Annotated in this window: 50 protein-coding genes and 1 CRISPR repeat array (1 of these 51 running past the window's edge); of the genes, 13 read left to right on the forward strand and 37 right to left on the reverse strand. The window is 48.1% G+C overall.

The window, feature by feature from the left end; all coding sequences use genetic code 11:
- Positions 1–423 precede the first annotated feature (423 nt).
- Both BLP80_RS01735 and BLP80_RS01740 read left to right on the forward strand, forming a co-directional pair.
- A complete protein-coding gene (locus tag BLP80_RS01735) occupies positions 424–1,182 on the forward strand; it encodes a WecB/TagA/CpsF family glycosyltransferase (RefSeq protein WP_090539549.1) in 759 nt (252 codons plus the stop codon).
- 43 nt (positions 1,183–1,225) lie between these two features.
- On the forward strand, positions 1,226–2,185 hold the full coding sequence (locus BLP80_RS01740) for a hypothetical protein (RefSeq protein ID WP_090539551.1): 960 nt from the start codon (positions 1,226–1,228) through the stop codon (positions 2,183–2,185).
- Positions 2,186–2,784: 599 nt separating this feature from the next.
- Here BLP80_RS01740 and BLP80_RS01745 read toward each other — a convergent pair.
- On the reverse strand, positions 2,785–4,443 hold the full coding sequence (locus BLP80_RS01745) for a MutS-related protein (protein ID WP_090539553.1): 1,659 nt from the start codon (positions 4,441–4,443) through the stop codon (positions 2,785–2,787).
- A 214-nt stretch (positions 4,444–4,657) separates the two neighbouring features.
- Here BLP80_RS01745 and BLP80_RS01750 point away from each other — a divergent pair, with 214 nt between their 5' ends.
- The 5 genes from BLP80_RS01750 to BLP80_RS01770 all read left to right on the forward strand — a co-directional run bounded on the left by BLP80_RS01750 (position 4,658) and on the right by BLP80_RS01770 (position 10,959).
- A complete protein-coding gene (locus BLP80_RS01750; RefSeq protein WP_090539555.1) occupies positions 4,658–5,812 on the forward strand; it encodes an efflux RND transporter periplasmic adaptor subunit in 1,155 nt (384 codons plus the stop codon).
- Entirely contained in the window at positions 5,809–6,480 is a 672-nt protein-coding gene (locus BLP80_RS01755; RefSeq protein WP_090539557.1) for an ABC transporter ATP-binding protein, read from the forward strand. Before BLP80_RS01750 ends, BLP80_RS01755 begins: the two co-directional genes overlap by 4 nt.
- The gene (locus tag BLP80_RS01760; RefSeq protein ID WP_090539559.1) at positions 6,477–7,679 is read left to right on the forward strand and encodes an ABC transporter permease; all 1,203 of its coding nucleotides are present in this window, start codon (positions 6,477–6,479) and stop codon (positions 7,677–7,679) included. Before BLP80_RS01755 ends, BLP80_RS01760 begins: the two co-directional genes overlap by 4 nt.
- On the forward strand, positions 7,676–8,875 hold the full coding sequence (locus BLP80_RS01765; protein WP_090539560.1) for an ABC transporter permease: 1,200 nt from the start codon (positions 7,676–7,678) through the stop codon (positions 8,873–8,875). Before BLP80_RS01760 ends, BLP80_RS01765 begins: the two co-directional genes overlap by 4 nt.
- A gap of 107 nt (positions 8,876–8,982) precedes the next feature.
- Positions 8,983–10,959 (forward strand): aminotransferase class I/II-fold pyridoxal phosphate-dependent enzyme, encoded by a 1,977-nt coding sequence (locus BLP80_RS01770; protein WP_090539562.1) that lies wholly within the window; start codon positions 8,983–8,985, stop codon positions 10,957–10,959.
- Positions 10,960–10,969: 10 nt separating this feature from the next.
- Here BLP80_RS01770 and phoR read toward each other — a convergent pair whose 3' ends face one another.
- The gene (gene phoR / locus BLP80_RS01775; RefSeq protein ID WP_090539564.1) at positions 10,970–12,355 is read right to left on the reverse strand and encodes a phosphate regulon sensor histidine kinase PhoR; all 1,386 of its coding nucleotides are present in this window, start codon (positions 12,353–12,355) and stop codon (positions 10,970–10,972) included.
- A 262-nt stretch (positions 12,356–12,617) separates the two neighbouring features.
- Positions 12,618–13,346: a phosphate regulon transcriptional regulator PhoB gene (gene phoB / locus BLP80_RS01780; protein ID WP_090539566.1), complete on the reverse strand. Its 729-nt coding sequence runs from the start codon at positions 13,344–13,346 to the stop codon at positions 12,618–12,620.
- A 125-nt stretch (positions 13,347–13,471) separates the two neighbouring features.
- Between phoB and BLP80_RS01785 the strand changes: the two genes are divergently transcribed.
- Together BLP80_RS01785 and ubiE are read left to right on the forward strand one after the other, a co-directional pair.
- Positions 13,472–13,849: a gamma-butyrobetaine hydroxylase family protein gene (locus BLP80_RS01785; RefSeq protein WP_090539568.1), complete on the forward strand. Its 378-nt coding sequence runs from the start codon at positions 13,472–13,474 to the stop codon at positions 13,847–13,849.
- A 65-nt stretch (positions 13,850–13,914) separates the two neighbouring features.
- Positions 13,915–14,649, forward strand: a complete 735-nt coding sequence (ubiE, locus tag BLP80_RS01790; RefSeq protein ID WP_090539570.1) for a bifunctional demethylmenaquinone methyltransferase/2-methoxy-6-polyprenyl-1,4-benzoquinol methylase UbiE — start codon at positions 13,915–13,917, stop codon at positions 14,647–14,649.
- 20 nt (positions 14,650–14,669) lie between these two features.
- On the opposite strand, the gene BLP80_RS01795 is transcribed toward ubiE, so the two are convergent.
- The 8 genes from BLP80_RS01795 to BLP80_RS01830 form a co-directional block, all read right to left on the reverse strand.
- Positions 14,670–15,593, reverse strand: a complete 924-nt coding sequence (locus tag BLP80_RS01795) for an FAD:protein FMN transferase (protein WP_090539572.1) — start codon at positions 15,591–15,593, stop codon at positions 14,670–14,672.
- A gap of 160 nt (positions 15,594–15,753) precedes the next feature.
- Positions 15,754–18,498, reverse strand: coding sequence for a DUF3570 domain-containing protein (locus tag BLP80_RS01800; protein WP_090539574.1), 2,745 nt, complete (start codon positions 18,496–18,498; stop codon positions 15,754–15,756).
- A 20-nt stretch (positions 18,499–18,518) separates the two neighbouring features.
- Positions 18,519–18,746: a DUF4266 domain-containing protein gene (locus BLP80_RS01805; protein WP_090539576.1), complete on the reverse strand. Its 228-nt coding sequence runs from the start codon at positions 18,744–18,746 to the stop codon at positions 18,519–18,521.
- A 52-nt stretch (positions 18,747–18,798) separates the two neighbouring features.
- Complete coding sequence (locus tag BLP80_RS01810; protein WP_090539578.1) at positions 18,799–19,314, reverse strand: TlpA family protein disulfide reductase; 516 nt, start codon at positions 19,312–19,314, stop codon at positions 18,799–18,801.
- A 57-nt stretch (positions 19,315–19,371) separates the two neighbouring features.
- Complete coding sequence (locus BLP80_RS01815; protein WP_256324911.1) at positions 19,372–19,851, reverse strand: hypothetical protein; 480 nt, start codon at positions 19,849–19,851, stop codon at positions 19,372–19,374.
- A 204-nt stretch (positions 19,852–20,055) separates the two neighbouring features.
- Positions 20,056–20,817, reverse strand: a complete 762-nt coding sequence (locus BLP80_RS01820; protein ID WP_090539580.1) for a hypothetical protein — start codon at positions 20,815–20,817, stop codon at positions 20,056–20,058.
- A gap of 530 nt (positions 20,818–21,347) precedes the next feature.
- A complete protein-coding gene (gene recN, locus BLP80_RS01825; protein ID WP_090539582.1) occupies positions 21,348–23,018 on the reverse strand; it encodes a DNA repair protein RecN in 1,671 nt (556 codons plus the stop codon).
- A gap of 9 nt (positions 23,019–23,027) precedes the next feature.
- The gene (locus tag BLP80_RS01830) at positions 23,028–23,912 is read right to left on the reverse strand and encodes an NAD kinase (RefSeq protein ID WP_090539780.1); all 885 of its coding nucleotides are present in this window, start codon (positions 23,910–23,912) and stop codon (positions 23,028–23,030) included.
- A gap of 210 nt (positions 23,913–24,122) precedes the next feature.
- On the opposite strand from BLP80_RS01830, the gene hrcA reads away from it, so the two are divergent.
- Both hrcA and hemH read left to right on the forward strand, forming a co-directional pair.
- Positions 24,123–25,145: a heat-inducible transcriptional repressor HrcA gene (gene hrcA / locus BLP80_RS01835; RefSeq protein ID WP_090539584.1), complete on the forward strand. Its 1,023-nt coding sequence runs from the start codon at positions 24,123–24,125 to the stop codon at positions 25,143–25,145.
- 46 nt (positions 25,146–25,191) lie between these two features.
- A complete protein-coding gene (gene hemH, locus BLP80_RS01840) occupies positions 25,192–26,277 on the forward strand; it encodes a ferrochelatase (RefSeq protein ID WP_176754240.1) in 1,086 nt (361 codons plus the stop codon).
- A 149-nt stretch (positions 26,278–26,426) separates the two neighbouring features.
- On the opposite strand, the gene dapE is transcribed toward hemH, so the two are convergent.
- From dapE to tmk, 6 genes are all read right to left on the reverse strand, one after another.
- Positions 26,427–27,560: a succinyl-diaminopimelate desuccinylase gene (dapE, locus tag BLP80_RS01845; protein WP_090539587.1), complete on the reverse strand. Its 1,134-nt coding sequence runs from the start codon at positions 27,558–27,560 to the stop codon at positions 26,427–26,429.
- Positions 27,561–27,652: 92 nt separating this feature from the next.
- Positions 27,653–28,435 carry an ABC transporter ATP-binding protein gene (locus BLP80_RS01850; protein ID WP_090539589.1) on the reverse strand — a complete coding sequence of 261 codons (783 nt, stop codon included), beginning with the start codon at positions 28,433–28,435 and terminating at the stop codon, positions 27,653–27,655.
- Positions 28,435–29,580, reverse strand: coding sequence for an MlaE family ABC transporter permease (locus BLP80_RS01855; protein WP_090539591.1), 1,146 nt, complete (start codon positions 29,578–29,580; stop codon positions 28,435–28,437). Before BLP80_RS01855 ends, BLP80_RS01850 begins: the two co-directional genes overlap by 1 nt.
- A gap of 307 nt (positions 29,581–29,887) precedes the next feature.
- A complete protein-coding gene (locus tag BLP80_RS01860; protein ID WP_090539593.1) occupies positions 29,888–31,144 on the reverse strand; it encodes an MFS transporter in 1,257 nt (418 codons plus the stop codon).
- Between the two features lie 152 nt (positions 31,145–31,296).
- The gene (gene holB / locus BLP80_RS01865; RefSeq protein WP_256324912.1) at positions 31,297–32,379 is read right to left on the reverse strand and encodes a DNA polymerase III subunit delta'; all 1,083 of its coding nucleotides are present in this window, start codon (positions 32,377–32,379) and stop codon (positions 31,297–31,299) included.
- Positions 32,376–32,999 carry a dTMP kinase gene (gene tmk / locus BLP80_RS01870; protein WP_090539597.1) on the reverse strand — a complete coding sequence of 208 codons (624 nt, stop codon included), beginning with the start codon at positions 32,997–32,999 and terminating at the stop codon, positions 32,376–32,378. The genes holB and tmk overlap by 4 nt, the downstream gene beginning before the upstream one ends.
- A 108-nt stretch (positions 33,000–33,107) precedes the next feature.
- Here tmk and ampD point away from each other — a divergent pair, with 108 nt between their 5' ends.
- On the forward strand, positions 33,108–33,710 hold the full coding sequence (gene ampD, locus BLP80_RS01875; RefSeq protein ID WP_176754241.1) for a 1,6-anhydro-N-acetylmuramyl-L-alanine amidase AmpD: 603 nt from the start codon (positions 33,108–33,110) through the stop codon (positions 33,708–33,710).
- A gap of 136 nt (positions 33,711–33,846) precedes the next feature.
- Here the strand turns inward: ampD and rnk are convergent, their stop codons facing one another.
- Both rnk and BLP80_RS01885 read right to left on the reverse strand, forming a co-directional pair.
- On the reverse strand, positions 33,847–34,260 hold the full coding sequence (rnk, locus tag BLP80_RS01880) for a nucleoside diphosphate kinase regulator (RefSeq protein ID WP_090539601.1): 414 nt from the start codon (positions 34,258–34,260) through the stop codon (positions 33,847–33,849).
- Between the two features lie 169 nt (positions 34,261–34,429).
- On the reverse strand, positions 34,430–35,335 hold the full coding sequence (locus BLP80_RS01885; RefSeq protein ID WP_090539603.1) for a D-hexose-6-phosphate mutarotase: 906 nt from the start codon (positions 35,333–35,335) through the stop codon (positions 34,430–34,432).
- Between the two features lie 201 nt (positions 35,336–35,536).
- Between BLP80_RS01885 and BLP80_RS01890 the strand changes: the two genes are divergently transcribed.
- Positions 35,537–38,404, forward strand: a complete 2,868-nt coding sequence (locus tag BLP80_RS01890; RefSeq protein ID WP_090539604.1) for an aconitate hydratase — start codon at positions 35,537–35,539, stop codon at positions 38,402–38,404.
- A 59-nt stretch (positions 38,405–38,463) separates the two neighbouring features.
- Here BLP80_RS01890 and BLP80_RS01895 read toward each other — a convergent pair whose 3' ends face one another.
- The 18 genes from BLP80_RS01895 to BLP80_RS01970 form a co-directional block, all read right to left on the reverse strand.
- Entirely contained in the window at positions 38,464–38,859 is a 396-nt protein-coding gene (locus BLP80_RS01895) for a type II toxin-antitoxin system VapC family toxin (RefSeq protein ID WP_090539606.1), read from the reverse strand.
- Positions 38,856–39,131: an AbrB/MazE/SpoVT family DNA-binding domain-containing protein gene (locus BLP80_RS01900; protein WP_090539607.1), complete on the reverse strand. Its 276-nt coding sequence runs from the start codon at positions 39,129–39,131 to the stop codon at positions 38,856–38,858. The genes BLP80_RS01895 and BLP80_RS01900 overlap by 4 nt, the downstream gene beginning before the upstream one ends.
- 425 nt (positions 39,132–39,556) lie before the next feature.
- On the reverse strand, positions 39,557–39,988 hold the full coding sequence (locus BLP80_RS01905) for a hypothetical protein (protein WP_090539609.1): 432 nt from the start codon (positions 39,986–39,988) through the stop codon (positions 39,557–39,559).
- A 233-nt stretch (positions 39,989–40,221) separates the two neighbouring features.
- Positions 40,222–40,371, reverse strand: coding sequence for a hypothetical protein (locus BLP80_RS15525; RefSeq protein WP_176754232.1), 150 nt, complete (start codon positions 40,369–40,371; stop codon positions 40,222–40,224).
- Between the two features lie 172 nt (positions 40,372–40,543).
- Positions 40,544–40,771 (reverse strand): 2-oxoisovalerate dehydrogenase, encoded by a 228-nt coding sequence (locus BLP80_RS01910; protein WP_090539611.1) that lies wholly within the window; start codon positions 40,769–40,771, stop codon positions 40,544–40,546.
- A 176-nt stretch (positions 40,772–40,947) separates the two neighbouring features.
- Positions 40,948–43,736: direct repeats of the CRISPR family, unit length 28 nt; unit sequence TTTCTAAGCTGCCTGTGCGGCAGCGAAC.
- Between the two features lie 137 nt (positions 43,737–43,873).
- Complete coding sequence (locus BLP80_RS01915) at positions 43,874–44,458, reverse strand: ATPase (protein WP_090539612.1); 585 nt, start codon at positions 44,456–44,458, stop codon at positions 43,874–43,876.
- On the reverse strand, positions 44,455–44,871 hold the full coding sequence (locus BLP80_RS01920; protein WP_090539614.1) for a TA system antitoxin ParD family protein: 417 nt from the start codon (positions 44,869–44,871) through the stop codon (positions 44,455–44,457). Before BLP80_RS01920 ends, BLP80_RS01915 begins: the two co-directional genes overlap by 4 nt.
- 116 nt (positions 44,872–44,987) lie before the next feature.
- Positions 44,988–45,632 carry a type I-F CRISPR-associated endoribonuclease Cas6/Csy4 gene (cas6f, locus tag BLP80_RS01925; protein WP_090539616.1) on the reverse strand — a complete coding sequence of 215 codons (645 nt, stop codon included), beginning with the start codon at positions 45,630–45,632 and terminating at the stop codon, positions 44,988–44,990.
- A gap of 12 nt (positions 45,633–45,644) precedes the next feature.
- Complete coding sequence (gene cas5fv / locus BLP80_RS01930; RefSeq protein ID WP_090539618.1) at positions 45,645–46,673, reverse strand: type I-Fv CRISPR-associated protein Cas5fv; 1,029 nt, start codon at positions 46,671–46,673, stop codon at positions 45,645–45,647.
- Between the two features lie 9 nt (positions 46,674–46,682).
- The gene (gene cas7fv, locus BLP80_RS01935) at positions 46,683–47,657 is read right to left on the reverse strand and encodes a type I-Fv CRISPR-associated protein Cas7fv (protein WP_090539620.1); all 975 of its coding nucleotides are present in this window, start codon (positions 47,655–47,657) and stop codon (positions 46,683–46,685) included.
- A gap of 2 nt (positions 47,658–47,659) precedes the next feature.
- Positions 47,660–50,587, reverse strand: a complete 2,928-nt coding sequence (locus BLP80_RS01940; RefSeq protein WP_090539622.1) for a CRISPR-associated helicase/endonuclease Cas3 — start codon at positions 50,585–50,587, stop codon at positions 47,660–47,662.
- Positions 50,584–51,567: a type I-F CRISPR-associated endonuclease Cas1f gene (cas1f, locus tag BLP80_RS01945; protein WP_090539624.1), complete on the reverse strand. Its 984-nt coding sequence runs from the start codon at positions 51,565–51,567 to the stop codon at positions 50,584–50,586. The genes BLP80_RS01940 and cas1f overlap by 4 nt, the downstream gene beginning before the upstream one ends.
- Before the next feature lie 64 nt (positions 51,568–51,631).
- Positions 51,632–51,901 carry a DUF433 domain-containing protein gene (locus BLP80_RS16555; protein ID WP_090539626.1) on the reverse strand — a complete coding sequence of 90 codons (270 nt, stop codon included), beginning with the start codon at positions 51,899–51,901 and terminating at the stop codon, positions 51,632–51,634.
- A gap of 20 nt (positions 51,902–51,921) precedes the next feature.
- Positions 51,922–52,254 (reverse strand): HIRAN domain-containing protein, encoded by a 333-nt coding sequence (locus BLP80_RS01955; RefSeq protein ID WP_090539628.1) that lies wholly within the window; start codon positions 52,252–52,254, stop codon positions 51,922–51,924.
- Positions 52,255–52,391: 137 nt separating this feature from the next.
- The gene (locus BLP80_RS16070; RefSeq protein ID WP_371128799.1) at positions 52,392–52,556 is read right to left on the reverse strand and encodes a WCX domain-containing protein; all 165 of its coding nucleotides are present in this window, start codon (positions 52,554–52,556) and stop codon (positions 52,392–52,394) included.
- A complete protein-coding gene (locus BLP80_RS01960) occupies positions 52,496–53,359 on the reverse strand; it encodes a helix-turn-helix transcriptional regulator (protein ID WP_218120344.1) in 864 nt (287 codons plus the stop codon). Before BLP80_RS01960 ends, BLP80_RS16070 begins: the two co-directional genes overlap by 61 nt.
- Before the next feature lie 422 nt (positions 53,360–53,781).
- Complete coding sequence (locus BLP80_RS01965; protein WP_090539630.1) at positions 53,782–57,219, reverse strand: UvrD-helicase domain-containing protein; 3,438 nt, start codon at positions 57,217–57,219, stop codon at positions 53,782–53,784.
- Positions 57,216–57,671, reverse strand: the 3' end of a protein-coding gene (locus BLP80_RS01970) for a PD-(D/E)XK nuclease family protein (protein ID WP_090539632.1). It continues 2,274 nt past the right edge of the window; only the last 456 of its 2,730 coding nucleotides appear in the window; its start codon lies off the right edge, out of view — the gene reads right to left on this strand; its stop codon occupies positions 57,216–57,218. The genes BLP80_RS01965 and BLP80_RS01970 overlap by 4 nt, the downstream gene beginning before the upstream one ends.

Consider the following 57,671-nt stretch of genomic DNA (forward strand, 5'->3'; position numbering starts at 1 on the left):
ACAGCCATGACGCCTTGCTCATCCAAATATCCCAAAATAATTCGTGCCCGAAACACCGCTTTGTAGGGCTCCGTTTGGCTATTCGCCCGCCGCTCCAATGTTTTCCGTGTCCGTTCATCGCAATTTAATAGGTGCATATGCTTCCTCCCTGGAAGATAGCATGCACCTTATCGCTAAATAATGCAATTAAGCACTAGCGTTTGTGGAGCATGATTTCTACAGTATTGGAGGCTTTATTCCGTTAGCACTTATGTTGGTATTGTTATCACGCAGCCATCGCATTATTGGAAAGATTACAGCATTGGAGGCTTTATTCCGTTAGTACTTATAAAGGAAATGGGTCGATAGTCAATGCCGGCTCCGTAATGATATTTCTTACTTTCATAGTTTCGAACTCAACTTCAACAATTAACCGGAATTACCATGATTACACCTAAACGAACTCAAGTACTTGACACACAGGTTGATTGCATCAATATGACTGGCGCACTTAAATATGTTGATCACCATATTCTAACCGGCAATAAGGCAGATACCATCCTGGCGGTCAATCCTGAAAAGATTTATGCCTTGAGGCAGAACAGATTCTTGAAGGATTTCTTTAGCAAAGCGGCGATTCTGATCCCGGATGGCATAGGAATTGTGTTTGCCATGCGCATGAATGGGCACAAAGCCGAGCGTGTAGCCGGTGCTGATCTGATGCAGCAAATCTGTGCACAAGCTGAGAAAAAGGGCTATAGGATTTTCATCTACGGCGCGAAGGAAGAAGTAAACCGAGGTGCAGTAGAGCGCCTGCGTGAACGTCATCCTGCTATCCAGATCGTTGGCCGCGCCAATGGCTACGTTAAAGAAGAAGGCATGGGAGCACTGGTAGCGCAAATCAATGAATCAAAAGCAGAGATACTCTTTGTCGCAATGGGTAGTCCACGACAGGAAGAGTGGATGGCAAAGTATCTCGACCAGCTAGAAACAGTCAGAATATGTCAAGGTATTGGAGGTACGCTCGATACAATAGTAGGCACCGTAAAGCGCGCACCACTACTCATGCAACGCCTCAATCTTGAGTGGTTTTACCGGTTGTTGCAGCAGCCAACGCGGGCCAGCAGACAAATCAAGCTTCTTCGATACGTTAGGGAAATAGGCATTGATCGTCTGAGATCATTAATGGCAGGCTCACACTAATTGATTTACTGCCCAGTCTCCCAGACTCACTATTAACCGGTATATGACAGGGTACATCGATGTATTCAACGGCGACGCTGACGGCATCTGTGCGCTGATTCAGCTTCGGCTGGCTGATCCGGTGGATGCTCAATTAATTACCGGCGTCAAACGTGAAATCGCCCTGCTACAGCAAGTTGATGCCACGCAGGGCGATCAAATCACGGTTCTGGATATCTCGCTTGATCGTAACCGCGCCGATCTTCAACGATTGCTTGCGACTGGTGCAAACATTCGTTATTTTGATCATCATTTTGCCGGCGAAATTCCTGTTCATCACAGATTGCAAACGATCATTGACGAGTCCCCAGAAGTTTGCACCAGCTTGCTGGTTGATCGCTATCTGAAGGAACGTTACTCGCTATGGGCCATAGTCGCTGCTTTCGGTGATAACCTGGTGCAGGTCGCTGAAAAGCGCTGCGCTGAACTTAACCTGAATGCAGCCGATACCCGGCGCTTGCGTCAACTGGGTGAGTTGCTCAACTACAATGGTTATGGTACGCGTATCGAGGATCTGCATTTCCATCCTGCTTCACTTTTTCAGGCGATGCGGCATTTCGTTGATCCGCGTCAGGCCTATGAGCGCTCACCCGAGCTGGCTGTGCTGGCAGCAGGTTATGCAAATGATATGGAGCACGTCAAAACGCTGATGCCCGAACAGGTCTCGCCTGCCATTGCAGTTTATCGGCTGCCGGACACAGCCTGGGCGCGTCGCGTGATAGGCCTCTGGGCCAACGAGCTATCGCAAATGTACCCTGAACGCACTCATTTGATTCTTTGCCCGGATGGAGAAGGGATGTTTTCGGCCAGCGTGCGCGCTGCCAGAATACGCCCATATGGCGCTTCAGCCTTTTGTCGCCGTTATCCAGAGGGAGGCGGGCGCGAAGCGGCGGCTGGGATCAATCGATTTCCAGAAACAGCTATAATCGGTCTGATCGCTGATTTTGAGCAAACGTTTGGTTAACCCGAATATTTCATAAATTGGCACGTGCCCTCACTTGTCTTTTGATTAATAAGAAAGATTTTGCTCAGTCGGGTGTATGAATCACTACACCACTCTTTCTCAAAACTTCCCTATTAATCAAAATCCTGCGTGATCATCACGCGAATTTATGAAATATTCGGGCTAACCTGACTGAAGAGACTATCTTTTATGTCTGCGCAGCGCGCCATGCCTAAAAGACCCGGTTTTTTATAAAAAATCTTATAAAAACTCAACAATGTCACATGCATGGCAATTTCAGGTAGCTATATTGATCATACTTCAAAATTCGGTTCTCGTAATCTCTCACTCAGCCTTCTCCCAGCGGGAGAAGGTATTGATGCCGAATTTTGAAGTAATTCCAATTCCTAATAGAAAAGGCAATAATTTTTGACATATGGCGGATTGTCTAAACTTGAGAATACAGCTACAAAAGCGAGAACTCAAATGCCTGATTTCTCACTGATGGCAGATCGTTCCAGTAAATCCATTGCTGTTTCCGGCAAGCCCGCCGAACCACGAATCCGCATGAGCATGCCGGTGCTCCTGCCGGACGGCGTTTAACCAGAGAGAGATCTTTTCTAGGATTTTCCTGGCAATGTCGCCAGGTGCTTTTCTACATCCTCCTTGCTGAAACCGATGGCACTCGCCACGCGATCGGCATGGCTGACTCGGGATATTCCTGAGATCAACCGGTGAGTGGGGCCTTCTGGCAGAAACTCGGCTTGCAAATAGCTGCCGATGCCTTCGCTCTGTAAGCGCTCGCACAATTCGTGATTATGCGTAACCAAAATCGTTGTTGCGCCAAGCTTATGAAAACCTTTGAGCACATACTCGGAAAGTGTCATTTTTTCTTCAAAAGTCGTCCCTTCCGCAAGCTCGTCGAGTACGACCAGACTGAGTGCGGTCGAATTGAAAAAAATCTCGCGGGTTTGTTTCAGTTCGTGAGCAAAGCGCCCCATTCCTTCGTCCAGACGTCCTGGTTCCGGCACCTGATAAAAAATATGCTCGGCTGGCACCAGCCGCGCCGCTGAGGCTGGAATATAGCCTCCTGCCTGTCCTAGCAACTGAATCTGCGCGACCGTTTTGCAATACGCTGTTTTTCCACCACTATTTGGTCCGGTGATAATCAGTAACCGATTGGCTGCATCCAGTCTGATATCATTGGGCACATAGTCTGGTTGTGTTTTGGCAAGCAATGGATTTTTTGCATTCGTAACGGTGAGCGTGTGCTGCCCGGCTGTGATGATTTCAGGTAATGCCATTTCTTCGCGAACAGATTGAGCATAGCGACGCAAAGACAGTAATTCATCGATCATGCCAAGTGCTTCCAATGCCTTGGCCAGATCGGGGCTTTGACGGAAAAGCTTCTGCAGCGGATAAATCACCGAATCCCGGTCGGAAGAACTGACGGCTTGCATAATGATGGGAATAATCGGCACGGTCAGGATCAGGATACCGTAACCAATATAGCTGGCACCTAACTCAACCAGCATATTCTGAAAGAAAAAAAGCAGACCTGTTACGATGGACAGAAATATCAGTGATGGCAGCCATTTGAACATGGATGGGCGGAAGCGGGGAATAGGCAGGTAGCGCGGCTTCTCTTCGCTGGTTTTAAACTTGCCATCGATGACGTAAATTGGGCCCTGCATCAAAGCGTAGGTTCGTGACCCCCCAAAATCACGAATGGCCTGAATCAGTTCCTGCAAATAAGTGCTTTGGACAGGCGGCAGTGAATCCGCTTCTTCGACCAAATCGATTGCAAATTCAGTTCCATCAATGAACTGATGATAACCATATCCCCCAAACTCAAGCTTTCCCGTTTTATTTTTTGGATTATCCGTGGTGAGCCCACCCGCAAATTCTCCATAAAGAAGGTAGTAGAGTAATTCTTCCCCAGGCGCCATTTTCTTAACAAAGCCATCAAGCGCTGCGAACAGTTGGGGATTGGCTGCCAACTCACGTAAGGCTTCCTGTTTTTTTTGCAACAGCTGTGCGTCATGAGTAGGCCTGGCCAATGAACGATAAAGGACAGATTGCCCTATCTGGGTTTCTGCCTGATTGATTTCGTCAAATAAAGCATCCGCTTCAATCGCATGGAATGTCTTGGGATCCAGCACACCATAATCAGCGTCGGTTGGCCGCGTATCCCGTACACCCGCAGGCTGCTTACCACTCGATAAAATAAATGATCCACGCCAGATAGGAATGGAATTGGATTCTGTTGCATCACTCATGATTGTTTCCCCTGTTTTGACAAAATGATTCAAATAGCTCTTACGCTAATTAGTATGCACATAACTTTATCTGATTTTATTTCAATGCGTGGCATAATCGGGTAAACGATTCCCGCGTAATCGATCATTTCTTTCCCCAATAAAAATTGATAATCACATTCTGAGTACAGTTGCCTATTGAGCCAGCAGAAAAAATGGTTCAGGCATTTTTATCATGCAAAAAACAAAAATATTGTCCCGTTTGCTCCTTTTTCTATTCATCGTTGCGCTGCTGGGTTATGCCGGCTGGCAGCTAACACGCAAATCCCCTATGGAAGTGGAACTTGCCGCGATTACACGCGGCACAGTGGAAGCCACTGTCGTCAATACGCGTGCGGGTACGATCAAAGCCTGCCGGAGAGCCAAACTGGCTCCTGCTGTGGGAGGACAAATTATTAAACTGCCCGTAGATGATGGCGATCGCGTCGAGGAAGGGGCGATACTGCTGGAACTATGGAATGCCGATCTGGTGGCACAATATGAACTGGCCAAACAACAATTAGCTACCGCCAAAAGCCGCCAACGCGAAGCCTGCATCATGGCTCAAAATGCCCAACGCGAATCAATCCGTACCCAGCAGCTCGTTTCCCAAGGGTTTGTCAGCCCACAGCGGGCCGAAGATGCCGATGCCAATGCGCAAGCTCGCCAAGCAGGCTGTGCAGCTACAGCAGCCGATGTCAAGCGCGCGCAAGCACAAATCGAAGTCACTCAGGCCAATCTGGATCGCACCATACTGTATGCGCCCTTTGCTGGCATCATTGCCCAGGTTACGGGCGAGCTGGGTGAATACACCATGCCCTCCCCGCCAGGCATTCCTACACCTCCCGCGATCGACCTGATTGATGATTCTTGTTTGTATGTCAGTGCGCCGATGGATGAAGTGGATGCGCCTAAAATAAAAATCGGACAGGAAGCACGCATTACGTTGGACGCACTGCCTGGCCAATCCTTTGCTGGAACGGTGCGCCGTATTGCGCCATATGTCACAGAAATCGAAAAGCAGGCACGCACCGTGGATGTTGAAGTCAATTTTACCGAAGGCTCAAACTATGCTTTATTAGTAGGTTACAGCGCGGATGTCGAAGTGATCACTGATCGGCATGAACAGGTTCTGCGTATCCCAACCTCCGCTATCCGGCAACAGGGCAAAGTGCTGATATTGGGTCAGCATGATCGCCTGGAAGAACGTACGCTGAAAATAGGGCTGGCCAATTGGGCATTCACGGAAATTATCAGTGGCTTGGCGGAAGGCGATCAGGTAGTGACCTCCTTTGACGACGAAAGTACTGTGGCCGGCGTGATCGTCAAACCCAAAACAGCTCAGCCATGATCCAGCTTTCAGCCATTACCCGCGCCTTTCATATGGGAGATCAGGAGATTCGTGCGCTCGATCACATTGATCTGGAAATTGTCTCGGGTGAATATGTATCGATCATGGGACCTTCTGGTTCAGGGAAATCCACCCTGCTCAACGTCATCGGCCTGCTGGATAGGCCAGATAGCGGACGCTACCAGCTCGATGGCAAAGACGTCACTGATTTAACCGAAACCGAGCAGGCGCGTGTGCGCAGAGAAAAAATTGGTTTTGTTTTTCAATCGTTTCATCTTGTCCCTCGCCTCACCGCTGCAGAAAATATCGAGCTGCCGCTGATCCTAACCGGTATTCCACCGGCTGAGCGCAAAACGCGCGTAGAACAGGCATTAGCTGCCTTTAATCTGAGCGAACGCGCTCGACATCGCCCGGCTGAATTATCCGGTGGCCAGCGCCAGCGGGTCGCGATTGCACGCGCGACCATTCTGCGCCCAACCGCCTTGCTGGCGGATGAACCAACAGGCAATCTCGATCATCGAATTGGCTCGGAGGTAATGGCGCTACTGGAAGATCTGCATCATACCGGCACTACCCTCATTGTGGTGACACATGATCGCGAACTGGGATTACGGGCACACCGCCGCATTGCCATGCGCGATGGTCATATCGTGGCAGATGAACAATGAAGCTACGGGATACCCTGCAGTTTTCATTCAAGACGGTCACGAGCTACCCTATCCGCTCATTTCTCATCATTCTGGCGATGGCGCTGGGTGTGACTGCAGTCGTCGTCCTGACTGCGCTGGGTGATGGCGCGCGCCGTTATGTGATTCATCAATTCTCATCAATCGGTACCAATCTGATCATCGTTTTACCTGGTCGTGCTGAAACCGCTGGCAGCTTCCCCGGTGCAGCCATGGGGCAGACTCCACGTGATCTGACATTAGAAGATGCCCGCTGGATTGGCCAGCTTCCTCAGGTGCGGCGCTATGCTCCGCTCAATGTGGGATCTGCTGAACTCGCTGGCGCCAGCCGCTTGCGGGAAGTCACTGTACTGGGCGGCACCGCAAATATTTTGCCCATCCGGCACATGGAGCTTGCGCAAGGCAGCTTTCTGGCACATGGCTCGCAACACAGCGCACAAATCGTATTGGGAGCAAAACTGGCTGAGGAATTTTTTCCCGATGGCAACGCAGTAGGTCAGCGTATCAGGCTAGCCGACCGGCGATTCATCGTATCAGGCATCCTGGCCAGTCAGGGAGAAACGATGGGATACAATTCAGATGAGATCGTCATTATTCCGATTAATCATGCCCAAGCGCTCTTCGATACCACATCGCTTTTTCGCATCCTGATCGAAGTCAGGAATCGCAGTGATATTCTCTCTGTTAAAGAAGCCGTTCGTCAGGCACTGATTCAACGTCACGATGGCGAAGAGGATGTTACCATCATTACCCAGGATGCTGTACTCGCCACTTTCGACCGCATTCTGCGGGCGCTCACGCTCGGCGTGGCTGGCATTGCTGCGATCAGTCTGGCGGTAGCCGGTATTCTGGTCATGAATGTCATGCTGGTAGCAGTCAGTCAGCGCACAAGCGAAATCGGCTTACTCAAAGCACTCGGTGCACCTGCAAGCGATATTCGCCGTTTATTTCTCGCTGAAGCCGCCTGGTTATCTCTTACGGGCGCCATCTTCGGTCTTATTCTGGGATATCTGGGTAGCCTGCTGATTCGCCTTGCTTATCCGCAGCTACCTGCCTGGCCGCCTGTCTGGGCCAGTCTAGCCGGCATCATGGTTGCGCTGACAACCGGTATTATTGCCGGTCTGCTGCCTGCCGCCCGCGCTGCACGCTTGGATCCCGTCAAAGCATTGAGTGGCAAATGAAAATACTCGACACGTTTCAGTTTGCGCTCCATGCTCTGACAGCCCATCGGCTCCGCACACTATTGTCAGCATCGGGAATTGCTATTGGCATTGCGGCCGTCATCCTGCTGACTTCGATTGGCGAAGGGATTCAGCGTTTCGTGCTGGCTGAATTTACCCAGTTTGGCACCAATATCCTGAACGTTACCCCAGGGAAAACCAAAGCACATGGTAGATCGGTTGGCTCCATCAGCAGTGCGCGCATACTGACGATTGAAGATGCACTGGCCGTTAAGCACTCGCGCTATGCTCAATACGTCAACCCCAGTGTCATGGGTAATGCTGAAATCCGTGCGGAAGGCCGCAGTCGGCGTGTTACCGTTTACGGGCAAGGTCATGATTTTGACAAAGCCTTCAATATGAGCGTGGCGACTGGGCAATTCCTGCCTGCGGATGATCCACGCAATCCACGCGCATTTGCTGTACTCGGTGCAAAAGCGCATAGCGAGCTATTCGGCAATGCCAATCCGCTCGGCGCCATCTTGCAGGTCGGCGGCTCACGTTTCCGTATCATCGGAGTCATGGCGCCCAAGGGACAAATTCTCGGATTTGATCTGGATGATACCGTATTCATTCCCACTACGCGGGCGCTGGAAGTATTTAACCGCGAAGGCCTCATGGAAATCCAGATCGTCTATCCGCCGGAAACGTCCTTGAATGCCGTCGTGGAAGACGTGCGGCGCATTCTGATTGAACGGCATGGACGCGAGGATTTTACGCTTACCCCTCAGCAGCAGATGCTCAGTACCCTGTCTACCGTATTGAACATACTCACCTTTGCCGTCGCTGCTTTGGGCGGGATTTCGCTATTGGTCGGTGCTGTGGGTATGGTGACGCTCATGCATATCTCCGTCGCTGAGCGCGTGGCAGAGATTGGCTTGCTCAATGCACTAGGCGCTACCCGTGGCCGTATCCGCCTGCTGTTTTTGATGGAGTCTACCGTACTGTCAACACTCGGCGGATTAGCCGGGCTGGCGATTGGCACCGCGCTTGCTTCGCTGCTCAAAATCGTGGTGAGCGGTTTACCCGTCAGTATTCCGTGGAATTTTGTCACGGGCGCCTTGGCAGTATCCGTGTTGATCGGCCTGGCGGCAGGCGTTATCCCCGCCATGCACGCCGCACGGCTCAATCCGATCGATGCGTTGAGGGCAGAGTAACTCTCAATTCGAAAAACCCCCGCACCAATTTTCAATTGAATTCATAGGGGTGAGAGTTGTAAGCTGTCATTTCCCGTTCTTATACTTATTTTGATTGCTCACATTTCATGAAAAAACCCGTTAGCCGCATTCTCCTCATCAATGATGAGAAGCTGATTCTGAAGGCATTCGTCAAAGGATTAAACGTCGCGGCCAAGTCGATGGAAAATCCGCTGGGTATCAGCTTTACAGGCGTCACGACTGCACATGAAGCACTGAAGGCCATTGAGGAAGAGGGTGACATCCAGGCTTTGGTGGTCGACGATAAGTTGTATACCCTGCAAAGCGAACGGAAAGGTTCGCGCAATCTGCAAATGACCGCATTGGAGCTCGTACAGAAAGTTTCTCGCTTCCGCCCTGAGCTGAATATTTATGTATTGATCGCTCAAGAACAGGAGGATGAAGTCGTTGATGCGCTCTTTTCCGAAACGGTGGACGGCTATTTTTACCGTGAAGAGCGTGACTACCGCGGCATGTACCGCATCCTTAATGCACAGCTCCAGGATAAAGCGCGTACACCTTTCTATGACCAACTCAAGCATTATGTTTTGATGGCCAAAGATGCCTGGCATACACCGGGGCACTCTTCCGGTGATTCACTGCGCGACAGCCCCTGGGTAAGCGATTTCTACGAATTTATCGGTGAGCATATTTTTCGTGCCGATCTGTCCGTGTCTGTCCCCATGCTCGATTCGCTGATGGAACCTACCGGAGTGATCGCCGAAGCACAAAAAATTGCAGCCAAAGCGTTTGGCGCACGCCGCACCTTTTTTGCTACCAATGGCACTTCTACCGCCAATAAGGTAATTTTCCAGACTTTGCTCGCCCCAGGAGAAAAATTACTGTTGGATCGAAACTGCCACAAGTCGGTGCATCACGGCGTAGTCCTTTCGGGCGCCCACCCGGTTTATCTCGATTCCTCCGTCAACAAAAAGTTCAGTATCTATGGGCCTGTTCCCAAACAAACCTTATTCAGCGCAATCGAGCAGCATGCCGATGCAGAAGCCTTGATATTGACCAGTTGCACTTACGATGGCCTACGCTACGATCTTCCTCCGATCATCGAAGCTGCGCATGCGAGAGGAATCAAGGTCATTATCGATGAAGCCTGGTATGGCTTTGCCCGCTTCCACCCGGCTTTCCGTCCCACTGCCTTGGAAGCAGGTGCGGACTATGCGACGCAAAGTACTCACAAAGTGCTGTCTGCTTTCTCCCAATCCAGCATGATTCATGTCAATGATCCTGATTTCAACGAGCACCTGTTTCGTGAGAATTTCAACATGCATACTTCCACCAGTCCGCAATACAGCATGATTGCGAGCCTGGATGTCGCGCGCAAGCAGGTCACGCTGGAAGGATATAAATTGCTCTCGCGCACATTGGAGCTCGCAAGAGAACTCCGTTCGCATATCAATTCCACGGGGGTATTTCAGGTGCTGGAGTTGCCCGAACTGCTACCCGATGAAGTCAAGCATGACGGTATCCAACTCGATCCCACTAAGGTGACGGTGGATATTTCACGCTGCGGTTTTACGGTAGAAGAACTGATTCGCGAATTGTTCGAGCACTACAATATTCAAGTGGAGAAATCTACTTTCAACACGCTTACCCTCCTGCTGACCATCGGCACGACCCGCAGTAAGGTATCGCGTCTTTATGATGCGCTGATGCGCATTGCGCGTGAAGGCCGCGCGCCACGACGGCTTTACCAGACACCGGAGATTCCTCATTTCACTGAGTTAAGATACTTGCCACGCGATGCATTCTACTGCGGTGGTGAATTAGCACCATTACTGGATGAAGAAGACAAGGTCAATAAAAATCTCGAGGGAAGAGTATGCACCGATCAGATCACGCCCTACCCGCCTGGTATACCGGTGCTGGTACCAGGGCAAACCATTACCAATAGCGTCATACACTATCTGGTCAGCATGCTGCGCTCGCAAAAACGCGTGGAAGTTCATGGCATCGTCTATGATGGTTATCTGCCCTGCCTGAGGCTACTGACTGCTGCTGAGGAAAGAAATCTGAGAAAACTGCCTTAAGGCAGGCTGGTTACGGTATGGGTGGAATGGTTTTATTGGAGGGTATGGAGCTTATATCATGAGCAGTGCTGCCTGCCTTATTTCTTACCAAGCGTTTTGCCGGGAACCAGATTTTGAAAATACTTCCTTTTTCTATTTCACTGACAATTTCCATGCGCGCCTGATGACGACCTGAAACATGCTTGACGATCGCCAGCCCTAAACCGGTTCCACCGGTTTCACGGGAGCGACTACGATCAACTCGGTAAAACCGCTCCGTCAGACGCAAGATATGCTCTGGTCCAATGCCGATGCCACTATCCTGGACATAAAACAAGCCTTGATCCTGTTCTTCTATCCAGTTCAATGAGATCTCCCCGCCTTCGGGCGTATAACGCACGGCATTACTGACAAGATTACCCAAAGCACTGCGTAATTCATCTACACTGCCTAGCAAATGAGCATCACTTAAAATATTCAAAGTAATATGATGGCGCCCTGCACTGAGCGATTGCGCTTCTTGAAACAAGCTATGCAGCAATTCGGCAATATCGATGTCTTCCTCATGCAAGATATTCTGGGCGTTCTCAAGCCGCGACAGTGTCAGTAAATCCTCAACCAGCCGTTGCATCCGTTTTGCCTGATCAGCCATTAAAGTTAATGCACGCTTTTCCATCTCGCTGTCTTTAATTTCTTCATCTAACAGTGTTTCCAGAAAGCCGCCTATGATGGTCAAAGGTGTGCGCAACTCATGTGAAACATTGGCGATGAAATCCCGGCGCATGATTTCCATTTTTTCAAAGCGGGTAATGTCCCGGCTGATTAGCAGCTTCTCCTTGTCTCCATAAGGTACCAACTGGAGTGAGAGTATCATTTCTTCATATCGGGATTGTTTGATCACCAGGGGTTTACTGTAATCTCCAGCAGCCAAATACGTTACAAACTGCACCTGCCGGACCAAATGGGTAACATGCTGGCCAATATCGAGCTTCAAATCCAAGCCCAAGTGTTGTTCAGCAGAGGGGTTACACCATTCAATGCGATCCGCTTCATCCAAAATAATAATCCCTTCCGGCATTGCTGACGTTGCGCGCTGCAAACGTCCCAGCGCCTTGCTCAGGGTCTGCCGGCTTCGATAATAGCGCCGGATAAAACGTGTGAGCCGAATGAATACGTCTCCCCATGGACCAAAACTGCTGGGTATAGTGGATATCGTGGATGAGTCAATAGAAGTATGATCAAAGCGCTGAAACCATCGATCAAGAGAAGCCAGGCAATAGATATGGTGTATCGTTATTCCCAGCAGGATAAAGCTGAATAAAAGCAGTGCCGTTACAGCACCTACCGCAACCCATAGCACGGCTGTAACCACGATCAGCAAGAAAATACCAGTCAAACGTTGCCAGAGATCAAACACGTCAATATCTCGGTCTCGGGAAGGGATAAAAAATTATTCTGGTTGCTTTAGAAATTCACATCTTTCCAGGCAGCAAGCTTGGGAAAGACTCACTTGTCGGGTATTATGCTTGAAAAACCGGGCAGGTACAGAAAAAATATTCCAGTATTAGGCGCATCCCTGGATAAAAATTACAATCAATCCATTAAAAACAGCGAATCGACTGGAGGCACATATGAGTTCACTTTCCAGCCGGTCCTAGAAATGATTCAGCTGTACTCTTTTATTCAACGCCTACTTCGCACCGTGTTGAAAAACGATAACCTGTCCCCCTCACTGTTTGAACCAGTTCATCCTTCCCGACATCTTCAAGCGCTCTGCGCAGTCTTCGTATATGAACATCCACTGTTCGATCTTCAACAAAGACATGATCTCCCCACACGCGATCAAGCAACTGTCCTCGCGTATGCACACGCTCGGTATGCGTCATCAAAAAGTGCAGCAGACGAAATTCGGTCGGTCCCAGTACAATTTCTGATGATTTTGATTGATTCTCTCCATCGTCGTTAACGGTTACTCGATGCGTTGCCGGATCTAATTTTAGTCCGCCCACCTCAACCACTTCATCTGATACTTCTGGTAAGCGCCGGCGTAGCACTGCCTTAATGCGCGCAATGAGTTCGCGGGGTGAGAAAGGCTTAGTGATATAATCATCTGCACCAATTTCCAATCCGGTTACTTTGTCACTCTCCTCCACGCGCGCCGTTAACATGATAATGGGAATCGCCCTCGTTCTCGCTCCCTGCCGTAGCATCCGGGCAAACTCGATGCCGCTCACATTTGGCAGCATCCAGTCCAGTAGCACCAGATCTGGCAACACGTCATTAACCATATCCTTCGCTTGTTCTGCGCTGCCTGCGCATAAAACAACGTATCCTGCATTGCGTAAATTGTATGAAACCAGTTCCTGGATTGCGGGTTCATCTTCCACGATCAGTATTGTTGCAGCCATTAGCGACTCCACTCAAAAAATATTTTCTAAAAATTTCTGAGATAATATAAAGATATCATTACATTTTTATGACAAACATCATAGATGTCATATATCGACAATCTCAATTTTCTAAATAGACACCCATGGCAGGACTTAATAAATACACTCCCATTCCAACTGAAATAACCCTCCACAAAAAATCGAGGGTACTGGAAATCTCCTTCAATGACGGTAAGACTTTTCAACTACCCTGCGAGTTTCTTCGAGTCTACTCTCCCTCAGCAGAAGTAAGGGGGCATGGCCCGGGGGATGAAATCCTGCAAACAGGCAAGCAGGAGGTATCGATTACGCATATTGAACCTATAGGTCATTACGCTATCCAGTTGAATTTTTCTGATGGTCACAATACTGGGCTTTACTCGTGGGATTTACTTTATAATTATGGATTGAACCAAGATGCAATGTGGCAACGTTATTTGCAACGGCTAAAAGAAGCTGGCATTAACCATGAAACGACCTGACTCACCCAGTACATTTGCTTTCATGAGCCTCCATCATTTTTTCAATTCTCGCCCAATTATTTGACATGACAAAAACTACCCATTTTGGCTTCAAAACTGTTTCAGAAACAGAGAAAGCACATAAAGTCGCAGATGTTTTTGATTCGGTGGCCGCACGCTACAATCTGATGAATGATCTGATGTCGCTCGGCTTGCATCGGCTCTGGAAGCGATTTGCTATCGACGCAAGTGGCGCGAAAGCGGGAGATCGGGTCCTCGATATTGCGGGTGGAACAGCCGATTTGACAGCATTGTTCGTCAAACAAGTGGGTGAAACAGGCCAAGTGTGGCTAACCGATATCAATAATTCCATGCTGACAATCGGCCGGGATCGCATGTTGAATGAAGGCGTAACTATCCCAGTAGCTCAGTGTGATGCAGAAAAATTACCATTCCCTGACAATTATTTTGAGCATGTCAGCGTAGCATTTGGTCTCAGAAACATGACCCACAAAGATATTGCGCTCAAAGAAATGCTGCGTGTACTCTGCCCGGGTGGATCGCTTATCGTGCTGGAATTTTCCAAAGTATGGAAACCACTGCAACCTTTTTATGATGTTTATTCCTTCAAGATACTCCCTACCATGGGGCAATTAGTCGCTAAGGATGAAAAAAGCTATCGCTATCTTGCCGAATCGATTCGTATGCACCCTGCACAGGAAGAATTGAAACAGCTTATGCAGCAAGTTGGATTTGAACGAGTGGAGTATTTTAATTTGACTGCCGGAGTGGTTGCTCTCCATCGGGGCTACAAGTTCTAGAAGCGCGTTTTAACTCATCTTTAACCAATCTCTAGGACATTCTCGCCTTCTTCCGTAAGCGAGCCTCCGATATGCCCATCGACATCTACCCATAGATGGGGTAATCCGAGATCTTCAAGCCAATCCTTGCCCTGATGCTCCTTGAGCATCCCAATCGTTGAGGCGCTACCTGCAATAACACAGAAATCACCTACGACACTCACTGCAGCCATTCGCCTGGCTGGCCAGCCTGTTTTCGGATTCAAGACATGACCGTAACGAATGCTATTTATGGTGATACAGCGCTCATAATCTCCACTGCTGGCAAGTGCGCCAGAATAGAGTTCCAGCGTCTGTAATAAGGTATCAGGGTAGCGCGGATGACGTATTCCGATTCGCCAAGGACTGCCGTCTGCATGCGGTCCAATAATCTTGATATCCCCTCCCAAGTTGACCATCCCGTGTTGAATACCCCTATTCCAACATATCGTGGCAGCACGATCGACCGCATACTCTTTAACGACACCGCCTAAATCAAGCTCCATGCCAGGAAGCGGAAATTTAAGAATAGGTGATGCCCAACGCAGCTTATGCCAGCCAACTCTATCCAGCAAACCTTGGATAACCGCTTCATCCGGTAATTGATCTGATTTGAAATTCCAAGCGTGATGCAAAATACCCGAAGTAATGTCAAACAATTCATCGCTTTCACGATAGCAGGTTTCTGCATAATCCAGTAACCCGGCTGTTTCGTTATCGACAATAATACTCCCTCCTTTCGCTGCAACACGATTAATTTCTGACAGAAAGCTGCTTTCACGATAACGTGAATAAAACGACTCTAATCGTTGAACATCGGCAATTGCTGCATCCACAGCACGCCCTGCTTTAGTCTCGGTTGCAGCATAAAGCTGTATCTCACAGGCCGTACCCATTGCATTAAAGGGAAAGCGGTAGAGTTTCATTGCAGCGAATACTTAAATAATCATTCACAAGACCCCTAAATTGTTATTTTCGTTCAAATCCCGTAACAATACGATCATAAACATCCAAGCCTTTCAACGAATAAGCCTGGATAAGACGGGTAATTCAGCAATTCAGAGTATTCCCGATCAGAGATTTCTGTCAGAAGCTATAGTGCCAAGTAGCTGAGAGCGCACCTTCACGTTCAAGTTGAAAACCATTGACATCATCACGTAGCGGTTGCACCCATTCAAAAGCGAAATGATTACCGGAAAACTTGCCGCTAGGCACGGAAGCATTCACGCCAATGCCGATATCCCAATATTGGCCACCATGATTGGCAGGAAAATCCATCGGGCCAATACGCGCGTTAAATTCATTGAAATCTCCATGTATCCTATCACGGAAAGTATAAATTCCCCGTACCGAGGCTGCCAGCCAATTGGACAATTGATATCCCCCCCAAGTGGATGCCTGAAAAATGTCACCCAGCCGATAACCTGATTCATTGCTGCGTTCCATCCGCTTGACACCATAAAGCTGGGCTCCCCAATACCAACGATCGCTTGTGCCGGCATAAGTCAGGTTAGGTAAAAAATCCCACGTGCCACTTCCTAATTGCATGTCAAAATGAAACAATCCTCCATCAACCTGAAACATTCGCCGCATTTTCAAATCTACTTTTCCGGTCGGCGCGCTGATACCTAAGCCCGCATGCAGCCGATGCCCGGGTATTTCATATAACTTGATCAGTGATGACAATATGGTATCGCCAACCCCGCCAGTTGTATGCCCGCCGGTGCCAGTATGCTCATGAACACCCGGGACGGGTGGCGGACGTCCTTCCAACTGACGCAAATTCATGTCCATATCCATGAATTGCGGCATGATCATTAGATTCAGCCAGCGAGTAGGCGCATACATGATATCGAGCATGTGCATTTTCATGTTCATCTCGGTGTGGGTGAACCGGCACAAGGTAATGTCGCTACAGCCTTCGTTGACAATCGACAGATCGCTGGCCTGGTGCGCACCGCGCAACATATCACCCGCCTGGCGAGAATACATGAAACGATACCCCACCATCAGTTCACCTGGATTATCCAGCATATGGCCAAACATGATGCCGGCTGGCACAGAGTGCGCACCATGGGCATGCCGCGGACCATGATCATGATTCGCATGGTTGTGCCCAGTCTCTTTATTCATGCGGGAATTAATGGCTTCCATATCCACTTTAATCGCGGCATTGGCCACATAAAAATCAAAATCAGCAAAACTGCTCTGACCATTTCCGCCCAGCTTCAGTGAGCTCGCGCGCGCGTAATATTCAAAAGCCGCTTCTAGCTCAACTCCCTTGGTAAATCTCTTATTGAGTACCACCCCCCCGCTCAATGAACCAAAACCGGATAAACGATGATCACTGGAAAAATTTTGAGGCAGTTTGGCCGCATCAAATGATACCAGCTGGGGTCGCAGATTAAGTTCAGTGGCATCAACCAGATTACCGTTGGCATCAAAAAAATTATCATTTCCGTTACGAAAAAATTGTTGATTCGGATCATTCACATCAACCCAGACTTGCCGCCCTGAGGCATCGATAGCCGTTTTACGAAATGCCTGGTTGGAGATGAGATACGGCTGATAGAAATCGGCTGAATCTTGCGAGTAATAGCGAATTCGAGGCGTAATGGTCCATCCATGACTCAGTGGTTGCACCCAATCCGCTTCAAAGGTATGCGCATTGACCCCCCAATCATCGAATGAAAATTGATAATTCAAATGTAAGGCGGCATCCACTGGGCTGATATGCTGTACGTATTTACTGCTCAAAGCCAGTTGATTGCGTATATTCGGACGCTGCTCCAATAGAGCGCGCGCATCACCGGTTATAGAAGAATTTGAACCAGGGTTAAGGGTATCCGGGTTAATAAAAATAACCGTCATGACTTTGTACGGATTCTCCATGAAGCCACTGCTATGGGTATAACCGATATTGGTATCGATCAACGAGCCTTTGCCAAGAACCTGTGTCAATCCCAGATTGGCGGTCCAATCCTGGCGATCGCCACGTAAGATTTCCGAACCGCTGCGCCGCTCAATTTGATTTGCATAAGCAGTGCGCGTCACATAAGGCAGAAGGTCAGGATCGAGAATGGCGGATGTCTCGCTGCTGGTATACCCTGCTCCGAATTTCAGGCTGGTCAGCTTCTGATTAAAATCCAGACGGCCGCTGATATTGCCATAGCTGGATTTATAATCATTTTCTAATGAAAATCCACCGCCTGCATTGACAGCCGCCTCATTCCATTCATAACCCAATCTAAAATTTGCCTGATTACGTGTTTCCGGCGATGCGGATGAAAGAATCAGTACAGTGCGCGGATCGATTACCTTCCCCCCCTCGGGTATCAGTCTGAGGGGATTCAGATTTTGATCCAGTAGAACCTGGGTTTGGACCAAAGGAGACGCACCAACCGTAATCACTCCCTGAGGTGAATCTTGCAGAATAGGCCGATTGCCATTGGCTACCAGAGGCGCTGTGGTGACGGGCGTCGCACCTGACCACGTATCCTGTGTATAGCTGAATGAAAATTTTACGCGATCATAAAAGGTAAAATTGCCACTCCCATGCACAACATCCACCATAATGGGCTTAAGATTGCTGTGTACATTGTAGAGATTACGCTTCCCTTCCTGATACCGGTTATATTGAAAGCTGACGCTGTCATTACTGGGACTTGCGCCCTGTGCAGGCGATAGTAACAGACCGGGTAAAACGAGCGCTGCGGACGTCAATGCTTGCAGCGTTGTTTTACGGCTAGAGGTCAGGCTAACTTTCGAATCGCGAGATTCAGGATTATCGACTGAATGCTGTGCTAAACCAGCTGAGTGTGGAGCGTTCAAACCTGTTATCAGGGCATGGCTTAGAAACAGCCGCAGCCGCCACCACCCCCTGCAGAATTGATACTGGCAGCAGCCTCGCGACTACCATAGATGTGTCCCCGAATACTGCTTTGTAAGGGATTAGGGTCTAGCGCCATATGCGATTTAGCAAGATTACCGCGCTCCCAGGGAGCAATCTGAGCACAGCCCGATAAGGTTGCTCCACTGAATAGGATGATGGAAATGACAATAAAATGAGTTACTTTCATCAATAAGTCAAACCGGGAATTTTCTGCAGCGACACAAAAATATGAACTGCCTCTATATCTCTTCTATCAGAAGCTGCTCAATCAAGCGACGTAACTCTTCAGCCTCGCCAGTGCGGAAACCCCGATGGATATGCCGGACAAAGCCTTTTTTGTCGATAATATAAGTGGATGGCATGGCAATCACTCCGAAATCTTGTGCGCATTGTTTACTGGCATCGATCAAGATCGGAAAATTGACAGGACGCTTGGCAAGAAACTCTTTGGCGTCTTCAACGCTTTCATCCAAATTGATCGCGATCACTTTCAGCCCCTTGTCTTTAAACTCATGCGTGAGCTGACTCATGAAGGGAAATGATTTGACGCAAGGAGGGCACCAGGAAGCCCAGAAATCCACATAAACCACTTCGCCTTTCATCGCTTCCCAGCCTTCAGCCAATTTCCCATCTAAAAAAGACAACTGGCAATGCGGCGGCGGCGTATTTCCTTCCAAGTGTGCCCGCACAGGTGACACCACCGAAAGACAAAACATCAAGCTGGCTGCAAATAATAAATTGGCTTGCTTAATCATTTTAGAAAGATATCCTATTTTAAAAAGACATCTACCTGCTCATCATTAAAACTGCGGTTATTCGAATTGATCGACGAAAAGATCTGTCCCGGTGTGCTCATTATTGACTGTCTTGCAGTGCCATTCGACTTCAAAATTCCGGGCGCCAGCCATGGTTTTGTTCGCCATCATAAAATATGTTCCATTCCCTCCACGCAGTGTTACCTCAGGGCTGAAATGCGCATCACCCGGCGTAGTATCGGTAATATTGATCGCTTTGCTGCCTTTAAGAAGCTGGAGGCTGACAAACATTCCGGGTACGGGGGGAGAATTATCTCTGATCTTGACAGCAAGATAATCCGCTGGCCCAACGCCGCTTTCATCAAAACAAGTTACGCGCGCCAGTGCAGTAAATGTTGCCTTGTTGCCAGCAGGATCAAGTACGGCGCCTCCGCCATGCGCGCCACAGATTGCTGCATAACCGGTCGTAACGATCATACTTGCGCTCAATAAAATTTTTCCCAGGGATTTTTGTAGAAATGGATGATGCTTAATCATACTTTCTTCCTCCTCTTTTCGTATATTAGACTTATTCATCAGCATGCCATCGATACGATATGTTATCAAACTGCTCTAGATTTTCCTCAGTCCATCAGCGCTGCCATCCGTAAGCTTACCGTCTTTCAACGCTCGAAGAAACCATTAGTTTTTTCGAGGATGCGAACAGGATCCATAACCCCATTCGCAATCGTTATCTCCTATTTATTCAGGCCAGACTTGCTGACCGTTGAACTTGATCGGCATATCACGCATGATCTGTGCCGCAGAGGGCCTTACCTCGACATCGACACCGCTACCGCATGACCCAGGCAGCGGATTCTTCGTCAGGTCGCGGGTAATCGTCAGTGAAGCGGGCCCATCATCTGTAGTACTCACGCGATCATAGGGCGTCCCCAGATTATTATGAGTCCATAGATTGGCAACTGCACCTGCTTCCCCGCCGCCGTTGCGCAAGGCATCAATCCCGCTAATCTCACAAATATCTGCGATGGAAACGAAGAACTTGACGCTTTTAGCACAGGAAGTCGGCTCGATATTCGTCGCACTGACTCTAAAAGGAACAAATGCGTTCATGTGAGCCGGCATGCCCGGTCCACCGCCAGACCAGAATCCGACGACATTACCTGTCGGCCCCTGTTTCTCATCCACAAAATCAAAGACCGCCCGTGTCTGGAGAGGCTGAACGTTAGGTCCCCAGTTTGAAACAAAATCGGTCAATGGACCACCATGAGGCTGACCCCCGACAGTAATGGAAGAATCCGTGCCATCTGGAAAAACCACTGAAGTACCAATAATTGCTTTTTCACCGCAGCCATGACCAATGGTAACATTATTGAGTATTCTAATTCCTTCATTGAGTGTTGCTGTTTCCAAGCGGGTATGTGCCAGCGCACTCTGCCCTATGCCTGCCAGCATGGCTGCCGCTAAAGCCAGCGTTAGTGTTCTGATTTTATTTTTTTTCATAATAGCTCCCTGTCTAATCTCTAAAAATGATGAATACGTGATTTATTCACGGCAACCGCCCAAAAGACCCATTCCACTTGCCCGAGATTAATTTACTAACAAAGATGAATGTAATGTGCCTGCGACCCCCATCTTCTTTTTCAAAATAAATGAATGGGTAGTCGGAAATCATTATCTGGTCTACTCAAGCAAATAACAATGCGGCAAATTGTCGCACCTCACTCTTTCTGTTTTGGATGCGCTTACGCTCACTTCGCATTGCATTGATTAATAAATAGATATATTCATTAACCATCATTCAGCCAGGAAAGCGAATGAATCAATGTGCGACAATTTGCCGCACTTGCAATGTCTCACTGATTAAAAAAATTATGGTTAACCCGAATATTTCATAAATTCGGGTTAATAAAGAAGTGCCAGCGGCATTGCTTACACTCATGATTTCACGAAGGAGCATTTACAGACTAAATTTGATTGGGGCGGAATTTTTTATACGGTAATGCTATAGCCCCGGGAGGGAGGCATCAATCTCACTTATTTTTCTGCAGCATTTCGGCGGCATGCTTGCGCGTCGTGGCAGTAATATTCACCCCTCCCAACATACGCGCGATTTCCTCGACCCGTTCCTGCTCATTCAGTGAGTGGATAGAACTCAATACCGCTTTGTCAGCAGCGGGTTCGGCTGTTTTAAACACCTGCCAATGCTGATCGCCCATCGAGGCAACCTGGGGCAAATGGGTAATACAGAGCACTTGGCGCGTTTTACCTAACTGCTTGAGGAGTTTGCCGACAATTTCAGCGACCCGCCCCCCAATTCCTGCATCCACTTCATCAAATATCAGGGTGGGTGCAGTGCCTACCTGACTGGTAATCACCTGTATCGCAAGACTGATACGTGACAATTCCCCCCCGGAGGCAATTTTTGCCAGTGGACGTGGGGGCAGCCCCCCATGGGTTGAAACCTGAAATTCGATTTGCTCGCGCCCATGGGCATTGCCGTGGTTAAATGGCGTCAGCACGATATCAAAACAGCCCCCTGACATGGCCAGCGTTTGCATCGCTCTAGTAACCTGACATGCCAGCGTTTCAGCCGCTTTTCGTCGCGCGATGCTCAGTGTATTGGCAAGCTCGTCGTAGGTTGTCTGTGCCGATGACACTGCTGCGGCAAGACTGCTTCCGTCGGCATTTCCTCCAAGCTCCTGCAAGCGTTGCATGGTTCGCTGCAATAAATCAGGTATCTCTTCTGGAGGAACATGATATTTTCTAGCCAGAGTGTGGATGGCGGCCATCCTCTCTTCGGCGATATGCAGGCTTTGCGGATCCAGATCCAGACTCTGCTGATAGTGCTTCAATTCATAGACTGCCTCCTGCAACTGAACCTGGGTAGTTTCTAATAAATCATAAGGAGACTTGAGATGACTGTCATAATCAAGCAAATGACGCAAGCGAGCGAGCACAGCATGAAGTTGCCCCAGCGTAGCTGATTCACTCTCTGACAATATTTCCAGGCTTGATTCGGCGGCTTCCAGCAAATTTGCCGTATGAGACAAGCGACTATAATCAGCTTGTAAGGTTTGCCACGCTTCAAGTGAGAAATTCAGTGCAGAAAGCTCCTGAAGTTGCCATTCCAGTTGTTCGCGCTCCTGTAAGAAGTGAGCTGCATCCTGTTCCCACGCCAAACGTTGCTGATGTAATTGCTGCCAATGCTGATAAGCTGTTGCCACCGCCTTGGCTAACTCGCTGTTGCCTGCATAGCCATCCAGCAAATCACGCTGCATTTCACCCCGTAACAAAGACTGGTGCGCATGCTGTCCATGAATATCGACGAGCTGTTCACCGGCGGCACGAAGTTGCTGCAAAGTGACGGAACAGCCATTGATATAGCTTCGTGAACGCCCATTAACATCCAAGATGCGGCGAAGTAAGCAAATGCCGGGATCAGCTTGCAGATCCTTTTCTCGCAACCAATCCTGCATACCAGGAATAGGATTGATATCAAACTCGGCAATGATTTCTGCGCGCTCACAGCCATGACGTATCTGACCTACCTCACCACGCTCTCCCAATACGAGCATCAATGCGTCAATCAGAATCGATTTTCCTGCACCCGTTTCACCGGTCAAGACGGTAAAACCCGGCTTGAACGTTAATTCAGCCCAGTCAACAATCACAAAATCACGAATGGTCAAATGAACCAGCATGCCAGTCAATTAGTAATTTTTCTGAGGAATTTCACTCCAACCCAGCTTCTCCCGTAGCATGCGATAATAACTATGATTGACTGCATGCAACAACTTGACTGTCTCGGAAAAACGCCGCACGATAATTTTGTCATGCCCTCCCAAATCAAACCAGGAATGACTATCCGCATAAATTTTCGTTTCAGTCGTATTCAGCACTTTGATTTCGATGAGTGCATCCGGCTCAACCACGATAGGACGATTGCTCAAGGTATGAGGACATACTGGAACCAGTTCAATCAAATCAAGGCCAGGATGTAAAATCGGCCCTCCTGAAGAAAGTGCATAGGCTGTTGAGCCTGTAGGCGTGGCCACAATCAAGCCATCAGAGCGTAAAGTGTAGACATATTCATCATTGATGCGCACCTCAAACTCAATCATACCGGTACTGATACCCCGGTGAACGACCACATCGTTAAATGCTAACGCCCTGAACACACTCACCTCATTCCGTAATACTTCCGCAGACAGCAGTGTCCGTTTTTCCATTACAAAGTGTCCATCCAGCATGGCGCCAAGCGTTTCCACCATGGTATCAACCGTCAAATCGGTCAGAAAACCGAGCCGTCCTTGATTGACTCCAACCAGAGGCACATTAAATGGCGCAAGAATTCGTGCAATATTCAGCATGGTGCCATCTCCTCCCAACACCACGGCAAGGTCAGCCTGCGCACCAATTTCTTCTAGTGTCAGCACGGGATAGTCAATCTTTCCGATATGCGATGCAGTCAACTGGTCAAGCGCCACTTCGAAATTACGACTGGCCAGATACTGCGCCAGACTCAATAATGGAGTCAGAATATCTGGATTTTTATGCTTACCGATCAATGCAATTTTGTTGAAAAATGCGCCCATTAAAACCAATCTATATTTGAGATATCCAATTATCTTTGGAAAACTTATGAATATTAACGCAGCATATCTGAAAGGTAAAAATATTGTTAAAACAATCTTTAGAAAAATATGAAAAGATCGGTAAAACCATTTCTCTCCCAGATTAAAATAAGCAGAATTTTTACCCCAGAACATACTCGCCAGTAAGGCTGAATCGTGTAGAATAAACAGATGCTTAACGAACGTGCAAAAATCTTGCTGAAGACACTGGTTGAACGGTATATCCATGAGGGTGAGCCGGTGGGATCGCGTTTACTTTCTAAATTCTCCAGGCTGGATCTCAGCCCCGCCACGATCCGCAATGTCATGGTTGATCTTGAGGAAATGGGTTATGTCACGAGCCCCCATACCTCAGCCGGAAGAATACCGACTGCACTGGGTTACCGCTTTTTTGTCGATAGCTTGTTGATAGTTCAATCTCTGGATAGTAAAGAAGTGTCTCACCTGGAACACCAGATGCATCCCGATAATCCGTCACGGCTCATCAATGTTGCTTCGCAACTGCTCTCCGAATTGACGCAATTTGCAGGAGTCGTCATTACGCCTAAACGATCAGGCGGCGCCGTATTTCGTTATATAGAGTTTATGGCTTTGTCTGAAAAGCGCATTCTGCTTATTATGGTGACGCCGGAAGGCGATGTGCAGAACCGGATCATTTTCACTGATGTAACTTACAGTCAGTCAGATTTGATCGAGGCGGGCAATTTTCTCAATCAACATTATGCAGGCTGTACACTGGAAGAAATTCGCGGCCGTCTGCAAGTAGAATTGAAACAATTGCGTCATGACATGACGAGCCTCATGAATACAGCGATCGAGCTTAGCAGTGATGTCATCCGGGAAAGCAGTGAAGCCGTCGTGCTGGCAGGAGAACATAAACTTCTTGATGTTAAGGATCTCTCTGACAATCTGGTTAATTTAAAAAAATTATTTGAATTATTTGAACGTAAGACCAAATTATTAAAGCTAATGGAATTGAGCCGCCAGGCGCATGGTGTGAAAATTTTCATTGGCGGAGAATCGGATGTCGCCGCATTGGATGAAGTGAGTGTGGTGACAGCCCCTTATGAAATTGAAGGAGAAGTGGTAGGCACTGTCGGCGTCATTGGCCCGAGGCGCATGGCTTATGAGCGTGTGATTCCGATCGTGGACATTACAGCCAGGCTTCTTACGAGTGGATTGTCGCGAAATTGATTAACCATTCATATCCATATGTTTAAGCAGATATAGTACTATGCCCATGTTACCTGAACCCGCCTATCAACACGGAACTCTGAATAAAATCGGTGTGTTGCTGATTAATCTGGGAACACCTGATGCGCCTACTGCAAAAGCACTGAGGTCTTATCTGAAGCAGTTTCTCAGCGATCCACGGGTCATAGAAGCGCCGCGCTGGATCTGGTGGTTTATCTTGAATGGCATCATCCTTAACACGCGCCCCAGAAAATCAGCTGAAAAATACGCACAAATCTGGATGCCAGAGGGCTCTCCGTTAAGAGTCCATACTGAACGCCAAGCCAAATTACTGGCGCGCGCCTTGGAAGATCGCATTAAGCCCGCTCCTATTGTTGAATATGCCATGATTATTGGCAATCCCTCTATTGCAGATATAGTACGACGCATGAAAGAGCGCGGCTGTGACCATATTCTGGCATTTCCGCTTTTTCCTCAATATGCTGCTAGTAGCAGTGGCTCAGCGATGGATAGTCTTTTCTCGGAATTGAAAAAGATGCGCAATATTCCTGCTATTCGCACGGTTAAGCATTTTCATGCTGATCCAGGCTATATTGCCGCAATGACACAAAATGTCCGCGATTATTGGGCCGTGCATGGCAAGCCTGACAAACTCATCATCAGTTTTCACGGGGTACCGCGCAAAACGCTCGACAAGGGCGATCCTTATCACTGCGAATGCCAGAAAACCGGCAGACTACTGGCGGAGGCGCTAGAGCTGGATGCAGAGCAATATCAAGTGTGTTTTCAGTCACGTTTTGGCAACGCGAAATGGCTGACACCTTATACCACGGTGGTCCTGAAGGAATTGGGCAAACTCAAAACACAGCGAGTGGATGTTGTTTGCCCTGGTTTTGTTTCAGATTGCCTTGAGACCTTGGAAGAAATCGCCATTGAAGGAAAAAAAACTTTCATCGAAGCGGGTGGACAGGAATTTCATTTCATTCCATGCCTCAATGAGCATCAAGACTGGATCAAAGCATTGAGCGATATGACCTACTCCCACCTGCAGGGATGGTTAGGTTTAGAGCCCTCCGAAGAAGAAGCGGAGCAATCCCAAAAACTAGCGCTTGAAATGGGCGCGATTGAATAATCCGCTGCTGATAAGCAGAATAGCCGATTGCCTCCTTCTATCATCTATACTCATCACACTTCAAAATTCGGTTTTTATCATCCCTCATCCGACCTGCTCCCAGCGGAAGAAGGCATAGCCCGAGTTTTGAAGCGTGCTAATCAGTGCTATTATTTTTTTAACAACTGCTCCAAAGTTAACCGGTAAATCTCCGATAATCGCTCTATATCCGCTATTTCCACGTATTCGTTGAGTTTGTGAATAGTGGCATTGCGCGGACCGAACTCGACCACTTGGGAGCAAATATCGGCGATAAAACGGCCATCGGAAGTACCGCCAGTAGTGGAAAGCTCGGGCTCAATCGCCGTTACACTTTTAATCGCTGCGCTGAGCGCGTCAGCTAATTCACCCTTGGGAGTGAGATAAGGTTTGCCGGAAAGCTCCCATATCAGATCATAATCCAAGCCATGCCGATCGAGAATTTCATGAAACCGCTGCTTGAGTGATTCAACCGTGCTTGCGGTTGAAAAGCGGAAATTAAATAACAGATTGACTTCACCTGGAATAACGTTGGTAGCGCCCGTACCTCCCTGGATATTGGAAATATGCCAGGTTGTTGGCGGAAAATACTCGTTACCTTGATCCCATTCGGTTTGCGCCAATTCAGCGATAGCAGGCGCAGCAAGATGAATAGGATTTCTGGCAAGGTGCGGATAGGCAATATGTCCTTGTATTCCTTTGATGATTAAATTCCCCGATAGCGAACCACGCCGTCCGTTCTTGATGGTGTCACCCAGCTTATCAGTGCAAGTTGGTTCACCGACAATGCAATAGTCGATCAGTTCTCCGCGCGCTTTCAGCGCCTCGACCACTTTAACGGTACCCTCCACGGCAACCCCTTCTTCATCCGAAGTGATCAGCAATGCAATTGAGCCTTTATGATCGGGATAGGTGTGGACGAAACGCTCTATGGCGGTAATAAACGCAGCCAGGGAAGTTTTCATATCGGCTGCCCCGCGCCCGTAAAGCTTATTGTCCCGCACCGTAGGGGTAAACGGATCGCTATCCCATTGTGTGAGTGGGCCAGTTGGCACCACATCAGTATGACCGGCAAAGCAGATAACTGGTTGAGTGGCGCCTCGTCGTGCCCATAAATTGTCTACTTTGCCATGGCGCATGCTTTCAATGTTAAATCCTATCTCTTTGAGTCGGCTGATCAATATTTTTTGGCAATCATCGTCAGCCGGCGTGAGTGAGCGACGGGCAATCAGCATTTGTGCAAGTGTCAATGTGTCAGCAGACATGAAAATTTTCCTTGAATGGATGATTTATAGAATTTAAAAAGACGCGCAATCAATCAATCTGGCTGGTTCATACGCATTTTGCTGAACCTATTTTAAGGGCCAGCCAGCAGGCTCTGTAAGGCATTTTGGCCACGTTCGCCGAGAAAGAAGTCCTTGATAAAAGGGTGATCAATTTTGATGATATCGGGTAACTTACCTAATGCAACGAGGCGCCGATCGGCTAAGACAGCGATCCGTGTAGATATAGCAGCCAACGTATCCAGGTCATGAGTGACCATAACGATCGTTAGCGTAAATTCCTTACGTAACGCCTGGATAAGTTTGACAAAACTTTCGCTCAGCGCTGGATCCAGTCCAGCGGTAGGCTCGTCCAGGAACAGCAGCTCGGGATCCAGCGCAAGCGCCCGCGCTAATGCAACGCGCTTGATCATGCCCCCAGAAAGTTCTGCAGGCATTTTGTTGGCATGCTGCACCCCCACATCAACCATATCAAGTTTTAACATTACCATATCGCGAATCATCTCTTCATCCAGGCAATGTAGCTCGCGCATCGGCAATGCAATATTGTCAAATACAGTGAGCGCACTAAAAAGTGCGCCTTGCTGAAACAAAACCCCTGAGCGATTACGCAAACTTCTCAACAAATCAAGATCACAATCATATCTTGTGTAGCCAAACATTTTCACATTACCTTGTGCCGGTGTCTCCAAACCTAACATCTGGCGCAGCAAGGTTGTTTTACCACTGCCCGACCCCCCCACCAATGCCAGCACTTCTCCCTTATAGACGCTTAAGTTAATGTTTTCATGGATAACATGACTATCAAAGCGTGTATATAGGCCTTCTATCTCTATAATACGATCGTCGCTAATCATTATCTTGCCATCTTAAGTCCTACATTCGAGAAAACCACTGCAAAAATCGCATCGATAAGAATAACCGCAGTAATGGATGTCACAACGGAATTGGTCGTACCCTCTCCAAGGCTTTCAGTATTAGGTTTAACGCGCAAGCCAAAATGACAAGCGATCAGGGCGATGGTCATGCCGCAGACAGCTCCCTTACCCAACCCTATCCATAAATTCTCAACTGGAACGGCATCGGGCAAGCTGCTTAACGCATATTGATAATTTAACCCTATTTGCACATCAGCCGCCAGAATCCCTCCCAGCAGCGCAATCGCGCTGGTCCAGAGCACCACGAGCGGCATGGCGATGCCTAATGCAATCATTTTAGGCAACACTAAACGTAAACTGTGAGGAATACCCATGACAGTCAGCGCATCCAGTTCTTCAGTGACACGCATGACGCCAAGCTGAGCTGTCATCGAGGAACCAGAGCGCCCTGCCACCAGTATCCCAGCCAGCATTGGACCCAACTCGCGAATGATGCTCATCCCCAGAATATTGACGATAAAAACATCCGCACCAAAGGTATGAAGTTGCTCAGAAGAAAGATAACTTAAAACGATACCAATCAGAAAACCTACAACTGCAGTAATACCCAGTGCCTGTGCCCCGGTTCTGAATAGGTTTGCGGAAATCTCCCGCAAAGGAATCTGTTTGGGATGTTTGATGAGATAGAAAATGTTCAGTAATACCTGACCAAATAACATAATCAAACCAAACAAATGATCCCAAAATAAAAAGAAACGCCTTCCGAGCGTCAGAATAGGCCAAAGGATGTCACGGCGTACAGGTTTAGGGGCAGGAGAGGCTTTCTCCAGATGAATAAAAAATCCATCCTGCTTGGATTTTACCAACAAATGTACCGGGCGACGCATCCCCCAGGCTCGCCAGATTAATACTGCACCCGCAAGATCCATCTGCTGAATGCCGGTCAAATCCCAGTGGAGATCGGGTTGCGCCGCAAAACAAGCGAGCTTAGCGCCCACTTTCCGTAACTGCTGATCTAATGCTGCCAGCGTATAACTACCTGTAAGTTTGATGCAAGGTACCTCGCCTTCGACGATCACTTGATACCAAGGTGACGAATTATCATTAAGATTACTGGGTAGCATAATTACTTTTTACAATAATATTTGTGAAACATCGCTCTGAAACAAAGATAGCCTTTGCAAGAAGTATTAGAGCACAGCAAGTCATTATAGACTACCCCGAAGAGATAAGCCCCTGAGATAACTGTTTGAGGCCCCAATCAGCAACGTGTCATCGACAAGAGCTTGTCATTGGATACGAGCGTATTATACTCATCGCCCTTCAAAATTCGGCAGCTATACCCTCTCCCGCTGGAAGAAGGCCGGATGAGGGATGATAAAAACTGAATTTTGAAGGGTGATGAGTATAGTCCCACGGCAAACTGATGATCTATCTCAATCCCTTAAGATCGGGAAGAAGGAAGAAGCAAAATAGCGTAGCCGCACCGGAAAGAATAATCAATGGGGGTAAGTATCCTTCAAACCAGTTAATCAACATCCACGAACCTGCTATCGCTGACAACTGAGCAAAGCCATTAGTTAGCGACATCAGTACCGCAAAAGTAAAGCCTTCTGCTCTTTTAGGGCAGGCTTTGCCGGCAAGCGTAAGGATAGCAAGAAGAGCAATCATGCTCGTAATGCCAAAGAAAAATGACAATACAATAAACAGTTCGTCACTATAAGGAGCTGGATTGATCACACTCAGGTAGGAAAAGGTGCTAATAGCGCCTGCAATAATGCTGAAGACCAGTTGAAAATGGAGTTCGCGATTGCTGACGTATTTGCCATAAAGCCAGGCGCCAACAATTGAACCGAATGAGCCTATAGCCCCAAGCTCACCAATGAACGATTGAGAAAAATTGAGCGTGTCGGTCATATGGTAATAGATTGGGATGCCAAAACTTGGGCTAAAATTCCAAAAGATTAGAAATAGCATAGCAGCCCAGAGTAAACGACTTCGAAAAGCTTCACGTAACCCCTTTACTGTGACTATCAATGAAGCCAGTTCCATTGCGGTCTTTTTTTCTTTTACGACTAACCAACTAAGAAGCGCTATTGCTGCCGGGGCTATCATGGCAATAATGGCCGCTGTGCGCAAACCGGTACCAGGGTCAGCCATGCCCGCTAACCATCCCCCCACTAATGAAGTAACTATTTGAGCAACATAAAACCAAAACCACTGTACTGCCTGAAATTGGCTAATCATATTGAATTTCCGGCCATTCTCGACCATTAAGGCATCGATAATGACATCTGAGGCTGCCGTTCCTATGGCAGTTAGGAGAAGAGCCATGATCAATGAGTCACCGTTTGATATTTCTGCTAACCAAAAATAACCAGAGCTGGTGAGTATATTTACAACTAACAACCAAGACTTACGACGATATCCAAACAAGGAAATTAAATCGCTAACTAAGCCATAAACAGGTTTAATAATCCAGGGAATAGTTAAAAAGGCCAGATAGTTGGTAGCACCTACCTCGTTTAAGTGCATGACTTCCTTGAGATAATAGTTTAAAGGCTGATATATCAAGCCTCCTGACTGAGCAATGCCTTGGGCAAAGTAAACGACACCAAAGAGAAAAATAAGATGATTTACATAAGGATTATTGAGGGATTCCTGACTTGAGGGAGCAATATTTTTCATAGGCGTTACTTTTGTGAAGTGTTACCTTTGATAAGGGTTGCTCTGAAGTGGTTCCTTTTGGCAGGATAAAATAACCTCAGAAAAAATAGCATCAGATTGTTTCAATTAAATATTCTCTCGATGTCTTGCCACTCTAACCGATACGAGTCTGATCAACCCTTATATCGTTCTGGTGCAATCACCCTAATGTAGGAAAGCAGCATTTCTTCCAGAAACAGCCTGGCGTTGAGAGGATGTCGCGATAATTGCTGCGTTGTGATCAGATTTCGCCAGAAGCTGGCAAGCAACTTGGGATCTGCGGTCGCGACCAGTTTTTTTATCGCCATTTCCTGATGGGGATGGTAACGAATCTTTCCAGTCGTACTAAAACTCATCAGGTCATAGCACCACTTTTGCAGCCAGCTGACGATATCCGGCACATCCAGCTTATATAGCTTGTTGGTCAGGGAAATAGGATCAAAGCTGGCTGGCTGGCTGATTTGCCGAATAAAATCGGTATACTGGGCAAAATAATCGTCATGGCTAAACGCTACTGCCTGCAAGGGTGACGAGCCTGCCAAAGCCATGCAGATATCGGGATGCTTGACTTCCTGCTGCGTCAGCCAGTTGCGTACAGAAGCCGCATCAGGCACTGGCATGGTGATTTGCTGGCAACGGCTACGAATCGTTGGCAGGAGATCCTGCGAGCGATGCGCCACCAGCATGAACAGGATACGGGATGGGGGCTCTTCCAGTTTTTTTAATAATGCGTTAGCCGCTGGAATATTCATGGCTTCTGCCGGATGAATCAGAACCACCTTGAATCCATCCTGGTGACCGGAAAGATAGACGAAATCGTTCAGCGCCCGCACTTGCTCGATGGTAATGTGTTGACTGGGTTTTTTCCGGGTCTTAACGGTATCTGCATCCTGCTTGTCCGTACCACTGCTCTCAGATGCAGCTTCGCCAGATGATTCAGCGAATACTTCCGGCGTCATCAGGTTGAAATTCGGATGCGTCCCCTGCTCGAACCACTTGCAGCTTGCACACATCCCACATGCAGCCTGTTCTGCCGTCACCCGTTCACATAATAAAGACTTGGCAAGGTTACGCGCAAAATCCAGTTTGCCTATCCCCTTTCTGCCCTTCAGCAGCAGCGCATGTGTTTTCAAAGCAACCGTACCTCTGACTTGCTGCCAGATGGTATGTTGCCAGGGATAGAGTTCGTTCATTCGCTGAGGCGCTATCGTGCTCAATTAAATAATGTTTCCTGGATGATACCTTCCAGTGCGCTTGTCACATCCTGGAGCGGCCGGCTGGCATCGATCAACCGGATTCTTTCGGGGAATTGCTGCGCCCGCTGTAAATAAGCTTCACGCACCCGGCGAAAAAATTCATCCTGCTCTTGCTCGAAACGATCGGCTGTTTTAACCGATTGCACACGCTGCCTGGCTGTTTCTATGGGGACATCGAAATACAGCGTCAGGTCAGGTTGGAATGAACCTTGTACCCATTGTTCCAGTATTTGCAGTTTATCAAATGAAACGCCTCTGCCTCCGCCCTGGTAAGCAAAGCTCGCATCGGCAAAGCGATCTGAAATAACCCAGTCTCCTCTGGTGAGCGACGGCAAAATCACTTTATCCAGATGCTCCCGCCGTGCTGCAAACATCATCAATGCTTCCGTTTCTGCATGCATGATCTGACGTTGATCCAGCAGCAAGGTACGCAGTTGCTCTCCCAAAGGAGTACCGCCCGGCTCACGCGTCATCACGTTATTAATTCTCTTCCGACGTAGAAAATCTTCCAACCAGATAAGATGAGTGCTTTTACCCGCACCATCAATGCCTTCTAACGTAATGAATTTTCCCTGTTGCATGCGTGTCTGCTTATCTATCGCCCATGAATAAAACACAACTGAATCAGCTTTGCACTATTATAGCTGCCCAATATCTTAAATCTCATGAGCAGAATAAAAAAACAGCGTATGCAAATCAATACTGCCGGCCATCTTGAGAAGGCACGTTTCATTCCTTCACCCAACTGTGATGAGCGTCCACCTGAATGCGCCATCAGCCTGCTGGTGATACACAACATCAGCCTGCCGCCGGATGAATTCGGCGGAAATGGCGTGATTGAGCTATTCACCAACCAGCTTGATCCGGAAGCGCACTCCTATTACCAGTCGTTGCGTGATCTCAAAGTTTCCAGCCACTTTTTTATTCGCCGCGATGGAGAAATTATTCAGTTTGTCCCGTGCACACTGCGTGCCTGGCATGCTGGTGTCTCATGCTGGCAAGGCAAGGATCGCTGCAATGATTTCTCCATCGGGATTGAACTCGAAGGAAGTGACTTCCTGTCCTTTGAACCCATTCAGTACGACAGGCTCATCGCACTTACTTCGGCTTTGCTCAAAACCTACCCCATTACCGATATCGCAGGACATGCCGATATTGCACCCGCACGTAAAACTGATCCAGGTCCTTATTTTGATTGGGAGCGCTACCGGCAAGGACTTTCCTGCTTAACCTCAGAACCAGCCTCTCATCCTGACAATTACTCAGAGCCCGTGAAAACGAAGTTTCGATAAAACGAAGCCTGGATAAAACAAAATTCTGGCGAAGCCACTGATTATTCTGTGTAACTGGCACTCAACACAGTGCTCATAAGCTGAGCGTCTAAGTGGACGCTATGATTAAACTTCTCATTGATTTCCAATGAGCTGTTTAACGGTGGTATTCGCCAGAACGCTCGGGCTGATAGGTCACTTCCACTATGCGAACGCGTAATACTCCACCGCCTGGTTTTGGCCACTCAATTTCGTCTCCTTGAGAAAGACCAAGCAGTGCGCTGCCGACAGGTGCAAGGATGGAAATCTTGCTTCCGCTCGCGTCAATATCTTTGGGATAGACCAATGTTAATTCGAATTCTTCGGACGAAGATTCAACCTTAAATTTTACGGTAGAATTCATGGTCACCACAGTAGGTGGAACATCCTGAGGATCGACCACTTCGGCCCGCATCAGTTCAGTCTCTAATTCATCCCTTCCCGGAAAAGCATTGCTGGGCAATGATTCAACAAGGCTATCCAATCTTTCCGCATCGAGCGTTGAAATTATAATTTTTGGTCTGGTTTTCATTTTCACTCTCTTGAATTTTGATTAATACAGGTTACCCCAACAATGAAAGAAGATCTAACAAGAAAACAGGTGAAGCGCGGATCCCGCGCAACGTACCTATCAAAACATGTAGCAGATCTACTGGTAAAACGCCGTTTTATCAAAACTTCGTTTTGCCGGAACTTCGTTTTCACAGACTCTCAGCACGATAATTGGCAACCAATTTGAACTCACTACCTGGCTGAATGGTGATGATATCCGTTGCAGCATTGGCGGTTTCAACACACAGCAGGCGCAAATAATCATCATCTTGCAAATCGCCCATTTCTGCCGAGATTTTCGCCCATGGATTCCACACAACTGCCGTTTCACTGCCTTGAGAAGCGATTCGAATCTGACGTTTCATGGCGGCATCATGAATTAGGATATCATTTAATACATCCAGGTAAATGCGATCCACTTCCGAGCTGATGGTCACAGCGCCTGACTGCGTTTTTTGCTGCCCCCCCTCAACCTTGTCGATATATTGCCTGCCTTCCAGTCCCGACACACGGGTTTGATGAATATCGCCCACGCTAAAATAGGTATGGAAGGCTTGCGTAATTGAGAACGCTTCGCTACCCATGTTCCGAGTCACAAGTTCCAGATTTAATGCTTCACCCACAGTAATTTTCAGTACTAGGGCAAAAGCATGTGGCCAGATTGTCTGCGTCTCTGGCGTATCCGTCAATCCTAATACCACCTCGGCATCGCCATTGGCAGCCACACTCGTTTCGATGACATCCCACATCCGGTTACGCACAAAACCATGGGCCGGACGACCTTTTCCTTCGGGATCAGGACCAAACCATGGCCAGCAGATCGGCACCCCTCCTTTGATCGCCTTGCCTGCCTGATAATAGGCTTTCTCGCTGAGGAACATCAAATCATCCGTTTTACCGGCAGACCGGAAAGAAAGCACTTGTCCCGCGTAAACCGAAATCAGCGCATTGGCTTTGGCATTATTGACGCGAATAAATGGAAAACCACCCTGCCCTTCGATAAACTCAACCTGACCAGCAATCCCGTGATCCCTATTTAATTGTTCAATCCTCATTTTTTACCTTATTTTTTGTCGCGATAAGGTTGGAATGATAAACTTAAATCAAAATAAATCATAACCATTCAATGCTAGGGAAACTCTGAATAAGTAAGTGAAGGGGAAACAGTGCAAGGTGCAATGCAACCATGTGCTGCTGCAACTACATTGTAACCACTTATGCAGGCCCACCCTATCGTTATCGTATAAGGAGCCACCATGACCCACACGCTATTTAATTCACTGAAAACGCTGCAACTCCCTGATGGCCAAACTACCCAGTTCTATTCCTTGTCAGCACTGGAAGAAGCCGGTCTCGGCAAGATTTCACGACTCCCGGTCTCCATACGCATCGTCCTGGAATCGGTGCTGCGCAATTGCGACGATAAAAAAATTACCCGGTTACATGTCACGCAACTGGCTGGCTGGCAACCGAATGCTGCACGCACTCATGAAATTCCATTCGTGGTCGCACGCATCGTATTGCAGGATTTCACTGGTGTGCCGCTACTGGTTGATCTCGCGGCGATGCGCAGTGCTGCGGAAAAGCTGGGCAAAGATCCCAAACGCATCGAGCCGCTGGTACCGGTCGATCTAGTAGTCGATCACTCCGTTCAAGTCGATTACTATGGCGATAAAGATGCGCTGGCACGTAATATGGAAATGGAGTTTCTCCGCAATAAGGAGCGTTACCAGTTCATCAAATGGGGCATGCAGGCATTCGATACCTTCAAGGTTGTCCCTCCCGGCATCGGCATCGTGCATCAGGTTAATCTGGAATACCTGGCGCGCGGCGTGCATCAGAAAAATGGCTTAATTTATCCCGATACGCTGGTGGGCACCGATTCCCACACTACCATGATCAACAGCATCGGCGTCGTGGGCTGGGGCGTGGGTGGCATTGAAGCGGAAGCCGGCATGCTGGGGCAGCCGGTTTATTTCCTTACTCCCGATGTAGTGGGTGTCAACCTGACCGGTCAATTGCGTGAAGGGGTGACCGCCACCGATCTGGTCTTGACTATTACCGAAATGCTGCGCAAAGCGAAAGTAGTCGGCAAATTCGTGGAATTCTTCGGTGAAGGCGCTGCGTCGCTGAGCCTGCCTGATCGCGCCACCATCGCCAACATGGCACCTGAATATGGCGCCACCATGGGCTTTTTCCCAGTCGATGACGCCACCCTCCAATACTTCAGAAATACCGGTCGTACAACTGAAGAAATCAATACATTCGAAGCGTATTTCAAGGCGCAAGGACTGTATGGCATGCCGCGCAAGGGAGACATCGATTACAGCCAGGAGCTGCAATTGGATTTGAATTCGATCATGCCTTCACTGGCTGGACCGAAACGCCCGCAGGACCGTATCGCGATCGGTGATCTCAAATCAACCTTTACTGAGCTCTTCAGTAAACCCGTGACAGAAAATGGCTATGGCAAGCGGGCGGAAGATCTGGCACGCGCTTATACCACACGCGATGTCAGTAGCTCGAGTAGCGATGTGTGTGTCACCAGCCCGATCAATCAGGATGAAGCCACTCTGCCCCCAGGTTCTGACCGAAATGTGACTGAACTGGTCAACAATCGTCCCACTCAGAATACTGTCAAAATTGAGCCCGCTGAGGAGCCTACTGGGTTGAACAAACCGGTTGAGCTGCATCATGGCGATGTCTTGATCGCTGCGATCACTTCCTGCACCAACACGTCCAATCCCACGGTATTGATCGCTGCCGGACTACTGGCTAAAAAAGCGGTCGAAAAAGGTTTGAGCGTCAAACGCCATATCAAGACCTCACTTGCGCCGGGCTCACGCGTGGTTACAGAATATCTCACTGCTGCCGGCTTACTGCCTTATCTGGAGCAACTGGGCTTCAGCCTGGCGGGTTATGGCTGCACCACCTGTATCGGCAACTCGGGCCCTCTGCCAGAGATCATCGAAGAAAGCGTCGTCAAGGAAGATCTCGTTTGCTCAGCCGTCCTCTCCGGCAACCGGAATTTTGAAGCAAGGATACATGCCAATATCCGTGCCAACTTCCTGGCTTCCCCACCGCTGGTGGTAGCTTATGCCATCGCAGGCACCGTGCTGAAAAATCTCGATACCGAACCGCTGGGTTTGGGTAAGAACAATCAACCTGTCTGGCTGCGCGATATCTGGCCAAGCAGCGCAGAAATCGAATCTTTGATGAAATTTGCCACCCAGGCCGACACGTTCCGGCGGCTCTATAGCGATTTCACCCAAGATCATCCGCTCTGGAACAATATCACCTCAGTCACCGGCAAACTGTATAACTGGCCGGATTCCACCTACATCGCCGAGCCACCTTTTTTCCAGGATTTTTCCTTGCAGCCGGCGCCTGTCAATAAGCCTGGCGGCATCTGTGGCGCACGTACATTAGCGATTTTCGGCGATTCCGTCACGACCGATCATATCAGCCCAGCCGGCTCGATCAAGGAAACGGCTCCCGCAGGCAAATATCTGCTCGCCAATGACGTCAGCAAGGCTGACTTCAACAGCTATGGCTCCCGCCGCGGTAACCATCATGTCATGATGCGCGGCACCTTTGCCAACGTACGCATTAAGAACCTGATGATTCCAGGCAGTGAAGGCGGGGTAACGTTGTTCCGCAGCCACGATGCCGCAGAGGGTGAGCAGATGACGATATACGATGCCGCCATGGGCTATATCGCACAAAATGTACCTACCGTTGTATTTGCTGGCAAGGAATACGGCACTGGATCAAGCCGCGACTGGGCAGCCAAGGGGACCCAATTACTAGGCGTCAAAGCTGTCATTGCCGAAAGCTACGAACGCATTCACCGCAGCAATCTGGTCGGTATGGGCGTCTTGCCCTTGCAGTTCAAAGGCAGTGATAACGCTCAATCCCTCGGTATCGCAGGCGATGAGCAATTCGACATTCTTGGCATCGACACCATTCAACCTCAGCAAGAGGTCACGCTAGTCATTCATGGCAGGGATGGCAGTCACCGCGAAATCCCGTTGCTCTGCCGCATCGATACCGCGATCGAAGTCGATTATTATCGGCATGGCGGCATCCTGCCTTACGTGCTCAGGCAATTGATGAACAGCTAGGAAAATTCAAATGGGCTGCTGACCAGCAGTCCATTTGATACGAATTTACACGTTTGACATCATCCTTTCCAAACGTGTACTTCGGGCGGAATCCCTGCCTCACGTGCCGCCTTGCAAAACCCTCGGTCGAAAGTATGCATGATGATGGAACCGCATACCGCCAAGTGAAGTGCATCAGCAAAATCGGTACCGTTTTGATACCAATCCAGGGCACGCACTATAGCGAGCGAATTTTCTACTTCGGTATTTTCGGTTTGTAACAGCAATTGGAAAAAATCGTAAATCCGTTCGCGCGAAAACTTATAGACGCAACGCAACACCCACTCGGTTTCGAGCAACACGGTCCGCGAAATCCAGGCATGACGCGTTTTAAGCAGATTCTCGACAATTTCGGCTTGAGCTGGATAGTCATCGACAACCAGCCGCACCAGCATATTGGTATCGAAGGCAATCATCGGTTAGGTTGCTCCGGGTCATCCCAATCCCCTGCGTACTCAACTGGCCGACAAAGTTTTTCAGTCGAAACGGGAGGGCCATCATATTTCATAAAACCACGCAGATCTTCCAGGCGAAGCTTTCTTTCTGCCGGTTTGGATCTCAGTAACACACCGGATTCAGTCATATCGATAATGAGCTCCTGCCCAGCTCCCCAATGCAATTTATCCCGAATTTCTTTGGGTATCACAATCTGTCCCTCTCTTGATAGTGTAATCGTAGCAACCGTCATGACGCTCCTCCAGTAAGACAAATAGTAAGATTCATTATTGAACGATTTGATTGGCAGCGCAAGTACTCTAATTAATCTTTAAGAATCCTGCTTGCATCCTTTTGCAAGGCGTTGGATGGCGCGCGCTATACCAAGCACCCGGCTTAGCCGGCCTTCTGCTTCCCGACTTGTTGCAGCACACTATTTCGCATAATCTGGATTGGAAACGACCACTCCAGTAAAATTGCGGTTCTCAGGATTATTCCATTTTGGTTGCCGCTAGCCCGAATATTTCATAAATTCGCGTGATGATCACGCAGGATTTTGATTAATAAGAAAGGTTTTGAGAAGGAGGGGTGTAGTGATTCATACACCCGACTGAGCAAAACCTTTCTTATTAATCAAAAGGCAAGTGAGGGCACGTACTAATTTATGAAATATTCGGGCTAGAGATCAGGCGCAAGAATCAGCGGTGGTTTATTAAATTTGTGGCGCATGGCATTAATCGCCTTCAGTATACTGGGCTGACCAACTATTCTGGCTTCCAAGACACGCTTCCCAGGAAAATCCATAAGAGAAATTCCAATCAGCATAGTTAGCAAACCCTGTCCTGGTAAAAAAAGCATAACAAAACCAGCCGAAAGAAACACGATGCCAACAAAACTCTTGATGATTAACCCGATTGCCCGCAACACGGGATGTTGGCCTTTCATCCAGTAGCGTGGAATGCGTGTGTCAAAATAATCTGCCGGTAAGCGGATCAGAATGATTGGGATGGTAATCACGGAAGCAATCAAGCCAATAATAGAAGCTATAGTGATACCGATAAGGATATGGATTGGAATCCATTGCTGAATTATTTCAAGTACTTCATCCATGAGGTGCAGCCAACGAGGTGGCCCAAAAAAAATGACAAACTTGGTGAATTGGGGTTGTTAACCTAACTATCCCGAATATCTCATAAATTCGCGTGATGATCACGCAGGATTTTGATTAATAGGGAAGTTTTGAGAAGGAGGGGTGTAGTGATTCATACACCCGACTGAGCAAAATCTTTCTTATTAATCAATAAGACAAGTGAGGGCACATGCCAATTTATGAAATATTCGGGCTATATCCCTATTTTTATATCTCTAATGGCGATCGCTTCCAAAGCATCGAATTTTGTAGGATTCAGCATTTCTTCCAATAATTTTCTGATGTCTTCAATACTGGCTTTAGATAGATTGATGTCCAACTCAACCGTCACTTCAACTTTCATAAATCGCTCCTTTTAACAATTTCCCTGATGCAGTATAGCGAGTTGTAAAATATTAGTCTTAAAAACCACAATTGGACAAGCGCGGCATGCCGTGATCCGAAGCCAGACAAAAACTACCTTAATACTGCAGGAGTATCCTCATACAGATCATTTTGAGCTTCACCTAGGATGGCTACTGGGCGCTACCTACGACAACAGAATCAACACTTACGAAATGAAGGCGAATCATTTCCGGCACCTTACCTTCATCAAAATGACAATGCACGGCATCGCGCACTTGCTGATGCAAACTGGCAAGATCATCCGCCTCGGTAAAAATCGATTCACCCAGCGCACGGGCGGTATAGCCGCCTTCAGATGTTCCCTCGACCAAAAAGAAAATTTCATTTGCTTTATTCATTCTTATACCTGTTTAATGGAAATTACGATAGAAGGTAATATATCTTCGATTACGAGAATCTGATTATCTTCCGATAAGTTCAGCACATCACTGGTGATACCAAGGCAATTGTGCAAGCACCGCTTGCACAAATTCACTATCCGGCCACGCTTTGGCAAAGGCACGCATATATGCAATTTCTAAGCTGCCTGTGCGGCAGCGAACTGAGTAAAGAACTTTACATTGGGCGTGTGAGCTTTCTAAGCTGCCTGTGCGGCAGCGAACGTTGTCATCATTAATAGCGTCGCCTTCTTCCCTTTCTAAGCTACCTGTGCGGCAGCGAACATCGGAATTGTATACGCCATCGTCTTTCCTATTTTCTAAGCTACCTGTGCGGCAGCGAACTTTCCGGGCGCGCTCTAAGCCGATATTCGACCTTTCTAAGCTACCTGTGCGGCAGCAAACCTAGTGAAATCCAGCATGTTTATCTCAGTATCTTTCTAAGCTGCCTGTGCGGCAGCGAACGATCCCGAGCTGAAATCATTGCTGCAGCAGCTTTTCTAAGCTGCCTGTGCGGCAGCGAACCGCCTACCACGCTGTGCGCGGCAATAGCGACTTTTCTAAGCTGCCTGTGCGGCAGCGAACAATCTGAGAAGTGCCAGCGACTCATTATCACTTTTCTAAGCTGCCTGTGCGGCAGCGAACTATCTCATAGTTACCACTGGATAATGATAATTTTTCTAAGCTGCCTGTGCGGCAGCGAACAACTAATGGTCGTTGGTTCTACTGCTTTGTCATTTCTAAGCTGCCTGTGCGGCAGCGAACAATCCACACACAGCAACGGCTACGGAGTCGTATTTCTAAGCTGCCTGTGCGGCAGCGAACGAGACGCCCTGGATGCAGGGTACTCGTCATGCTTTCTAAGCTGCCTGTGCGGCAGCGAACGCTTTTCGCCGGATGGCCTCGCCCACTTCTTTTTTCTAAGCTGCCTGTGCGGCAGCGAACGCACGCTGCGCGGAAAACCATTTTTAGTCACTTTTCTAAGCTGCCTGTGCGGCAGCGAACTGCCGCTTTATCTCTTGCTGAGCATCGCGCATTTTCTAAGCTGCCTGTGCGGCAGCGAACACAGCGCAACGCTCGCAATGAATGCGGCAGCCTTTCTAAGCTGCCTGTGCGGCAGCGAACGCTTTTCGCCGGATGGCCTCGCTCACTTCTTTTTTCTAAGCTGCCTGTGCGGCAGCGAACATTCAGTCACATCTACAATAAAGCGCGCGAGTTTTCTAAGCTGCCTGTGCGGCAGCGAACAATCTGCTTAATATAGATCGCGCTATTTCTTTTTTCTAAGCTGCCTGTGCGGCAGCGAACGGGCGAAAGATTTATCAGGATCATTTCCAACTTTTCTAAGCTGCCTGTGCGGCAGCGAACTGGTAGACCAAATCTCTTCGGGTCTTAGCAATTTTCTAAGCTGCCTGTGCGGCAGCGAACATACCTGGTCGGTCATAACGTGGACTTTGACTTTTCTAAGCTGCCTGTGCGGCAGCGAACTCTGTTTACGCTGCCTTGTCGGATGCTGTGTTTTTCTAAGCTGCCTGTGCGGCAGCGAACGCGAATAGTCATCATATTCTCCGATCAATAAATTTCTAAGCTGCCTGTGCGGCAGCGAACATGATACCAATGTCCGGGCTGTATCATTAATGTTTCTAAGCTGCCTGTGCGGCAGCGAACGCTAAAAGCTAGGGCGAAAGCGTTTACAATCTTTTCTAAGCTGCCTGTGCGGCAGCGAACATCTACGCGATGCGGTGGTTGAAGAATCTGGTTTTCTAAGCTGCCTGTGCGGCAGCGAACTATCAGATTTAAGAAGATTGATATCCCATTGATTTCTAAGCTGCCTGTGCGGCAGCGAACTCCGCGCTTCGGCATCCTAGTTACGTTTAACATTTCTAAGCTGCCTGTGCGGCAGCGAACGTGGGCGATTGATCAAATACCTAAGAATGAAATTTCTAAGCTGCCTGTGCGGCAGCGAACTATGAGCGAAAATGCTTAGAAGTTGGTTATGATTTCTAAGCTGCCTGTGCGGCAGCGAACCCTGGATTTTGGATTTTAGTAATGAGTAGTCATTTCTAAGCTGCCTGTGCGGCAGCGAACACTTCCCCCCGTCTTTTGCCGTAAATCTTCAATTTCTAAGCTGCCTGTGCGGCAGCGAACGATTTATGCCGACACCCTGGGATATTTTAAAATTTCTAAGCTGCCTGTGCGGCAGCGAACCGGAACATCTTCTATTGAGATGCCACCTGCAATTTCTAAGCTGCCTGTGCGGCAGCGAACAAATTAAACAATTAGCATACCAATTTTATCAAATTTCTAAGCTGCCTGTGCGGCAGCGAACTCCTCCAATTGTTTAATAATTCTTTTATGTACTTTCTAAGCTGCCTGTGCGGCAGCGAACATAAATATAGGCCCGTGTGACAAACGATATTTTTTCTAAGCTGCCTGTGCGGCAGCGAACACGTCTGATCTGAGCGGATACCGATTTTAAGATTTCTAAGCTGCCTGTGCGGCAGCGAACGGAACATTGTACCAACCTTTGATTACGTATTTTTTCTAAGCTGCCTGTGCGGCAGCGAACTGGCATTTATCAAAAAGCCCGATTCCGAAAGATTTCTAAGCTGCCTGTGCGGCAGCGAACTGCTTAAGAGCGCAGGAATGGCGATGTCTAGCTTTCTAAGCTGCCTGTGCGGCAGCGAACTGATTAAAGCGATCTCCCGGGCCATCCATTTTTTTCTAAGCTGCCTGTGCGGCAGCGAACAAACAGAGAATTATCGATATCGATGAATCAGTTTTCTAAGCTGCCTGTGCGGCAGCGAACCGAGACGTAGAGCCATCGTTGCGGCCTTGATCTTTCTAAGCTGCCTGTGCGGCAGCGAACTTGAAACCGACAAACCAATCATCTTTGTCTCATTTCTAAGCTGCCTGTGCGGCAGCGAACTGGAGTATAACACTCAAAAAACTATAAACAACAATCGTTTAATGTGAAATGAACAAAATACCTAATAATTTTTCAGTAATTAATAAGTAACTGATTCTTTGTAAATTATTAAAGAACGAAAAAAATAGGTATAAAAATCACAGATAATCTGACAGCAATTCCTCACACCATTCTGGAATCGATACTCGCTTTAACTCAAGACATCCGTTGCGTATTACCGCTATTTGCTGAAACGGGCTATCCGCCCGAGAGTTGTCCAGGATGTATGCTTGATCACATAGCGGTAAAACCTGCTTAACCAATTGCAATACTCTGGGTATTCGCGCCTTAACTTTTTCATCCGGCACAGCATGGCCGCCTTCGCTCATCCGCTGCGCAATACGCGCGAGGTTGAGTTGTGTCTGTTCAAGGTGAATAAAGACAAGCACAATTTCATAACCCAGCACTTTTGCATTGGCAACAAAATCGATTTTAGAGTGATGAGAAAAAACGGTTTCAAAACAGAACGTGCGTCCGTCCTGTAATAGCCGCAAACGAATGGCTTCGGCAATTTTAGCGGCTTCATAGCTGTATTGCTCGGGTTGATCCGGATGTAACTGCTTCGCCAGGATATCCGCATTCACAAAAGGCATACCGAGCGGTTTAAGTTGCAGCCGGTAAAACGTAGTTTTTCCGGCGCCGTTGCCGCCCGCAAGCAGCCAGAGTTGTTTTTCTTTTTTCAAGTGACGCTTTCATTCAATGGAATAAACTGGCCGTTCTGAAAACGGCCGGTAGTGATGTTGCCTTGCTGATCAATACGCTCCAGATACCCCGGATGTTTTGATGAAGTCTGATAGCGGATCGCTGCGGATGTAACACGCCCGGACAGCGATCCGTTTTTCCGGTCGTTCTCAAGTGTTTTAAAAACTTCAGCCGGATCGACTGGAATGCCATAGACGGGTTCCACTTTTATTCTTGAAAGCCCCAACTTGACGGATAACATCACATCAGGATCAAGCGTATCAGCCACAGAACGCCCGAGCTCCGCCCAAAACTCTATCTGTTCGGCGGTGCTGCGATGAAAACGGTCAGCAGTCAACTCTGCTGCTTTCATCAGTTCTTCTTGCAACCGAATGGGGGATGCCGATTTTGCCATAGTCATGCCTCACATATCATTACAAAACCACCATATTGTAGCAGTCTGCTACAAATTATTTGTGATTGTTTTAAATGACTGTTTCCGAAAGCTCGGCAGCAGATACGGCAAATGGTCTAAAATTCAGGCACGGTTGCTGTGGAACTCAGGCCATAAGTCGTAAAAGTTCCGTCATTATAATTTTCAACATCCGTTTTCTTAATCCACAAGCAAAATGTATTACCGTTACTCAAACTTTTCAGTCGGATAAACGGTGTGGTGATGGTTTTATGCGGCATTTCACTGTAGCTCATCAACATTCTTTCACACTCGGTTGTATTATCGTACCTTGCACTCAATTCAACCTTGCCATTGAACGCGGTTTCGTAATCTAGCCCATGCCGCCTGGCATAACGCCGGGCCAACCGCTCTCTGCCGGTTTTAGGTTGCTCACGCTGATAAATAGCATAGCCTTTGACTGCGCCTGGTACCGGACGGATACCAGTGCAATGCACGTAATCGCTCAAACGGCCTAATCGTTTGTCCGCGTCGAACTGGGTTAGCACAGTTTCATCCGGCGCAAACAACCGCAACTTGCTGCCCAGGACACCAAATTTTTCACCCAGTTTGTACTCGGGAAAGGATAAGCCGATCGGCACGCGTTTTTGAGCATCCTGGATTTCAACCAAGCCAAGGTGGATTTGCTGGAAGGTTTTGGACCAGAGGCTAAAAAAATTAATTTCAGCATTGGATAACAAGCTGATTTCCTGATAATAGTTCATTATTTCTCCTTATCACCGGATAACATCAACATACGCCAAGCCTTTCTTGCCTAAATAGAAACTTGACACACCAGCATCGTCAATCATACTTTTCAACCGCTGAGCTTTATCTTCTGGAATATCGAGAAGAATTTCCAGCGTACCGTTTGCTTTGGTTAATAAAGAAACCACTTCACCTTCGCCTTTGCGTTTTTCCTTCAGCTGGTATGGATTTCCCCATATTGGTTTTTTACTACCCGTGGTGTATCGATCCATAAAATCTTTTGGCGTATAACCACGTTTTGAAATACCGGCTAAACCACCATTTTTTGTAAGTGCGAGTGATACGTCATATTTCTGACTTAAACGACCAATCTGCAAATACAACGCTGAACAGTACAATTCAATTGGTTTTATTTTGTTTTCGATGATTTTATAAGCCACGTCAGAAAAACGTTTCTGCAATGTATCCAAAGCATTCTTTACCATTTCAATATCAATGGCCTTTAATTTGTTTAATTCATCCAGTTTTTGTAAAGCGTCTAAAGGATCAAATTGCTTGGAAGAGTGTATTTGAAAGCTTTCATCAATAATAAAGCGGCAAAGGTTTTCAATATCAAGCGTCAAAACTCCCCAAAAAATGTTTGAATAATCTGATCTAAAAACCGGATCGTTTGCTTTAATCATTCCAGTGAATGAATTCTGATCTGTATTTCCTTCCATATTTCGGATATAAACCGTTTCAGCATTGACAGACTCACTTTGATTCTGCTGGTCGTTAAAAGATATGCATTCTTCCAAATCTGAAAAGAAGTATTTAGGACAATTTCTGGATTGATAAAGCTTTCTTTGATCACCGATAAGTCGATTCAATACTCCCATCACTGTGTCATGAGTAATTTCACGTTTGATAAAATTCGGATAATTGCCTTGATTATCCCGTTTTCCCAAAGTCGTCATTGAACCGACAAATGTCCGACCACCTTTTGGTAATGGTTCGTTATTGGAACCGTCCAAGAACGAATTTCGCCAGGATGCTTCATATTTAATAGTAATCCGCATGATTCTTCCCTATTTGGCATAAAAATAAATGGTATAAGGGGATTTTGGTTCTTCGTTAATTCCGGCTGAGTTGCGCTTTATGCGCATCATTTTGTTGCTGTCGTTGTAATCAACTAGCAAGTTATCGACATACATATAGCCTTTGGCTTGACGAATACTAAGTTCTTCAATCATGCGCAATGTTTCTTTGACGAGAATATCTGTCGCTTCGTTATCTAATAAAATGCCGACTTCGCCTTCCTCGAAAATCGTTCCACCACGCACGTAGTTGGAGTGAAACACAGCCTTGGGATTACGGTTAGGGTCGATTGATTTAATGAAACCTTGTACTGCCTGAGCAACTTTTTCGCCTTCACCGTCTTTGATAACCATTGAAGCCCGGTCGAATTTTTTATCCAGAGAAATGAATTGCAATTGTTCAATACTGATTGAACCGTAAGCTAAATATTCTGTTTCACCAAACGTGGTTTTGGAGAAAAAAGAGTTGCTGGCAATATCATCGCCTTTATCGTCCTTGTCTTTTTCTTTGGTACCGGAACGCCCCATTTGTTCGAAATTGCCGTTACCCAATTGATCAATGAAATCTTCCAATAGCAACGGGCTGGTTCGTTTACATTGACTGGCTGGAACTACATAACCGCGGACCAAACCGGTGATCGACGTTAGCACAGAAAGCAGATTTTTATCCTTGGCGTAATGTAGATCAAAGGCTTGATCTCTAAATATATGGTGCCTTATACAGTTTTGGCTGATATACATTGGTGTTTGTTTAAAATCGATTTCCGACGGGTCTTTTTTCAATTTATAGCCTTTATCACTTTCTTTGCCGGTTAAATTGGTATAGCCGCGTAATTTTGGCATCGAATGGTTATCGATAATGCGCCCATCGCTCTGCAAAGTAGTCGGACCATTCCAGTTAACCACTCCATATCCATAAGCAACTACTTTAAAATCCACGCTTTTAATTCCGGTAATTTTTGGCATACTTAATCCTCGTTAGTTGTTAATTGCTTGATTGAAATTGCGCCGATGGGCTGTTTGTCGCACACGGCATAGTAAATAGCATAACTATGCCGCGCGCTTTCCCCGCCAACCTGGTCCAGACCTTCTGGGGTATAGCTTAGATAAACGGGAAATTCCGGGTCTCTTGCCTCGTTGAGCAAAATGAAATCTTTGTATGCTTTCTGACCACCGATAATATTGTGGTGTTTGCTTTTCATGTAAGCCAACAAGTTTCTATCGCTATCGCCGTAGCCTTGGATTTCATCCAGCGACGCAGTCAAATTGTCGAATTGCTCGCGGTCGCTCACTGGAGCTTGGTAAGCATATTCGTTCAAGAATTTGATCTTTGGCCATTGACTAACCTCGCATATCGCCATTTGCACAAACCGATTTTCACCGCGTAAAGAATGTTTGCTGATTTTGCTGCGACCTTTCTCAGTAGTTTTTTTCGGTGGAATGGTAATCGGATCGACAACCTTGTTTTGAATCAACTGTACGCCCTGTTTGAAGCAAGCCAATAAATCCGATTCCATTGCCTGCTTGGCAAGTTCTGTTTCATGAAATTTTCGGTACAGCGAATAAAGCTTTGGCAATTGGATTGTTTGGTTCTCAATTTCTTCGGTTTGCAAAAAGCGATACCAAACCTTGGTGGCGGCGAAGGAATATTGCCGGTTTAGGAATCGGGCGGCTGCTCCGGTGCCTTTACCTTGATGGATCAATTCCGGCACAGCAACACAGTAAATATTGGTTGCAGAATTGGCTCCGAATCGATCGAGCCGACCCAAACGTTGCAGAAAATTTTCTGCAGTCGTGAGTTCGGACACCATATAATCGGAAGTGATATTTAACGATGCCTGCACAATCGGCCCGGCTCGCAATACATTGTATTTTGGAGTACCGTTTTTTTTGAAGGATTCGTACACTTCATCGAACAATTTGTGCTTATCGCTTTTTTTGAACTTGGAATGTAGCAATATTGCATTTTCGGCATTCTGATTGCGAATAAAGCTTTTTTGTGCAGTTTGGGCGGTATTACTGATTACAATGGTATTACCGCTTTGCTCGTAATACAGCGGGTTGCTTTCATCCTGTAGTATTTCATCGAATATCTTGAATTCAATAGAATATTTACTAGGATTGAAACTGGGCATTTCGATAATGTCTTCCGGTTGAATCCCTATGACGGCGTCAAGGAAAAAGTAATGCGGTGTGGCGGAAACCAGCAAGGTATTGGCAAGCCTTCCTTGAGATTTTTTGCATTCGACCAATTCTGCAAATAACAGGTTGAACGCCGGCATGGCGATATATTCGTGAAACTCATCAAATACGACATGCGCGTTCAAGACATTAATCAGCGTGTTCACCTTTGTGTGGGTGATAATGGTGCTGAATACTTGATCGATGGTAGTGATGACGATATCGCCAGAAAAAAAATCGTCTTCCGCCGTACCTTTTCCCCATTTTCTGGTGTATTTGAACTCGCCTGTATTAATTTCGATATTGGTGTCTGGCAAATATTGCTCGGAAGTCAATTCGAGAAATAAACCTTGGCAGACTTGTACACGTGGACAAATCCAAATGATTTGCTGACCATTCTTTAACATTGCCCACTCCAATGCAATCTTGGTTTTACCACATCCGGCTGGGCCAGACAGAACGGCAACATCGTTTACTTTGCTGAGCTGAACGGCGATTTCATGCTGTTTGCTAGTGCGCTCGCTGGACGGAAATTGCGTCATGCAGGATTGAATTTGCGAACACAAACTACTTTCTGACAGCAAGGTCTCGTCGACCAAACGGTGTAAAGTTTGATATCTGACATGGTTGTGCAAATCTTCAGCGGATAATCCGGAGATCAATCGGTCTACGGAAACGACACACGCGCGCATTAGATTGTGTAGGGCGTTGGCGGTAATTTGCTGTCGATAATCGTCGATACGATTTTCCAGCTCATACGTTTTGTAGTTGGGTAGCGGTGTTGTCTTGATGTTAGCCAATGAATCCAAATCTACCGTTTCGCAGTAAATTCTGTTAATCAACGATGTTTCGGTGTTCCGATATTTTTGATCAATTTCACCAATTTGTTGTAACAGCCGTTGTGCTTTCTCAACGATTTCCGAAAACTGGAGAGACCCTAAATTGCCGTTAAATTTTTTATGAATTCCGCCAAACGTCGAAAACTCAGGGTCTTTTTCCTTACGGTATGGTTTGGCATGGTGCCAATAAATAGTATGCTTGATTGCGTTCTTGTGACCAGTACTGATACCTTTGAACGAGACAGGATCGAGTAATTGATAAAGCAGAACAGAGATCTCGTTATGGCGCGGATGCTTTTCGAAGCTGAATTTGGTGTCGTTTATGTGCTGGCCGTCCTCCGCCTGGCAATCTTTTTTCTTCGGGTTTCTCACCCAATCCTGAAAGGCAGGATCGATTTTCCCGGCATCGTGCAAACAACCCGCGACAAATGTCGCGTCTGCGCCGTTTTTATTGTCCGGCGTCAAACGCGCTAGCAGTTGCTCTGCTACATAACCCACAGCGAACAAATGTTCTGCCAATGCCTGTAGGTGGGTGTTGGCATAGAGAAAATTGGGATTAGGTGCTTGTTTGGGTATGTCCATTATGAGTTCCTTGGTGGTGGAATTTACTGGCACGATGCCTTGCGGATTGAATTGGTCTCGATTCCCCACAATCCAAACCAACTCGCTTCGACTCCGCGATCTGATCCAATGACAAGCCACAGCGGTATTTTTGGTGGCAGTTTTGCGCAGCAGGGTTTTGACGGCGATCAATCCTTCTTCCGTGATGACGGTTTGCCAGGCGTTGTCGCCGATGCGGTTGGCAAAAGCATCCAGTACTCGCCGGGTACGACTAAGCGCTTTTTTCTCGCATTGGCTGACGAAGGTAACCATCATGATTGATTCCCCTCACCCCGTCCCTCTCCCAGGGGGAAAGGGGGATTTTGTAGAGCTTGTTGCTTGACTTGCTCGAACATGAAATCCATGGCCTTGTGTTCGGTAAATTTTTGCAGGATTTGCTGGCGGAATTCCTGTTCGCTCATTTTTTCCTTGGCACAAACGAAGGCCCAAGGCAGGACGATGGCGTCTTTGACCAGATCGGCGATGTCGAACACCAGTGCGCCGCGGCGAGTTTTTCCGTGCATCACAGCAAAACCATGCGGTATTCCCAATACCCAGAGTGTGCTTGCTGCAAGGCCATAGGCCAAATAATTACCATGATTCAGAAAAGCGTTTGCACTGTCGGTGCTGTCGTAATTGCGCACGAAGTCTTTTTGCTGGGTTCGGCTGACGGCGACTTTGTAGAGGTTTTTGGTGAGCTGCGCTTCGATCAACAATAACTCGGTTACATTAGCGGCTTGTTCTACTTTGTTCGTGTAGCCCGCGAATGCTTGCGTGACATCCTGGTCGTCGATAAAGAAGCTCTCATTTTTTAAATCTTTATCTTTGCTCCATGCGCTTTGCAAGTAATTGATGCGCAAGAGCTGAAAGTGTTTTGCGACTTTTAATCGCTTCTCATCATCAAACCAAAAAGATAACCATCCTTGAACATATTCTGTGGGGCGATACTCGCTTTGCGGTGTGAGCCATTCAATTTCAGTTCCCATCAGCAGCGGTGTGCCGCCGCCACCACTGAAACCGATCAAAACACCGGCCGATGCGAGCATGCGTACCGCCGCCTGCGTAATTGAAGTCCCGGTACCTAATAAAATAACCGTAGTATTGGCAATCGGAATATTCCAGTAAAGTTGCTCATCTTTGGCTTCTGTCAAATAGAGAACACGCCCATCTTTTTGCATCACACGGCACTTTTCCAGGTAATAAATATTGGCTCGTTTGGAGTGCAGAATTGCTTTTAAATCGGTTAATTGCTCCATTTAGTAATATCCCCCTAATTCAAAAACAAAAAGATGCAGAGCAATTGACTTCTATTTTGAAACACTACATTCCTCTCACAAGCTCAATATTTATCAAGATTATTGCTTTCCTCAACTTCATTAACTGTAAAAAAAATGGCTTCATCCGCATGACATTCGCAGCAAACGACAAAGCTGCCAGGACATCCTTCTGTGCAATTCTCGGATAATTCTCAATAAATTCTGTTATGCTCCAGCCAGAAGCAAGACAATCGAGGATCAGTTCGATTGAAATACGGGTTCCGGAAATAACCAGTTTTCCCGCTAATACATCCGGATTTTTAACAACACAAATCTTTCAGCAATACTGTTTATTTATATCTGCCATCTCACCTCCACCACGATCCGCTCCCACGGATTATTACTTTTTTTCAACCCTACTATCAAAGCTGACATTTTCTCGCCACGATCCAGCAATTGCGAGATTGCGGCATTGTCCATCCGCGGAATGTAGCCAAGTTTGTGGCCTTGCCAGGTTATGCTGATAGCACGCTCGTCATAAGGGTTATCGGCTTCGCGCACCAGGGTAAGCGGCTGGCCAACAGAGAATTGCGGCCAGAGCGTTTCACCGTGGTAATACTGGAATCCAGCCAGAGGTGAAATCTGTAAGGTTTTCCATGCAGTTTGGATTCGATTTGGCGTGCGCAATGGCAGGCAGAGTAAGCCCGCTGATCAGTGTCGTAAGTGATTTCAGGAATAAGCGCCGTGACATGATATTTTCTTGTAAATGAGTTTATGGTTATCCTCATTATCCCTCACCTGCAGGCTCAAAATCTGACCCTGTTCTAACCATATTTTTTTATCACTGCCCGCAGGCGAGTGATGACTTCCTGCCGTAATTCAGCCGGCTCCAATACTTCCACTCCAGCGCCATGCTTCAGAATATCCATCACCAGTTCGCTGGCATTGGCATAAGGGATGCGCAGTTCATAGCTGCCATCGGATAACAGTGTTCCTTGTTGCTGGGGATGCCATTGTTCATCGGCAACCCAGCGGGCGCGCTCGGGTGAGAAAAGCACACGGCGGTCTCTTTAGGTTTGCCGGCAAAAATACCGTAGCTGGAAGCAAAATGGACGTCGAGTTCAGCGTCGCTGAATTCGAGCGCAGCCTGATCGAGCGAATGAGATGCGCTGATACGGTCGACGGCAAAGCTGCGCAGCGCCTCACGCTTATGGCAATAAGCATCCAAATACCAGTTATCGCGATAATGAGTGAGGCGCTGGGGTGAAATCTGGCGCTGGGTAGTCTGGTCGTTGCTGCGACTGTGATAGAGGATGTGCAACCGCTTTCTTTGCAGCAATGCACTGGTCACGGACTGGAAATGCTCCGTGGCCGGTTTTCTTGCGGTCATTTGTAAAATACGGATGCGCCTGGCGATTTCATCCTTGTTTGACTGTATAGTGGCAAGAATTTTTTCCAGACGGGCTTTTATCGGCTTGAGACGATCGTCTAATAACCCGGGCTGAGTTTGTTCCAGCAACTGCTGCACGGTCAACAGTGCATACAGTTCATCAGCATTGAACCACAGTCCCGGTAGTTCAAAGACCTCCCCTTCGCGGGTCTCATAGAAATAGCCATTGCGTTCACGGTCGTATTTCAGCGGCGCATTAAAGTACAGCCGCAATTCGTCAATGATGCGCTTGACCGTGGCGTGTGAGCATTCGAGTTTTTCCTCGAGTATTTGTCGTGAAACAGGCTGCCGCCTGGTGGCAAGTATTTGGTGCAGCTTGTAAATGCGTTGCAGACGGTCCATTCTGGCTACTCTGTTTATTTTTGTTATACCGCATGGCTAACCCGGCTTAGCTCCTGGATGAATAACGGTGGATTTAACCACAAGCTACGCAATTTATGAGAAATGCATTCCTATTTTGATCGATCATACCAGCCATGCCAGCGGCAATACATAACAAACGGCTGGTCGGAGTAGAACTTAACAGCAATACCCGGACGAGTAAAACCGGGTCGCTGGGAGAATGGTGCAGGTCTGGGTTTTAATAATCAGAATTTATTATCCACAAATTCCGTGGATAAGGCTGTGGGTAACTGCTTTATGTCGCGGAAGGGCAATGATTATTCGGGGTGCTTCAAAAAGATGCCACAAAGTGTGATGGACTTACTTCTTCCTCTCGCCCTTCGACAGACTCAGGGCGAGCAGTACGAGAATGAGTCAGGTATTCACTTTATCGCATATGGCCATTCCCGCCATTCTCTGAGCATCGGGAAATACAGTCCTAACCGGATAGGTCGTTGCTCTCTCTGCTGCATCAAGTTCGCATAGCGTTCCAGTTGCGGGCGATAGCGCAGCTGTTCTCGATCGAGGAAGGCTTCGATATCGCTGCCCAGGTGGGTACCTGTTTTGTAATCGATAATCCAGCGTATGCCTGTTGCATCGACAAAAGTTCGGTCCATGACGATATGATCGAGTCCTTCTTCGCGCATGCCGCTCAATGCCCATTCGCAATGGGCGTCGGCATGCTGTCCGCTTAGAATCCAACGGCCTCTTTCATCCTCCCACAGGGTCTTGAGTGCGGTGGATAGTTGCATCAACGCATGATCGAAATGAGTCTGCGCGACCCCATTTTGCATCAGCAAAACCCGGCCAGCCTGTTCAAAACGGAACAAATCCTGGCGGCCAAAACATTCGATGCCGGTTTTACCGATATGCTGCAGCAAGCGATGTAGGACTGTGCCGACCTGCCGGGCGGTTTCGCCCGCCCAGTCAAATTCGATCGACTCTTCCGTGATCTGGCGCGAGGCTGCAATGGTCACTTTGACAGCTTCAGGCGGTGGAGGGGAAGCCCAGTCCGCCGCCAGACGAAATCGTTTAGCCGGAAGTAGGGGTAGCCACTGAGTAGTCAGTTCTTTCGAGGCATTTTCTGCCGATTCTTTATCGCTAACCTGAGCATTCAGCAAAGCCTGAAAATGCGCTTTTACTACTGGCCATAGCCGCGCCAGCAGGGAATTTTCAGGCGGGGGCTTAATTTCCATGATCTCTGCATCCGAGTGGTTCACATGGCCGAACAGATGCAGGCGATGTTTAGCGCGTGTGGCCGCAACGTATAGCAAGCGGCCATTTTCCCGATAGCCTTTTGATTTATCCAATTGCCGCAGGGAGGTCATAATCGGATTGGCGTCATCACCCATTGCACTGATCGGTGCAAGCAGCAATGCGGGGTAACCCGATTTGAGTTGATGTTTCATCCAATATAGTAACTTGGTTTCATCATGCTTGCCCGTCCGGCCAAGGCCCGGCAGGATCACCGTATCGAATTCCAGTCCTTTCGCCTTATGGATGGTCATGAGCTGCAGCGAGCCATCCGCCATCACGTCCGGCAAAGCGTAGAGTCGAGCGACACGTTCATCGAGTATCTGAATATCCGGCAGTTGACCGGCTTCGGTCAATTCTTCCAGCAACTGGAAGTAAACCTCCGCGTCGTCCAGATCCGTTTCATCCGTCACACAGGCCGGTCCGCCCAGTGCGATCCACGTGCCTTCCACATTCCTGCGCAAGGAACGTGCTGCCTGCTGAATGATCGCGCTTTCAACGATGGGCAGTACGCGGGCAAGCCGCTGCTGGCCATCCTCACTGAGTTGCGCAAGCTGGGTTGAATCCCGCAGCAAATCAATGATCGTTTTTTGAAAATCGCCACCCGCCAAGGCATACAGGTCCTGCAGCGTCAATCCACACCAAGGCGCACGCAGCAACGCCAGCCAGGCGATACGATCGCCATGGTGCAGCAAGGCGCGGGTCAGGGCAAGCAAATCCTGGATTATGGATCGGTGCGTGAGCCGTTCGATTTCGACTGCCTGAAAACGCAGCCCGGCCTGCTTCAGTTGCGCGATGATCTGCACGAGGTGGGAGCGGTTCCGAACCAGGATGGCGGTCGTGCCACTCGAATAGGCCATTTTGGCCTGCTGCACAATCGATGCGATTTGTTGCGCCTCGGCCTGATCATCCCGTTGCAGCGAAGGATAAAGGGTGACCGCTTCAGGGTGAGTGGCTGCATGAAAAGCGACGGACGGTGCATAGGACACGGCGCTTGAGGCTATCTCGTCCTTTGCGGGCAAAATGGCAGGGAAATGCTGATTGATCCAGTCGATGATCCCCTGCTGGGAACGAAAATTGACCGATAAGCGCAGAAATTCAAGTGGAATCTGGCCAAATACGCCATGATCGCGGATCTCAAGGAATAAGCCTACTTCAGCTTGCCGGAAGCGGTAAATGGATTGCATGGGATCGCCCACCAGAAAAAGCGTGCGGCCATCATCCGGTTGCCAGCCCGCGGTCAATCGCGCCAGCAGCTCGGCCTGATTGAACGAGGTATCTTGAAATTCATCGACCAGCAAGTGCTGGATACGGTAGTCCAATGCCAATGCCAGATCGGTGGGCGCATCAGGTTCCCCAAGCGCCTGAATCGCAGCCAGTGTCAGCGCTGGAAAATCGACCTGCCCCATTTCACGAAATGTGACTTCCAGATACCCCGCCGCTACTGTGAGCAGTTTGAATAATGCTTGCAGCGTCTCCCATTCATCCTCTCTGTATTGATGCGGGGGTAATGTCCGGATCAAGGCCAGTTGCTGGACAAATTCATTTTCAGTCACCAATGCTTGCAGCAAGTCCTCCATTCGCTGCTTCATCTCGCGATAGTGCGCCTTTTCTTCTGGATGACTTCCCTGAGAAGCAGGAGGAAACCCTTCATTTTTGCTCACTCTCTTTCGCAATTCGCCCTTGCTCGTCAACAACAAGGTGGCGAGTCCTTCCCATTGCGGCCGGTCGGTGATTTGCCAACCTGGTAAATCCTGCAGGGTTTGGCAATGCGCAATGACAGAATCGCCCGTTTCAGGCTGGTTTGCGGCAAACTTTGCCAAAGCGACGATCTCCGCGCGATTAACGGCAGGAGCCTGATCAACGAGCGTTCGTAACGCATCGGTCACCCATTCAGTCAATCCGGCTTCCAGTTTGTCACGCATGAGCACTTCATGATGGGGCCCCGCCAGATAAGCGAGCCATTGATCACGCCGCGCGAGCATGCTCGCGATCAACTGCTGGAGCTTGTCCAGTCGGTTATCCAGATGCGCGATCAAATGCGCAATGGCATCCGACCATTCACCCTCCGACTCGACTACCTCGATCGTTTGCCGGGCCGCTTCCTGATAGAGATCGGATGCTTCCTCCGCGATCGATGGCAGCACACCGAACTCAGAAAGAATGGGCATTTGGCTGACCAGTCCAGCGCACAAGGAATCAATCGTCTGAATGCGCAAGCGGGCAGGATTCTCGAGCAATTGCCAGTCTTTGGCCTGATCGTGCGCCAGCACACGCTGGGCTAGCTGCCAGGTTTGGCGTGCGTATTCTTCTTGCGGAGGCGAAGTATCTTGAGCAGTGGTCAATGCCTGCAGAATCCGTTGGCGCATTTCGCTTGCGGCCTTACGGGTAAAAGTGATCGCTACGACTTCCTCGGGTGAATCGACTCTCGCCAGGAGTACCAGAAACCGCTGGGTCAGCAGGCCAGTTTTGCCTGATCCAGCAGGCGCCTGAACGATAAAAGACTGCTGTGGATCGAGCGCTCGCAGCCGCTCGGCCTGGTCGGCGACTTCCGGTCGTATCGTCATGATTCATTCCCCTTATCCCCTGCCTCGGCATCGGCTTCATCCAGCAAGGTCAATTCATTGATGCGGCACAGCGGGTGTAGCGTGCAGTAGGTACACGTGGCAGGGTATTGCTTGGGATCGACCGCCGCTTCGCCACGGCAGAAGCTGTCGCCAAGCCTTTCCAGGGTCGCTCGCCAATGCGCCAGCACTTGCGGCCAGTCGCCTATCTCACGGGTCTGCGGCAGCTTTTCATGGGATTTCACTCCAGGCAAAATTCCCTCCTCCATTGTGACGCCACTGAATGCCATCTGACCCGCTCGCACCTGGGCAAAGGCCATGCCGGCAAGATTCTCGGTGGAAATCAGGCTGTAGAGCGGCAATTGCGGCTCATCGGGGCGGTCTCCGAACCATTGGCTGGCTTTGGCTTCACCTGTTTTGTAATCAATGATCAATCGACACCCGTCTGCGATTTC

Origin of the sequence: Nitrosomonas sp. Nm132 (genome assembly GCF_900100485.1) — a bacterium.
Classification (GTDB): Bacteria; Pseudomonadota; Gammaproteobacteria; order Burkholderiales; family Nitrosomonadaceae; genus Nitrosomonas.

Bases quoted from the DNA above. Each gene is read 5' to 3' on its own strand.
- BLP80_RS01735 (WP_090539549.1), top strand. From the start codon at position 424: ATGATTACACCTAAACGAACTCAAGTACTTGACACACAGGTTGATTGC.
- BLP80_RS01740 (WP_090539551.1), top strand. From the start codon at position 1,226: ATGACAGGGTACATCGATGTATTCAACGGCGACGCTGACGGCATCTGT.
- BLP80_RS01745 (WP_090539553.1), bottom strand. From the start codon at position 4,443: ATGAGTGATGCAACAGAATCCAATTCCATTCCTATCTGGCGTGGATCA.
- BLP80_RS01750 (WP_090539555.1), top strand. From the start codon at position 4,658: ATGCAAAAAACAAAAATATTGTCCCGTTTGCTCCTTTTTCTATTCATC.
- BLP80_RS01755 (WP_090539557.1), top strand. From the start codon at position 5,809: ATGATCCAGCTTTCAGCCATTACCCGCGCCTTTCATATGGGAGATCAG.
- BLP80_RS01760 (WP_090539559.1), top strand. From the start codon at position 6,477: ATGAAGCTACGGGATACCCTGCAGTTTTCATTCAAGACGGTCACGAGC.
- BLP80_RS01765 (WP_090539560.1), top strand. From the start codon at position 7,676: ATGAAAATACTCGACACGTTTCAGTTTGCGCTCCATGCTCTGACAGCC.
- BLP80_RS01770 (WP_090539562.1), top strand. From the start codon at position 8,983: ATGAAAAAACCCGTTAGCCGCATTCTCCTCATCAATGATGAGAAGCTG.
- phoB (WP_090539566.1), bottom strand. From the start codon at position 13,346: ATGGCTGCAACAATACTGATCGTGGAAGATGAACCCGCAATCCAGGAA.
- BLP80_RS01785 (WP_090539568.1), top strand. From the start codon at position 13,472: ATGGCAGGACTTAATAAATACACTCCCATTCCAACTGAAATAACCCTC.
- ubiE (WP_090539570.1), top strand. From the start codon at position 13,915: ATGACAAAAACTACCCATTTTGGCTTCAAAACTGTTTCAGAAACAGAG.
- BLP80_RS01795 (WP_090539572.1), bottom strand. From the start codon at position 15,593: ATGAAACTCTACCGCTTTCCCTTTAATGCAATGGGTACGGCCTGTGAG.
- BLP80_RS01805 (WP_090539576.1), bottom strand. From the start codon at position 18,746: ATGAAAGTAACTCATTTTATTGTCATTTCCATCATCCTATTCAGTGGA.
- BLP80_RS01810 (WP_090539578.1), bottom strand. From the start codon at position 19,314: ATGATTAAGCAAGCCAATTTATTATTTGCAGCCAGCTTGATGTTTTGT.
- BLP80_RS01815 (WP_256324911.1), bottom strand. From the start codon at position 19,851: ATGATTAAGCATCATCCATTTCTACAAAAATCCCTGGGAAAAATTTTA.
- BLP80_RS01820 (WP_090539580.1), bottom strand. From the start codon at position 20,817: ATGAAAAAAAATAAAATCAGAACACTAACGCTGGCTTTAGCGGCAGCC.
- recN (WP_090539582.1), bottom strand. From the start codon at position 23,018: ATGCTGGTTCATTTGACCATTCGTGATTTTGTGATTGTTGACTGGGCT.
- BLP80_RS01830 (WP_090539780.1), bottom strand. From the start codon at position 23,912: ATGGGCGCATTTTTCAACAAAATTGCATTGATCGGTAAGCATAAAAAT.
- hrcA (WP_090539584.1), top strand. From the start codon at position 24,123: ATGCTTAACGAACGTGCAAAAATCTTGCTGAAGACACTGGTTGAACGG.
- hemH (WP_176754240.1), top strand. From the start codon at position 25,192: ATGTTACCTGAACCCGCCTATCAACACGGAACTCTGAATAAAATCGGT.
- dapE (WP_090539587.1), bottom strand. From the start codon at position 27,560: ATGTCTGCTGACACATTGACACTTGCACAAATGCTGATTGCCCGTCGC.
- BLP80_RS01850 (WP_090539589.1), bottom strand. From the start codon at position 28,435: ATGATTAGCGACGATCGTATTATAGAGATAGAAGGCCTATATACACGC.
- BLP80_RS01855 (WP_090539591.1), bottom strand. From the start codon at position 29,580: ATGCTACCCAGTAATCTTAATGATAATTCGTCACCTTGGTATCAAGTG.
- BLP80_RS01860 (WP_090539593.1), bottom strand. From the start codon at position 31,144: ATGAAAAATATTGCTCCCTCAAGTCAGGAATCCCTCAATAATCCTTAT.
- tmk (WP_090539597.1), bottom strand. From the start codon at position 32,999: ATGCAACAGGGAAAATTCATTACGTTAGAAGGCATTGATGGTGCGGGT.
- ampD (WP_176754241.1), top strand. From the start codon at position 33,108: ATGCAAATCAATACTGCCGGCCATCTTGAGAAGGCACGTTTCATTCCT.
- rnk (WP_090539601.1), bottom strand. From the start codon at position 34,260: ATGAAAACCAGACCAAAAATTATAATTTCAACGCTCGATGCGGAAAGA.
- BLP80_RS01885 (WP_090539603.1), bottom strand. From the start codon at position 35,335: ATGAGGATTGAACAATTAAATAGGGATCACGGGATTGCTGGTCAGGTT.
- BLP80_RS01890 (WP_090539604.1), top strand. From the start codon at position 35,537: ATGACCCACACGCTATTTAATTCACTGAAAACGCTGCAACTCCCTGAT.
- BLP80_RS01895 (WP_090539606.1), bottom strand. From the start codon at position 38,859: ATGATTGCCTTCGATACCAATATGCTGGTGCGGCTGGTTGTCGATGAC.
- BLP80_RS01900 (WP_090539607.1), bottom strand. From the start codon at position 39,131: ATGACGGTTGCTACGATTACACTATCAAGAGAGGGACAGATTGTGATA.
- BLP80_RS01905 (WP_090539609.1), bottom strand. From the start codon at position 39,988: ATGGATGAAGTACTTGAAATAATTCAGCAATGGATTCCAATCCATATC.
- BLP80_RS15525 (WP_176754232.1), bottom strand. From the start codon at position 40,371: ATGAAAGTTGAAGTGACGGTTGAGTTGGACATCAATCTATCTAAAGCC.
- BLP80_RS01910 (WP_090539611.1), bottom strand. From the start codon at position 40,771: ATGAATAAAGCAAATGAAATTTTCTTTTTGGTCGAGGGAACATCTGAA.
- BLP80_RS01920 (WP_090539614.1), bottom strand. From the start codon at position 44,871: ATGGCAAAATCGGCATCCCCCATTCGGTTGCAAGAAGAACTGATGAAA.
- cas6f (WP_090539616.1), bottom strand. From the start codon at position 45,632: ATGAACTATTATCAGGAAATCAGCTTGTTATCCAATGCTGAAATTAAT.
- cas5fv (WP_090539618.1), bottom strand. From the start codon at position 46,673: ATGCGGATTACTATTAAATATGAAGCATCCTGGCGAAATTCGTTCTTG.
- cas7fv (WP_090539620.1), bottom strand. From the start codon at position 47,657: ATGCCAAAAATTACCGGAATTAAAAGCGTGGATTTTAAAGTAGTTGCT.
- BLP80_RS01940 (WP_090539622.1), bottom strand. From the start codon at position 50,587: ATGATGGTTACCTTCGTCAGCCAATGCGAGAAAAAAGCGCTTAGTCGT.
- cas1f (WP_090539624.1), bottom strand. From the start codon at position 51,567: ATGGAGCAATTAACCGATTTAAAAGCAATTCTGCACTCCAAACGAGCC.
- BLP80_RS01960 (WP_218120344.1), bottom strand. From the start codon at position 53,359: ATGGACCGTCTGCAACGCATTTACAAGCTGCACCAAATACTTGCCACC.
- BLP80_RS01965 (WP_090539630.1), bottom strand. From the start codon at position 57,219: ATGACGATACGACCGGAAGTCGCCGACCAGGCCGAGCGGCTGCGAGCG.